55 protein-coding genes (1 of these 55 running past the window's edge) are annotated in these 57,671 nt (G+C 45.3%); 25 read left to right on the top strand and 30 right to left on the bottom strand.

The genetic code is table 11. The features are described from left to right. Both RIG66_RS07685 and RIG66_RS07680 read right to left on the bottom strand, forming a co-directional pair. On the bottom strand, window positions 1-900 hold the 5' portion of the coding sequence (locus RIG66_RS07685) for a pentapeptide repeat-containing protein (RefSeq protein ID WP_446376762.1). It extends 153 nt beyond the left edge of the window; only the first 900 of its 1,053 coding nucleotides appear in the window; the start codon lies at window positions 898-900; the stop codon falls past the left edge of the window. Window positions 901-931: 31 nt separating this feature from the next. Continuing rightward, window positions 932-1,105, bottom strand: a complete 174-nt coding sequence (locus RIG66_RS07680; protein WP_446376760.1) for a hypothetical protein — start codon at window positions 1,103-1,105, stop codon at window positions 932-934. A 969-nt stretch (window positions 1,106-2,074) separates the two neighbouring features. On the opposite strand from RIG66_RS07680, the gene RIG66_RS07675 reads away from it, so the two are divergent. From RIG66_RS07675 to RIG66_RS07660, 4 genes are all read left to right on the top strand, one after another. After that, window positions 2,075-3,106: a CHAD domain-containing protein gene (locus tag RIG66_RS07675; protein WP_446376758.1), complete on the top strand. Its 1,032-nt coding sequence runs from the start codon at window positions 2,075-2,077 to the stop codon at window positions 3,104-3,106. Between the two features lie 117 nt (window positions 3,107-3,223). Then, a complete protein-coding gene (locus RIG66_RS07670) occupies window positions 3,224-3,871 on the top strand; it encodes a Crp/Fnr family transcriptional regulator (RefSeq protein WP_446376756.1) in 648 nt (215 codons plus the stop codon). Between the two features lie 436 nt (window positions 3,872-4,307). After that, window positions 4,308-4,919, top strand: coding sequence for an alpha/beta hydrolase (locus RIG66_RS07665; protein WP_446376786.1), 612 nt, complete (start codon window positions 4,308-4,310; stop codon window positions 4,917-4,919). 90 nt (window positions 4,920-5,009) lie between these two features. Further along, entirely contained in the window at window positions 5,010-5,273 is a 264-nt protein-coding gene (locus tag RIG66_RS07660) for a hypothetical protein (RefSeq protein WP_446376754.1), read from the top strand. 218 nt (window positions 5,274-5,491) lie between these two features. Here RIG66_RS07660 and RIG66_RS07655 read toward each other — a convergent pair whose 3' ends face one another. The 3 genes from RIG66_RS07655 to fraC all read right to left on the bottom strand — a co-directional run bounded on the left by RIG66_RS07655 (window position 5,492) and on the right by fraC (window position 8,029). Further along, entirely contained in the window at window positions 5,492-6,274 is a 783-nt protein-coding gene (locus RIG66_RS07655; protein ID WP_446376752.1) for an ABC transporter permease, read from the bottom strand. A 49-nt stretch (window positions 6,275-6,323) separates the two neighbouring features. Further along, entirely contained in the window at window positions 6,324-7,352 is a 1,029-nt protein-coding gene (locus tag RIG66_RS07650; RefSeq protein WP_446376750.1) for a DUF5357 family protein, read from the bottom strand. Between the two features lie 92 nt (window positions 7,353-7,444). Continuing rightward, window positions 7,445-8,029, bottom strand: a complete 585-nt coding sequence (gene fraC, locus RIG66_RS07645; RefSeq protein ID WP_446376748.1) for a filament integrity protein FraC — start codon at window positions 8,027-8,029, stop codon at window positions 7,445-7,447. A 244-nt stretch (window positions 8,030-8,273) separates the two neighbouring features. On the opposite strand from fraC, the gene RIG66_RS07640 reads away from it, so the two are divergent. Both RIG66_RS07640 and RIG66_RS07635 read left to right on the top strand, forming a co-directional pair. Next, on the top strand, window positions 8,274-9,407 hold the full coding sequence (locus RIG66_RS07640) for a cob(I)yrinic acid a,c-diamide adenosyltransferase (protein ID WP_446376746.1): 1,134 nt from the start codon (window positions 8,274-8,276) through the stop codon (window positions 9,405-9,407). 914 nt (window positions 9,408-10,321) lie between these two features. Further along, window positions 10,322-10,702, top strand: coding sequence for a hypothetical protein (locus RIG66_RS07635; RefSeq protein WP_446376744.1), 381 nt, complete (start codon window positions 10,322-10,324; stop codon window positions 10,700-10,702). 188 nt (window positions 10,703-10,890) lie between these two features. On the opposite strand, the gene RIG66_RS07630 is transcribed toward RIG66_RS07635, so the two are convergent. The 4 genes from RIG66_RS07630 to RIG66_RS07615 form a co-directional block, all read right to left on the bottom strand. Next, on the bottom strand, window positions 10,891-12,921 hold the full coding sequence (locus tag RIG66_RS07630; protein WP_446376742.1) for a CHASE2 domain-containing protein: 2,031 nt from the start codon (window positions 12,919-12,921) through the stop codon (window positions 10,891-10,893). A 17-nt stretch (window positions 12,922-12,938) separates the two neighbouring features. Further along, window positions 12,939-13,769: a hypothetical protein gene (locus tag RIG66_RS07625; protein WP_446376740.1), complete on the bottom strand. Its 831-nt coding sequence runs from the start codon at window positions 13,767-13,769 to the stop codon at window positions 12,939-12,941. 88 nt (window positions 13,770-13,857) lie between these two features. Continuing rightward, window positions 13,858-14,346 (bottom strand): universal stress protein, encoded by a 489-nt coding sequence (locus RIG66_RS07620; RefSeq protein WP_446376738.1) that lies wholly within the window; start codon window positions 14,344-14,346, stop codon window positions 13,858-13,860. A gap of 205 nt (window positions 14,347-14,551) precedes the next feature. Further along, window positions 14,552-15,718 carry a pyridoxal phosphate-dependent aminotransferase gene (locus tag RIG66_RS07615; protein WP_446376736.1) on the bottom strand — a complete coding sequence of 389 codons (1,167 nt, stop codon included), beginning with the start codon at window positions 15,716-15,718 and terminating at the stop codon, window positions 14,552-14,554. A gap of 467 nt (window positions 15,719-16,185) precedes the next feature. On the opposite strand from RIG66_RS07615, the gene RIG66_RS07610 reads away from it, so the two are divergent. Next, window positions 16,186-16,578 carry a J domain-containing protein gene (locus tag RIG66_RS07610; RefSeq protein ID WP_446376734.1) on the top strand — a complete coding sequence of 131 codons (393 nt, stop codon included), beginning with the start codon at window positions 16,186-16,188 and terminating at the stop codon, window positions 16,576-16,578. A gap of 45 nt (window positions 16,579-16,623) precedes the next feature. Here the strand turns inward: RIG66_RS07610 and RIG66_RS07605 are convergent, their stop codons facing one another. The 4 genes from RIG66_RS07605 to RIG66_RS07590 form a co-directional block, all read right to left on the bottom strand. Beyond that, complete coding sequence (locus RIG66_RS07605; protein WP_446376732.1) at window positions 16,624-17,433, bottom strand: ABC transporter ATP-binding protein; 810 nt, start codon at window positions 17,431-17,433, stop codon at window positions 16,624-16,626. A gap of 29 nt (window positions 17,434-17,462) precedes the next feature. Then, complete coding sequence (locus RIG66_RS07600; protein ID WP_446376730.1) at window positions 17,463-18,311, bottom strand: ABC transporter permease; 849 nt, start codon at window positions 18,309-18,311, stop codon at window positions 17,463-17,465. A gap of 141 nt (window positions 18,312-18,452) precedes the next feature. Further along, window positions 18,453-19,478, bottom strand: coding sequence for an ABC transporter substrate-binding protein (locus RIG66_RS07595; protein ID WP_446376728.1), 1,026 nt, complete (start codon window positions 19,476-19,478; stop codon window positions 18,453-18,455). A gap of 181 nt (window positions 19,479-19,659) precedes the next feature. Beyond that, window positions 19,660-21,219 (bottom strand): OmpA family protein, encoded by a 1,560-nt coding sequence (locus tag RIG66_RS07590; protein WP_446376726.1) that lies wholly within the window; start codon window positions 21,217-21,219, stop codon window positions 19,660-19,662. Window positions 21,220-21,388: 169 nt separating this feature from the next. On the opposite strand from RIG66_RS07590, the gene RIG66_RS07585 reads away from it, so the two are divergent. Further along, entirely contained in the window at window positions 21,389-21,736 is a 348-nt protein-coding gene (locus RIG66_RS07585; protein WP_446376724.1) for an EamA family transporter, read from the top strand. A 145-nt stretch (window positions 21,737-21,881) separates the two neighbouring features. On the opposite strand, the gene apcB is transcribed toward RIG66_RS07585, so the two are convergent. Continuing rightward, window positions 21,882-22,391: an allophycocyanin subunit beta gene (gene apcB, locus RIG66_RS07580; protein ID WP_446376722.1), complete on the bottom strand. Its 510-nt coding sequence runs from the start codon at window positions 22,389-22,391 to the stop codon at window positions 21,882-21,884. 693 nt (window positions 22,392-23,084) lie between these two features. On the opposite strand from apcB, the gene glnA reads away from it, so the two are divergent. The 3 genes from glnA (at window position 23,085) to RIG66_RS07565 (ending at window position 26,494) form a co-directional block, all read left to right on the top strand. Beyond that, window positions 23,085-24,506, top strand: a complete 1,422-nt coding sequence (glnA, locus tag RIG66_RS07575) for a type I glutamate--ammonia ligase (protein ID WP_446376720.1) — start codon at window positions 23,085-23,087, stop codon at window positions 24,504-24,506. Between the two features lie 166 nt (window positions 24,507-24,672). Further along, window positions 24,673-25,746, top strand: a complete 1,074-nt coding sequence (locus RIG66_RS07570) for a class I SAM-dependent methyltransferase (RefSeq protein ID WP_446376718.1) — start codon at window positions 24,673-24,675, stop codon at window positions 25,744-25,746. A 244-nt stretch (window positions 25,747-25,990) separates the two neighbouring features. Next, on the top strand, window positions 25,991-26,494 hold the full coding sequence (locus RIG66_RS07565) for a YbjN domain-containing protein (protein WP_446376716.1): 504 nt from the start codon (window positions 25,991-25,993) through the stop codon (window positions 26,492-26,494). Between the two features lie 231 nt (window positions 26,495-26,725). Here the strand turns inward: RIG66_RS07565 and RIG66_RS07560 are convergent, their stop codons facing one another. From RIG66_RS07560 to RIG66_RS07550, 3 genes are all read right to left on the bottom strand, one after another. Further along, on the bottom strand, window positions 26,726-27,643 hold the full coding sequence (locus RIG66_RS07560) for a response regulator (RefSeq protein WP_446376714.1): 918 nt from the start codon (window positions 27,641-27,643) through the stop codon (window positions 26,726-26,728). 70 nt (window positions 27,644-27,713) lie between these two features. Further along, on the bottom strand, window positions 27,714-28,547 hold the full coding sequence (locus RIG66_RS07555; protein ID WP_446376712.1) for a response regulator: 834 nt from the start codon (window positions 28,545-28,547) through the stop codon (window positions 27,714-27,716). Window positions 28,548-28,877: 330 nt separating this feature from the next. After that, window positions 28,878-29,105 carry a DUF7219 family protein gene (locus tag RIG66_RS07550; RefSeq protein ID WP_446376710.1) on the bottom strand — a complete coding sequence of 76 codons (228 nt, stop codon included), beginning with the start codon at window positions 29,103-29,105 and terminating at the stop codon, window positions 28,878-28,880. A 416-nt stretch (window positions 29,106-29,521) separates the two neighbouring features. Between RIG66_RS07550 and RIG66_RS07545 the strand changes: the two genes are divergently transcribed. The 3 genes from RIG66_RS07545 to RIG66_RS07535 all read left to right on the top strand — a co-directional run bounded on the left by RIG66_RS07545 (window position 29,522) and on the right by RIG66_RS07535 (window position 34,482). Continuing rightward, on the top strand, window positions 29,522-31,117 hold the full coding sequence (locus tag RIG66_RS07545) for an efflux RND transporter periplasmic adaptor subunit (RefSeq protein WP_446376708.1): 1,596 nt from the start codon (window positions 29,522-29,524) through the stop codon (window positions 31,115-31,117). Next, entirely contained in the window at window positions 31,104-31,274 is a 171-nt protein-coding gene (locus tag RIG66_RS07540) for a hypothetical protein (protein ID WP_446376706.1), read from the top strand. The genes RIG66_RS07545 and RIG66_RS07540 overlap by 14 nt, the downstream gene beginning before the upstream one ends. Before the next feature lie 73 nt (window positions 31,275-31,347). After that, window positions 31,348-34,482, top strand: coding sequence for an efflux RND transporter permease subunit (locus RIG66_RS07535; RefSeq protein WP_446376704.1), 3,135 nt, complete (start codon window positions 31,348-31,350; stop codon window positions 34,480-34,482). 246 nt (window positions 34,483-34,728) lie between these two features. Here the strand turns inward: RIG66_RS07535 and RIG66_RS07530 are convergent, their stop codons facing one another. The 5 genes from RIG66_RS07530 to RIG66_RS07510 are packed head-to-tail and all read right to left on the bottom strand — an operon-like array spanning window position 34,729 to window position 41,370. Continuing rightward, on the bottom strand, window positions 34,729-36,192 hold the full coding sequence (locus RIG66_RS07530; protein ID WP_446376702.1) for a hypothetical protein: 1,464 nt from the start codon (window positions 36,190-36,192) through the stop codon (window positions 34,729-34,731). 2 nt (window positions 36,193-36,194) lie between these two features. Further along, window positions 36,195-37,331: an Rpn family recombination-promoting nuclease/putative transposase gene (locus RIG66_RS07525; RefSeq protein WP_446376700.1), complete on the bottom strand. Its 1,137-nt coding sequence runs from the start codon at window positions 37,329-37,331 to the stop codon at window positions 36,195-36,197. 3 nt (window positions 37,332-37,334) lie between these two features. Then, window positions 37,335-40,496 (bottom strand): CHAT domain-containing protein, encoded by a 3,162-nt coding sequence (locus tag RIG66_RS07520; RefSeq protein WP_446376698.1) that lies wholly within the window; start codon window positions 40,494-40,496, stop codon window positions 37,335-37,337. Between the two features lie 34 nt (window positions 40,497-40,530). After that, window positions 40,531-40,725 (bottom strand): hypothetical protein, encoded by a 195-nt coding sequence (locus RIG66_RS07515; RefSeq protein WP_446376696.1) that lies wholly within the window; start codon window positions 40,723-40,725, stop codon window positions 40,531-40,533. Between the two features lie 39 nt (window positions 40,726-40,764). Then, window positions 40,765-41,370 carry a Uma2 family endonuclease gene (locus RIG66_RS07510; RefSeq protein ID WP_446376694.1) on the bottom strand — a complete coding sequence of 202 codons (606 nt, stop codon included), beginning with the start codon at window positions 41,368-41,370 and terminating at the stop codon, window positions 40,765-40,767. Between the two features lie 244 nt (window positions 41,371-41,614). Between RIG66_RS07510 and RIG66_RS07505 the strand changes: the two genes are divergently transcribed. Together RIG66_RS07505 and RIG66_RS07500 are read left to right on the top strand one after the other, a co-directional pair. Then, window positions 41,615-41,824: a hypothetical protein gene (locus RIG66_RS07505; protein WP_006098052.1), complete on the top strand. Its 210-nt coding sequence runs from the start codon at window positions 41,615-41,617 to the stop codon at window positions 41,822-41,824. Then, on the top strand, window positions 41,825-42,238 hold the full coding sequence (locus RIG66_RS07500) for an HNH endonuclease (protein WP_446376692.1): 414 nt from the start codon (window positions 41,825-41,827) through the stop codon (window positions 42,236-42,238). It abuts the gene before it with no gap. A 632-nt stretch (window positions 42,239-42,870) separates the two neighbouring features. Here RIG66_RS07500 and RIG66_RS07495 read toward each other — a convergent pair. The 4 genes from RIG66_RS07495 to RIG66_RS07480 all read right to left on the bottom strand — a co-directional run bounded on the left by RIG66_RS07495 (window position 42,871) and on the right by RIG66_RS07480 (window position 45,871). Beyond that, complete coding sequence (locus RIG66_RS07495; protein ID WP_446376690.1) at window positions 42,871-44,343, bottom strand: aldehyde dehydrogenase family protein; 1,473 nt, start codon at window positions 44,341-44,343, stop codon at window positions 42,871-42,873. Window positions 44,344-44,765: 422 nt separating this feature from the next. Further along, entirely contained in the window at window positions 44,766-45,140 is a 375-nt protein-coding gene (locus RIG66_RS07490; protein WP_446376688.1) for a hypothetical protein, read from the bottom strand. 213 nt (window positions 45,141-45,353) lie between these two features. After that, window positions 45,354-45,575 carry a hypothetical protein gene (locus RIG66_RS07485; protein WP_446376686.1) on the bottom strand — a complete coding sequence of 74 codons (222 nt, stop codon included), beginning with the start codon at window positions 45,573-45,575 and terminating at the stop codon, window positions 45,354-45,356. Next, complete coding sequence (locus RIG66_RS07480; RefSeq protein WP_446376684.1) at window positions 45,572-45,871, bottom strand: hypothetical protein; 300 nt, start codon at window positions 45,869-45,871, stop codon at window positions 45,572-45,574. The genes RIG66_RS07485 and RIG66_RS07480 overlap by 4 nt, the downstream gene beginning before the upstream one ends. 234 nt (window positions 45,872-46,105) lie before the next feature. On the opposite strand from RIG66_RS07480, the gene RIG66_RS07475 reads away from it, so the two are divergent. The 7 genes from RIG66_RS07475 to RIG66_RS07445 all read left to right on the top strand — a co-directional run bounded on the left by RIG66_RS07475 (window position 46,106) and on the right by RIG66_RS07445 (window position 50,265). Further along, window positions 46,106-46,363 carry a helix-turn-helix transcriptional regulator gene (locus RIG66_RS07475; RefSeq protein ID WP_006098025.1) on the top strand — a complete coding sequence of 86 codons (258 nt, stop codon included), beginning with the start codon at window positions 46,106-46,108 and terminating at the stop codon, window positions 46,361-46,363. Between the two features lie 34 nt (window positions 46,364-46,397). Continuing rightward, the gene (locus tag RIG66_RS07470; protein ID WP_446376681.1) at window positions 46,398-46,622 is read left to right on the top strand and encodes a helix-turn-helix transcriptional regulator; all 225 of its coding nucleotides are present in this window, start codon (window positions 46,398-46,400) and stop codon (window positions 46,620-46,622) included. A gap of 255 nt (window positions 46,623-46,877) precedes the next feature. Continuing rightward, window positions 46,878-47,132, top strand: a complete 255-nt coding sequence (locus RIG66_RS07465) for a helix-turn-helix transcriptional regulator (protein WP_446376679.1) — start codon at window positions 46,878-46,880, stop codon at window positions 47,130-47,132. Continuing rightward, window positions 47,125-47,370 carry a helix-turn-helix transcriptional regulator gene (locus RIG66_RS07460; protein ID WP_446376677.1) on the top strand — a complete coding sequence of 82 codons (246 nt, stop codon included), beginning with the start codon at window positions 47,125-47,127 and terminating at the stop codon, window positions 47,368-47,370. Before RIG66_RS07465 ends, RIG66_RS07460 begins: the two co-directional genes overlap by 8 nt. A 258-nt stretch (window positions 47,371-47,628) precedes the next feature. Continuing rightward, window positions 47,629-47,991 carry a VOC family protein gene (locus RIG66_RS07455; RefSeq protein WP_446376675.1) on the top strand — a complete coding sequence of 121 codons (363 nt, stop codon included), beginning with the start codon at window positions 47,629-47,631 and terminating at the stop codon, window positions 47,989-47,991. 156 nt (window positions 47,992-48,147) lie between these two features. Beyond that, window positions 48,148-49,440 (top strand): recombinase family protein, encoded by a 1,293-nt coding sequence (locus RIG66_RS07450; protein ID WP_446376784.1) that lies wholly within the window; start codon window positions 48,148-48,150, stop codon window positions 49,438-49,440. Window positions 49,441-49,635: 195 nt separating this feature from the next. Beyond that, on the top strand, window positions 49,636-50,265 hold the full coding sequence (locus RIG66_RS07445) for a pentapeptide repeat-containing protein (RefSeq protein ID WP_446376673.1): 630 nt from the start codon (window positions 49,636-49,638) through the stop codon (window positions 50,263-50,265). Window positions 50,266-50,560: 295 nt separating this feature from the next. Here RIG66_RS07445 and RIG66_RS07440 read toward each other — a convergent pair whose 3' ends face one another. Continuing rightward, the gene (locus tag RIG66_RS07440) at window positions 50,561-52,123 is read right to left on the bottom strand and encodes a DUF3084 domain-containing protein (protein WP_446376671.1); all 1,563 of its coding nucleotides are present in this window, start codon (window positions 52,121-52,123) and stop codon (window positions 50,561-50,563) included. 259 nt (window positions 52,124-52,382) lie between these two features. Here RIG66_RS07440 and RIG66_RS07435 point away from each other — a divergent pair, with 259 nt between their 5' ends. After that, window positions 52,383-53,540 carry a tetratricopeptide repeat protein gene (locus tag RIG66_RS07435; protein WP_446376669.1) on the top strand — a complete coding sequence of 386 codons (1,158 nt, stop codon included), beginning with the start codon at window positions 52,383-52,385 and terminating at the stop codon, window positions 53,538-53,540. Window positions 53,541-53,687: 147 nt separating this feature from the next. On the opposite strand, the gene RIG66_RS07430 is transcribed toward RIG66_RS07435, so the two are convergent. The 3 genes from RIG66_RS07430 to RIG66_RS07420 form a co-directional block, all read right to left on the bottom strand. After that, a complete protein-coding gene (locus tag RIG66_RS07430; RefSeq protein ID WP_446376667.1) occupies window positions 53,688-53,996 on the bottom strand; it encodes a hypothetical protein in 309 nt (102 codons plus the stop codon). A gap of 171 nt (window positions 53,997-54,167) precedes the next feature. Continuing rightward, a complete protein-coding gene (locus tag RIG66_RS07425) occupies window positions 54,168-55,442 on the bottom strand; it encodes an AAA family ATPase (RefSeq protein WP_446376665.1) in 1,275 nt (424 codons plus the stop codon). 166 nt (window positions 55,443-55,608) lie between these two features. After that, window positions 55,609-56,547, bottom strand: a complete 939-nt coding sequence (locus RIG66_RS07420; RefSeq protein WP_446376663.1) for a type II secretion system F family protein — start codon at window positions 56,545-56,547, stop codon at window positions 55,609-55,611. A gap of 328 nt (window positions 56,548-56,875) precedes the next feature. Between RIG66_RS07420 and RIG66_RS07415 the strand changes: the two genes are divergently transcribed. Further along, on the top strand, window positions 56,876-57,517 hold the full coding sequence (locus RIG66_RS07415; RefSeq protein WP_044204270.1) for a hypothetical protein: 642 nt from the start codon (window positions 56,876-56,878) through the stop codon (window positions 57,515-57,517). Window positions 57,518-57,671 lie beyond the last annotated feature (154 nt).

The following is a 57,671-nucleotide window of genomic DNA, read 5'->3' as shown; positions in this document are numbered from 1 at the left end:
TCGCTGGAGATTCGACTCAGCTAAGTTGGCATGTTCTAAGTTCGCCTCTAGCAAATTAGCCCCTGACAAATTGGCTTTATATAAATTAGCTCGGTTTAGGTTGGCTTTGCTGAGTTGGGCGCTCTGCAAATTGGCGTTTTTGAGGAGCAATCCACTGAGATTGGCGAGACTGAGATTCGCATTTTGCAAGTGAGCGCCAGTCAGATTAGCCCCCGTAAGATTCGCGTGACTCAGATTCGCACAACTCAAGTCAGCCCTTGACAAATTAGCATGACTCAAATCAGCGCCCTTGAGATCCGCATCACTCAAGTCAGCCCCGGTTAAATTAGCATCTCGCAAATCTGCCCGATGTAAATAGGCTCGAATAAAGCAAGCGCCTCTCAGGTTTGCTCCCCTTAAATCTGCTTGGCTAAGAATGGCTCGATTTAAGATGACTCCCTGCAAGTCTGAGGCTTGGAGACTCGCGCGACTGAAGCTAGCTCCCGTACAGTTTGCCTTTGCCAGTTTTGCTCGTTTCATTTTGGCATCGATCAGACTTGTGCCAATTAAAGTAGCATGTCGTAGATCCGCATCAAGTAGAGTAGCGCCCGTGAGAATCGCACCACTCAAATCTGCTTCCCTGAGAATTGCAGCCGTCAGATCGGCTTGGGAAAGCGTGGCTTCAATCAATAGTGCATTCTTGAGATCAGCCTTACTTAAATCTGCATCTTTAAGCTGAGCGCCAATCAGTTTAGCTTTGGCTAAATTAGCTTGCTGCAAATGGGCAGCACTCAAATTAATGCGACTCAGGTTTGCTTCAGTTAAATCGGCTCTGATCAAATTAACTCCGGGGAAATTGCGTTCTCCAGTTTCGTGCAAGTTCAGAATTTTTGCTTTAGTTAAACATTGACTTAATTTCATAAAAACGCTTAAGTTTATGAATTTTTGTTAGCTACAGGCTATCCATATTAGGGTTAGCAAAATGTTTTGAATTGGGATTTACATTCTCCATGAATGAAATCGCAAATAAATTCCAATAAGGATAAGATTGCCCTAAAAAATTGGCATCGTCAAAACGAGTAAACTTGTTTTCTCTAGGGTCGGTTTTAATGTAAATTAAATCCATATCCCTATAAAAACATTAGATACTGAGTGCCATGATTCCTGAACAAGTTCGATAGACTAATCATTATTAATGATTATCTTTGTCTTGCAATCAATGAACATAAATAAGCTTGTGGCAACTCTGTGGGTATCACCTCCAAAAGTTGGCATAATCAAAGCCAAAACAATAGGTGGAATTTATCGCTATTAACGGTTTTAGTTCTCACCAATTCCTGAGTCTAGGGCGGTATAAATAAGTAATCAGCGAATACCTTATTTATACCCTGTCCCTTGGGAAAACTGGAGTTTTTTCTAAGGGGAAAACTACGGTCTTCACGGTAAAGGTGGTTGAAGCGATATAAAGCTAATCAATATCCCGATCTTGAATCAGGAGATAACTGCTCACCGATATTGGTTATTCCAACCGCTACAAAAAATCTTTTCCTGACGATAAATTTTCATGCCAACCAGGTCTGGGCATTAAGCTAGAAAAATCGCTGCTCGTTAATGCCCTAGTGAATTTTACTGCTGCGCCCAAGTCTGGAGAAGGCGTCATACCGTTGGAGTTGAATTGCGTTAGTTTGTTGTTGTAACCGATCGCCCAATTGTCAGTCGCGATAAAGGGGCTTCCTTAAATAGCCATCGGTCTCCCGATTAGAGATCCCCTCAGACTATACGTCGCCGACAGGCTGACTTCGATTGGCTCAAAGGATGGCAAGAAGCCACATTGATAAAACTCATGTTTTAAAGATAATCCCTGGGTGTCAGATCCGGCAAGGTATGATTCATGGCAAAATGGGGCGAAGATGCCCATTCCGCTCAAAAGTCATCCCCAAGACGTTCTCATTGCTGTTATTGGGAGTTGAAAGAACAATTTTTGATTCACGAGTATGGTAGACTCTTGTGATACAGGTTTTACAAACAAGCAACGTTCACCTCTATATGATTCCCTAGGGGCAAACGTTCCGGATGTCTACCCCACACCATACCGATGATAACCACTGCCTCATCCGACCCAAAGCTCTTTGGCTATTGGGCTTATCTAGCTATTGAAAAACATTTCCAGAGAACCGTTCAGTATGAAACTGATGTTCTCAAGGATAAAGATCCCGAAGCGCTACACCAAATGCGCGTAGGGATGCGACGGCTACGGACAGTGGTGAGCGGTTTTGCCCCAGCCCTGGTATTACCCAAAGCTGCTCGTGAGAAAAAGATTGCTAAAGTGGCGCGACGGTTGGGACAACTGCGGGATTTGGACATCATGCAAGATGCGCTACAAAATCAGTATCTGCCCACTTTGCCCAACTCTGAACAAAAAATAGGCAAAAAAGTATTAGCAACGTTAGAAAAACGGCGTCACCAGGTTTTAGTTCAAGTTCAGAAAACTCTCAAGGATAAACCCTATCAGGAAATGAAACGGGCATTTCAAGATTGGTTGCAGACGCCGACTTACGGAATTTTTGCCGAATTTCCAATTGATCAGATTTTGCCGGATTTACTGTTACCGTTTGTGAGTCAGTTTTTCCTCCACCCCGCGTGGCTTATGGGTGTACACCTTTCAGACGGACAGAAGCAGGTGGCTCAGGATCTGAGTTTAGAGGATGTGGTTGAACTGTTCAGTGTTCAGGGTTCAGTGTTGCACAGTTTGCGGAAACAAGCCAAACGAGTGCGTTATCAGATGGAATTATTTACTGACTTTTATGACACGCCTTATCAGGATTATGTGAAAGAGATTAAATCGATTCAGCGTATTTTGGGACAGATTCAAGACAGTTTCGTCTTGGCAGAATTTCTGTCGGATTGTCTGAACTCAGAAATTAAGAAGAAACTGCCAACGCTGGTAGAGCAGTTGAGTGGCGATCGTTATCAATTATGGCAGGAATGGCGATCGCTCCAGGAACGATATCTCCTTCCCCAAACCCGCAAGGACTTGCGTCTAATTGTTGTACACCCAGTAGAGAGCGGGACTCACACCTCATCGGTTAATATCCAAGACGCACAACATGCCAATTTGAGTACATAAGATTAAATATTGAGATGATTTAATCTGTTGATTACCGAGCCTTTACCTTGATTGCTTACAGTAGAGCTGCCCTGCTATACCAGCTTGTAAAAATCTGGCTGGAGAGAGTTGCAGCCCATGATTCCAACTTCCAGAGCCGTTTTGGACGTAAACCCGACTCAATCTCTTGGTCAAGCCGAACTTCAAGATTCACGTCGATTGCATTTTTATGCTAAAGGCGACAAAATTCCCATAATTTCTCAAGGAGTTTGGCAGGTTTGCCAAGGTTTAGTTCAGCTCAGTACGCTTTGCCAGAATGGGGAAGAAGTGTGGCTAGGTTGGGCAGAACCTTCAATGTTTTTTGGTCGTTGGTTTTCTCTGCTGAGTGCTTACCAAGCGACGGCATTGTCTGACGTACATCTGATTTGGTTTTCTATAGAGGAGATCAATGCTTCACCGCGATTGGCTCAGATGATATTACCGCAAATCGTCCACCGGATACGCCAAACTGAAGCACTCCTCGCGATCGCGGGTCAGCGTCGAGTTGAAGATCGTTTACAACACTTGTTGCGGTTGATGCAACAGGAAATGGGTCAACCTGTACCCGACGGGACTCGTTTGAAGATGCGCCTGACGCACCAAAACCTTGCCAATGCGATCGGTACGACTCGTGTCACCGTCACCCGACTCCTGAACAAGTTAAAAAATCAGGGCAAGATTAGCTTTGACAGCGATCGCCACATTATCATTAAACAAGGTAGCTTCAAAAATGTTGCTGAGTGGTGAGGAACTAGATCGCCGACTTCTGCAAGAACTTCAGGATCTGGACTAGCCAAAGCCAGATCTTAGATGCAGCCGTTTTGAGCTTCATGATTCTGTCCTCCGTCTTTCCAGGACGAAGGATAAATTTTTTTGTCAATATCTGCTATATCTTCTCGGGTTGAACGCCAGAGAACGCCACTGTCAGAGAAATTTAGGCATTCCATGACAAACAATAAGTCACTTAATGCGATCGTTTATCCCGATCCGGCGTAGACTATCTCTACTGACAAGGAAGCGATAGTGGCGAATGAATCGCGTCTTATGAGAAAACTTGTTTTCATGGTATTCATCCTCACAGGTATAATACAAACAATAGTTAAGCTATCGATGGGGATTGGGAATTGCCAAAGTATGTGTAACCCCAGTCAAATCACACGTTAAATTTTTCAGGAGTAAGCCCCTGTCTTTGGAGACGATTTCAATTCCACCAGCTACAGGTAAACAACCAGTGGGACTGGTTGTAGTGTTGCATGGCTGGGGAGCTAATGCTAAAGATTTGCAACCTCTAGTGCCAGAATTGGCTCTATCTAACTACCATGTCTTGCTACCTAATGCACCCTTTGCTCACCCACAGGTGGCTGGAGGCTATATGTGGTATGACTTGGAACGAGAAGACTATCAAGGCTTGGCACAAAGTCAGCGTCTATTGACAGACTGGCTAAAGTCTTTGGAAAGTCTCACCGATATTCCTCTTGCCTCTACGATTATGATGGGCTTTTCTCAAGGGGGAGCCATGGCTCTAGATGTTGGGTTACATTTACCCTTGGCGGGTTTAGTGTCAATGAGTGGTTATTGGCATCGCACGCCTCAAGAGATTGAACCTCCCTTGCCCCCGGTTTTAATCGTTCATGGTAGACAAGATAATGTTGTTCCTTTGAGAGTAGCTCATCGATTGCGGGATTATTTACTAGCGCTAGGTGCGCCGATGCAGTACAAAGAGGTGGATATGGGGCATGAGATTGCACCTGAAGTGGTGGAAATTGTGCGGGATTTCATTCTGGTTAATACATGAAATAGGAAACAGGGGGAGTTGGGGGAGATGGGGGAGATGAGGAAGATGGGGAAGATGGGGGAGATGAGGGAGATGAGGGAGATGAGGGAGATGAGGGAGATGGGGGAGATGGGGAAGATTGGGGAGATTGGGGAGATTGGGGAGATTGGGGAGATTGGGGAGATTGGGGAGATTGGGGAGATTGGGGAGTTAACTCAACATTTAGTCAGGGCGGGTTTTGTACTAAAGTTACTATCAATCGCCGACAGAAAGTCCCTAAACCCGCCCCTACAAACCGGGTTTTGTACTAAAGTTACTATCAATCGCCGACAGAAAGTCCCTAAACCCGCCCCTACAAACCGGGTTTTGTACTAAAGTTACTATCAATAGCCGACAGAAAGTTCCTAAACCCGCCCCTACAAACCGGGTTTTGTACAAACGTTACTATCAATCGCGACAAGAGAGTCCCTAAACCCGCCCCTACAAACCGGGTTTTGTACTAAAGTTAATATCAATAGCCGACAAAAAGTCCCTAAACCCGCCCCTACAAAGTCGGTTGTCTTGAGCGAAGTGAAGGGACACCCAATCTCCAATTAAAACTCACGTCGGGAGAAAATCAGAATCGCGATCGCAAGCAGCAAGATCGTGTAGAGTATGGCATAAACGGCATGTTCTAAAAGCTTTACAGAGGAAGGAAGCAAGCCATAGACTGCCTCATTTTTCAAATTTAGACGGGATAAATCGGGTAAGATTAGGTAAAGACCCTGGGTTATCGTCTCAATCGTCGCATTTTCGCTGAGTTTGCCTAACTCCTGCACATCGCGACTCAAATGTCCCATTAAATAAATGCCGAAGGTTAGGAGTGTGGCTAGGATTGAGCTGGTAAACACACCAAACATTAGCGCTACGGCGACAATTAGGCTTAACTCTAAAAACTGATAAAGCTCTGAAATCAGTAGGCTACCTAAGGGGTAATTAATGCCATTAAAACTGAGGATAGCTAAGTAAATAGCTGTCATGGCGATAACCAAAACAGCTAGGACTCCCAGTAACCCTAAATGCTTGCCAATAATTAATTCTGATCGTGAGATAGGTTTGGGAATTAAAACCAACACGGTGCGTTTTTCGATTTCCTTATTAATTAAACCTGTCCCAACAAATATGGCAACCAGCACTCCCAACACACCAATCGCCGCTAGACCTAAATCCATAAATATTTTATCTTCTGTGGTGGCGGCTACTTCCCTCAGGAGTGGTAACGTAACCACCAACAGCAAGGCAAAAAAGCCAATCACATAAAAGATGCGATCGCGAATGACTTCCTGAAACCCATTTGTCGCAATTGTCCAAATTCTACCTACAGTTTTTGTTGCCATTTATCTGATGTCCTTTGTCTTATGTCAACTCATTGGTTGCATCAATAATTTATAGAGTTGGTGATTGAGAGGTAACAATCGGTTCAGCGACGCGCCATCCTTCTACCGGATCACATTCTATCTGACTGACAAGACTAATACCGATGTCAGTTTGGCGATTGACGGATATTATCTGACAAGACTTGGTGAGTAAGTTTGGTTGAATTTGCGATCGCGGACCTTCCCAAAAGGCTTTTAGTTCTAAGTTATACCCCGACTCCCGCAGTGAAATCTCTCCAAGTTCCACTTGCCACAAATTGTCTTCTTTGATATCGGGGGAGTTAATTTCTTGCCTCACTTGAGTGGCAATCTGCTCAATCTGCTCAATCAGTTGTTCGCGTTCCCGAAGCAGAAGAATTTGTTCAACGTCTGACCAATCTTTGTTATTGATCTGTTCTTCTAAGCGAGATGCTACTAAATCCAAAATGGTCGTCCCACGGGGTAGCCTTTGCCTCGATTCATCGGTGGATAGTCTGACCACAAAGGCACTTTTTTCAAATGTATCAGACGCAATTGTGGGATATTGAACTAACCAGTCTTGTACCAAAAAATAGAATTGAAACCAACTGCTTAGTATCAACTGACTCGTGAATAACCACACCAGCGGTTGACGTTTGTCTCTATCGGGAATTTTGGGTTTGAAATTCTCACCTAAACAAGTGGGCAATGCGGCAATTACTGCCGATATCAGGGGCCAGACCACTAAAGCATAGGCTGGCAATTCGCCTGTAACAATGCCAAAAATATAAATGGTAACCAACGCACCTGTAATCCAGGGACTTAAGAGGATTTTACCAATGCTGATGTCTTTATTGCTAGTTGTTGCCCAATAGACACCTAAAATTAAAAACCACCAACTAAAACTCGCTAATATAATTGTAAAAATATTCGTCGCCAGAAATGACATTGCCCACGAGAATACGCTTAACCCGATCAGGGTCTGCCAAGAGAAAGCTGTGTCCGGGTTAAAGATTTCAAATATAGTTCTTAGGAGGTTATTTGCCCAATTTAATATATTGTTTAAAATTTTCCTAATCATTGGTTTAATTTGAAGCTAATGGTAAGAAATTTGGAAGTCGTTAGAACAGACTGAAAACCGTTTAAATTCAGTATTTATAGGTTGAATATCGCTTAGAATAGAGTATTCAATTCAAGAATATTCAAGTCCATAAATCGTAAGACTAAAATCAGCAAAATAGCACTGTAGCTATAGGCATTAGCCAGTAGCAAAGCAAAGGCAGGATTGGGTTTAGGCTTGGTAATCTTCCGCTTGGGTTGATTAAACAAGCCAGGTCTTTTGTTAGATATATCGGAACTCATTTCAAACTGTTCTGGTTGATCATGAATCCATTGCTTTATCAGTTCAAATCCGATTATTTTGATAATAAAGCTAAAAAAGAAAATCATGATACCAATCGAAATTAGTTGAGGATTTGGTGTATTTAATTGACTACCTAGGGGATGATCAAAGAAAATAAAATTTACAATTTGAATTCGCAAAAGTTGAGGCAACAAACTTTCTAGAACTAAAAAGGTTAACCAACCCAGGACAACGCTCCACAAATTCAGCGAGGTAGCATATTGCACACTGGTTTTACGAGTAAGGTTTAGCCGTCGGTGCAAGACCCTGGCTTCTAGGGCGATCGCGACCAACAGGAATAAGATTTGAAAGAGAATAAGTTGGAGGGGTAAAACAATAGTTAGGTTATCTACCATAATGGTTTCCGTTTAATCGATGGTATCAGTTCCTCGTTCGTCATACTCGCTTTCCTTAGAGGCGATCAATGTTACATCCTGGGAACCTCTGACATTCCGCCTTATTCCTCCTAACGACGACGGGGATAACTGTCTGGCTTGTTTATACTATATTAGATTGGCAGGGATAAGAGGATAAATATTATTCTTACCATTCCCGGTTATATCGCTAAACTGAGTTGGGGTAAAGTCTTAAGGATCGTCAATGACTAGGACAGGTATTGGTATTCGCACGGCGGCTGAGCGTACAGAACGGATCACGGGTCAGATTCATGTTTACGATGGCATCGGTAAGGGGAAGTCTCAAGCCGCATTGGGCGTGGTTTTGCGCTCAATTGGTTTGGGGATCAACTGTGCGGAATCCAGTCGGGTCTTATTGTTACAGTTTCTTAAGGGACCGGGACGGAACTATGATGAGGATGCGGCGATTGAGGCGTTGCGACGGGCGTTTCCTCACTTGATTGATCAGGTTCGCACGGGACGAAGTGAGTTTTTTACCCAAGAGGAAGTGACGCGGTTTGACACGTTAGAGGCGCAGCGCGGTTGGGATGTGGCGAAAGGCGCGATCGCGTCCAATCTCTATTCGGTTGTGGTGCTGGATGAGTTGAATCCGTTGCTGGATTTGGGGTTACTCCCGGTTGAGGAGGTGGTGCAAACCCTGAAAAATAAACCGCCGTCTCTGGAAGTGATTGTCACGGGACGCGGAACACCGCCAGCGCTGTTGGATTTGGCGGATTTACATAGTGAGTCGGTTCCTCATGATCATCCGGTTTCTCGGGAACAGGGAATTGAGGGAATTGAAATTTATACTGGTGCGGGGAAGGGAAAATCGACCAATGCGTTAGGGAAAGCGTTACAAGCCATTGGTCGGGGAATTAGTACAGATAAATCCCACCGGGTGATGATTATGCAATGGCTGAAGGGAGGAAGCGGATATACCGAAGACGCCGCGATCGCAGCATTGCGTCAAAGTTACCCGAATCTGGTGGATCATCAGCGTTGTGGTCGAGATGCGATCGTTTGGCGGGGACAGCAGCAGATTTTGGATTATGTGGAAGCGGAACGGGGATGGGAAATTGCTAGGGCGGCGTTAGCGTCAGGGTTGTATAAAACGATTATTCTGGATGAACTGAATCCGACGGTTGACTTGGAACTGTTGCAGGTTGAACCGATTGTCGAGGCGCTGTTACGCAAACCTCGTGATACGGAGGTTATTATTACAGGTCGTTGTAAAAATCAACCCGCTTATTTTGAATTGGCGACGGTTCATTCGGAGATGATTTGTCATAAGCATTATTGTGACAAAGGGGTGGATTTGAAGCGAGGGGTGGATTTTTAAGGTATTTGTCTTATGTCATTTGTCATTTGTCATTTGTCTTATGTCATTTGTCCTACTCAAGGGAGCGCCAAGCAAGCTATGTTATTTGTGAGGGAACAGTTTGTCTCCACTAACTGATCGGTTTTACACCTGCGGCACTTGTCTTTATCCTTTGTATAACAGGCATTACAGCTAATAATCCTCAAAGGAGCGATCGCGCTGTTGAACTCCTAAAGATAGAGCCTAGTCTGAATTTGAGTTCCTCCTTAGGTTTGAGTGCGATTCTATCTCACGAGTGATGGTTTTCCCGGTTCTGTGTTGATACATTAGTAATAGAAAAGGAAAACGGCACTGGATGGAGGTTGTTCCGCTGTGATCCATTGTCGGACATCGAGGGAGAGCGACGTCAGATGTCTGGACAGTGCCGGATACGCGATAGCTGAGGCGGTTGTGGAGTTTTTGTCGCTTCCTCCACTTCATCACTACCAATGGGGGACTAAACTCCCCATCAGAGCGGTCAAAGGTAGTGAACGCCTAGAGTCGTGACTTTTAATAAATGAATATATCTACTCGAACCGTCTTGGTTAATGTCCAAGGCGGTTTGTGCTGTATTGGTGAGGGAACGAGATTTCCAGTGCCTGAGCGATTAACGAACTCGAAGCAAAACTCAATCCATTAACAACAGGGAGAAATTAATGGAAGCTGCCGCGCGTCAGGTGTTGGTGGCGTAATTTTATCGGTCTGGAGTCGGTGAAAAGCTGTTCCAAGATGACTTCTGTCGATACCACCTTTTATCAAAAAGTCTGCATCAGCGATTTAGAGGCACAATCGCTTAAAATGAATAAAAACTATTGAGCCGTAGAACTCCTTTATCATCCCCTAGCCTCATTAATGTAATTCAGATCAATAAAATGTCACATAGATGGATATACATTTTGCCATTTCTAGCGTTGTTCGCTCAGATTTGGGTTGGGCAAAGAGCTGAAGCACGACCCTATCCCGATAATTTAGGTATTTGTTACTTATTTCAAGATGATGTCTTAGACCTGATTCAACCTTGTGTAATTTCTCAAGGTTACGGTACTGGGGAACATTATACGATACTTCATTGGTCTAACGGCAAAAAAACAACAATTTTAATCAATGTTACCGAGCAACATGGTGTCACTGTAGATGGAGAAAAGGCAGAAAGCTACATTCGTGATAGTAGTTGGTATAACCGAGTTGAGCAGCCTGATTCAGATGATGATGTGATTTTCTGTGAACGTATCTTAGCAACTGATAATAGTGTTTGTTATAAGACAACTGCCGAGTAGTCAGTTGACTAACAAGGCACCATTGTAGAGACGTTGCATGCAACGTCTCTACATAAATGATGTATCCTAACCGCTATGGCAGTTGCTATAATATCCGCTTGAATACTCATAATTAGGAAGGACAAATGACGTAGCTTGCTTCTCGCGAAGCGAGTTCTCTATCTTTAACTTTTATTGTCCCCACCTACTTAACCCTCTTTTTGCTGCAAAAATTCCTGTAAATCCCTCTGCACCTGCTGATATAATTGCGGCGACTCACCCTTTAACCCAATTAAACTATATAACTTTACCGTCCCCGTCCGCCCTCGCACTTCTTCTTCCCCCACTGACACCACCTCAACCTCATCTTTGACAACCTGATACAGAGAATCAGTAATCAAAATATCTGTGCCAAATTTCTTCGTTAACCCCTCTACCCGACTCGCCACATTCACCGCATCCCCAATCACCGCATATTCTCGACGACGCTGAGAACCAATATCCCCAGCAATTAATTCCCCATAGTTAATTCCAATTCCATTAAATAACGGAATTCGTTCTTCCTGACGCCATTCCTCGCGCAACTGATGCAAGGCTTTTCGCATCCCTAATGCCGCACGAATGGCATTCATCGCATCGGTTTCTTCCCCCTCAGAGACTGGACAACCAAACTCTGCCATTACCGCATCGCCAATGAATTTATCCACGGTACCGCCAGCATCTAAAATCACCTCAACCATGTCATTGAGATATCGATTCAGTTGTCGCACTAATCGGACAGGCGAGATTTGGGAGGAAAGGGTGGTAAATCCGCGAATGTCGGAGAATAAAATAGCGGCTTTTAATTTACGTCCTTTGAGTAATTCCTGATAATCATCGTGCTGCTTGAGAATTTCTTGAACGACAGGTGCGGCGACATACCGTTCTAAGGTACTGCGGAAGCGACGTTTTTCAATTTGATCCCCAATGAAAAGTGCTGTAAAGTAGGAGAAACTATTGAGCGTCATCGCGATCGCAGGGACGGCAATGGGAAAAATCAGTTTGGCGCTGCTATAGCCTAAAAATGCTAGTCCTACCCAAACCACTGCCATCCCCAATCCCCAAAACAAGCTTGCCGCAGTACGTCGGGGGAGTTTATACAACAGGATAGCGGTTCCCCCAACCAGGACAAACACAAACAATCCCTCTAGCCATGGATTCGAGATAGCGACGGCAATTGAACGTCCTTCCATTAAGGTGGCGATCGCGTTAGCATGAAGCTCTATCCCTGGCATGTTTAACTGGATAGGTGTCGGCACAAAATCACCGATATTTTGTTCATCGGCTGTTGTGCCAATCAAGACAATTTTGTCTTTAAAGGTTTCTTCTCGTAAATGCACGTCCCATATATCTGATGCCAAAACCTGCCAAAAGGGAATGGTAGTAAAAACACCTTGATTCTGAGTTGGGGTTCCGTAGAAGAAAACCTGACTCCCTTTTGGGGGTGGATAGCTAACATTTGCCATGTCTAACGTCGCTTTAGCAAATGAAGGAATCATTTCTAATCCCAACGGTTGCAGAATTTCTCGGCTGTATTCATTCCCCAGCCGATACACATTCCCATCCACCTCTGGGGGTAAAAAGTTGACTAAACCCAGTTGCACCGCATCTGGATAAAGTTCGGGTAACGGCTTATACAACTCAAACGTGGTAAAACCTTGGGGATCAATGGTATCTTCGTAGACAGCCGCTAGCACGATGCGATCGCTATATTTAGTTAATGCTTGTTTAAACGGCTGATCATCCTCAGCACCATACCCACTGGGAAGATCAAACAGTAAATCAAAAGACACTGACTTAGCACCCGCCGCCATTAACCGTTCAAGTACCTCAGCATAAGCGGTTCGCTTCCAGGGAAACGGTGGTGTTAGCAACTCCACAACCAAGGCTTTATTCGGATCAACGGGATTGCTGTAGCGTTCTGATGCCGTCAACGATTGATCATCAATCGCTAAAATTACAATATCATCAGGCGGTACAACGGGTCCGCGTAATTCAATGAACCACTTTTGGCTTTGCCGTTCAGCTAGCTGTATAAGTGTTCCCTGCCAAATCGTTACTCCAGCACCGACAATCGCCCAGAATGCCATTAGCATCAAACCAATTAGTTCTGGACGCCAAAACGGTTGGGAATGACTCCGACGGCGTCGTCGAATGCGTTTTCGTCGTTGTTTTTCTAGCCATTGCCACCAGTGATTCATCGCCCTGACTCCACCGCTTAAAAAGGATTGGGAATTGACGGCACATTGTCTCTTAATACATCGGGAATCTCTATTTGCGGAAACTGCTCATTCAAAACCTCTTCAAGTTTATCAATTCCCGGAATTTGAATATCAAAGCCTTCAAACAAAGCCCCCGTAACAATTTTTTCAATTTCGTCTTTTGACAGGTCTATTACCGTCCCTAACACCCCCTCCGGACTAATATTAATCCCTTGACCTTGACGTAACAAAACGGGCTGAGGGTTCCACAAATTATACCGTTCGCTCAAGGCGACTTCGCCCTGTAAAACCTTCACTTGTGCTTGTTCATTGTCATCAACTTCCATCAAATAAACGGTTCCCCGCGTCACAGCAGTAATCGAACCGACACATCCTTGCGCCCCCGAAACGACACTTCTACCACTTCGTAGCCGCACACAGCGACTCCCCACCGTGAGTGCCGAATTTTGTCCAAGTCGCACCCCCGCATTGTTATTAAACAGCAAATTTACCCGTGTTTCTTTGGTACTCACTGTTTGTCCCAATGTAGCAACCGCATTAACTTTGGCGGGTTTGTTTTGGATATACGCTTGATTTCCCCCTAAAATCTCTACAATTTTGGCTTGACTAATTCGTTGCGCTGATGCTGGCGGATTGTGCCATCCCAATGCCATCACGATTAACAAACCACTGATAAAACTGACTAAAGATTGCCACCTCAATCTCCTCCCTGGCATCAACGTCTTAGTTGGCTCACCGTGATTCCCTGCTAATTTTACTCTCTGGGTTAAACTGAGAATCTGTTTCTTGAAATTAACCCAACTTCTCAGCCTAAGTTTATCGTTCATAGACGCTGATTAACGTTAAATTTTTGTCCGAACTCTATGATATCAAAGACTTAGACAGATCCAATGCTTACCAATGACATAAGACCAACTAGGTTTCCGACGTTTCATTCGCTACCCCTTGCACCACTAAAACAGAACAAGGAACATGGTGAACCACATGATTACTGACACTGCCTAAAAGCACTTCAGTTAAACCCCGACGACCTCGACGACCAATAACCACTAAATCAGCATCCCAACTTTTTACCAAGTCTCGAATTGCACTCCCAGCATCTCCAATTTTACACGTCCATTCTGTTGCCACACCTTCATCTGTTGCCTTCTGGCAATAGCCAGCTAGCCATTTCTGAGTTTCATCCGTTTCCTTTCTCATTTTTTCTTGCATACGACGGGAGAAGTCAACCAATTCTCTCCCAAACATATCTCCATAAAAACCTACACCTTGGTTTTCTACAGGCAGGCAATGAAAGAGCATCAATGCTGCCTTTTCTTGTTTGGCTAGATCGAGGGCTTGGGTAAAGATTCCCTCAGTTTGAGGGGAATGGTCAAGGGCGACTAATATTCTTTTATAGGTCATCAGTGTTATCTCCTAATTTTTAAGTCACAGTTGTAAGTGTTGAGTGTTGAGTGTTTATCCTTCGCTTCGCTAGTTGGACATAGTTTTGACCCTTGACTTCGTTCAGAGAACCTAATTTATAGGGGCGGGTTTAGGGATTTTCGTTTCGCTGTTGATGACAACGTTTATTCAAAACCCGCCCTGACTGAACCTAGAGTCTCTCCGCTTAACTTAACTGGCGAACAAATTTCTCCAATCGATCCATACCCTTTTCAATGGATGGCATATCAGTAGCATAGGACAGACGGATACAGTTATCGACACCAAAGGCAATACCGGGAACTGTCGCTACTTTCTCAGCCTCTAAAAGGCGATTACAAAACTCCAGGGATTGGAGTCCAGTTTTGCTAATATCGGCAAAGACGTAGAACGCCCCATTGGGTTGAGAACAACGAATTCCCGGAATATTATTCAGGCGTTCGTATATGACTTGTCGGCGTTTAGCAAAGGCAAGGCGCATTTCTTCTACACAGTCTTGGGGATTTTCCAGGGCTGCGATCGCGCCATACTGAGCAAAGGTACAAACATTAGAGGTACTGTGGCTTTGAATCGTGGTAACTGCCTTAATTAAATCCACAGCACCCGCTAAATACCCCACCCGCCAACCTGTCATCGAGTAGGCTTTGGCAAACCCATTACTGGTAATCGTGCGCTGAAAGATATCTGATCCAATAGCACCAATACTCAAATGTTGAGCGCCATCGTAAAGAATCTTTTCATAAATTTCATCCGAGACGACTAGAATATCCCGTTCCACAATCACTTGGGCAAGGGCTTTGAGTTCCTCTGGGGTATACACCATCCCTGTAGGGTTCGAGGGAGAATTGAGGATAAATAGCTTGGTTTGGGGCGTAATCGCCGCCTGGAGTTGCTCTGTGGTGATTTTATACCCCGTTGACGCATCCGTTTGCACAATGATCGGCGTACCCCCTGCCAGTTTGACCATTTCCGGATAGGAAAGCCAATAGGGGGCGGGAATAATCACGTCATCCCCCGGTTCAATCAGCGCTTGCATTAAACCAAACAGGGAATGCTTACCGCCATTGGTGACAATGATATTGTCCGGCTGGTACTCTAACCCATTATCTCGGCGCAGTTTATTCGCGATCGCTTGCCGTAATTTCGGTTCCCCAGCGGCGGGTCCATATTTTGTTTTCCCCTGATCTAGGGCTTGTTTCGCCGCCGCCTTAATATGAGCCGGGGTATCAAAATCGGGTTCCCCTGCGCTAAAACTACACACATCCAAGCCCTCGGCTTTCATTGCCTTAGCTTTGGCGGAAATCGCTAGGGTGAGAGAGGGAGAGACTTGACCAACTCGTGCTGCTAACTGCATGTTTTCTCAACTTAAACGACTAGACGGTGTGTGAAAAGCACCTGAGAAAGTAGGGTAAGGGCAGGTGTGGGTTGTGGACGAAAGGTTCAAAGCATTATAGCGATGTCTCAACCCGCCCTTCCTCTGTGCAGACACCTTTTTCAACACGCTCTGAGGAAATATACTACTTGATCTCCGTCTAATTACCTATTTTTCATCCCTCCTCTAGATTAGTTATGGTCGTTCAACTTAAGAACGGGTAACTTGAGCTGATATGACATATATCGCTATAAAAACGCTCAAACTCTCAACAATTGAGTAAACAGGAAGATTTAAATTTGTTAACTTACGTTAACAAAAACTTACAAATTATATCTTTCCTAAACTGATGTATTTTTTTGCATGGTTTCAGCCACAACAACAGAGAACTTGAATTACTATTTTTATCAATATCAAGATATTGCTATCAGTCGTGAGGATGGTTGTAGATGTTAGACGTAGAACGATACTACCGAGTCTTAGACCTAGACCCTAGTGCCTCACCCGAGGAAGTCCACCAAGGGTATTTAGACATGACGTGGGTATGGCACCCTGACCGTTTTGTGGGTCATCCCCGTCTACAACAGAAAGCCCAGTACAAGTTGCAAGAACTGAATGAAGCCCATGAATGTTTGCGTTATAAATCGGCGGCTAACGGTAGAAAAATGGGTCGTAAGTCAAAATACTCAGCCTCACCACCGTCAGCCCGTCATGCACCATCCCCAGGTTTATCCAAATCGCCAACCCAACGGAAGCCAGGAAAAAAGGCTCCGCCAACGGTTAACACCAGGAAACCACCGATTCATTTTAAAGCCAATCCCATTGATGATTGGTTAGATTAACATTGGGGAATGTGGAAAGTCTTTCAGCTAACTATTAACACTCAATCAGCTCCGCAAAAGTGCAGCTTCTGGTTGATCGGTGAGTAACTCAATAATCTGATCGGTGTAGTTTTGAAACGCCGACAAACGCTTAATGTTCAGCCTACGTCCATCAGAATTATCAGTTACGCGATCGCGAGGTAAATCAATCGTCAGTTCTCCTTGAATTGTACCCGGTTGCGTCGTCAGCACATAGATGCGTTGGGAGAGAAACACCGCTTCCCCTACATCATGGGTAATCATCAAAATCGTTGTACCCGTTCGTTGCCATAATTGCAGCAGGAATTGCTGCATGGCTTCGCGGGTTTGCACATCTAACGCGCCAAAGGGTTCATCCAGGAGTAAGACTTTCGGTTGACAGGCTAACGCCCGCGCGATCGCGACTCGCTGTTTCATTCCCCCGGAGAGTTCTTTGGGTAGTGCTTTAGCAAACTTCGATAATCCCACAACTTCTAAATAATAGGATATCTGCTGCCGTCGTTGCGCTTTGGAGAGTCCCTGTAACTTTAAACCAAATCCCACATTATTGGCTACTGTCATCCAGGGATAGAGGGTATAACTTTGAAATACCATCCCTCGATCTGCACCGGGTCCAGTAACTCGCACGCCATCGACACAGATTTCACCTGCCGTTGGTTGATCCAACCCGGCAACTAGACGTAATAACGTTGATTTCCCTGAACCTGATGCACCAACTACACTCACAAATTCACCCGTTTCAATGTGCATATTGATATCTTTAAGGGCAACTGTGACATCCTTACGAGTGGAGAATTGTTTATAAAGTTGAGAAACAGTTAATTTTAGCTTTTTCATTTGTTGTTAGTTATTAGTTGTTTCAATCCTTAATCTATAGTCCATTTACAGGATACTCGCAGCAACAATCTAAATAATAAATCGAAGCTTAGACCAATTAATCCAATAACAATGAGTCCAGCAAAAATTTGATCGGTTCTCAGAAATCGCTGTGCCACACTAATCCGGCGTCCCAATCCTTCAGTTGCTGCCACTAATTCTGCTACAATCACTAAATTCCAAGAGGCGGCAATATTAACCCGGCAAGCATCAATGATGCTGGGCAGAATAAAGGGTAAAATAACATTCAGTAAAACTTGATGGCGTTTTCCCCCTAACGTATAAGATGTTTCAATTAACTCCTTGGGGACAAACTTCACCGAATCCATGATCATCAGTGTATTAAAAAATAACGTTCCGATGAAAATCAGCAAAATTTTCGGCGTTTCTCCAACACCAAAGTATAAAATGAGTAACGGAATAAAGGCTGGCGCAGGCATATACCGCACAATTCCAATAATCGGTTCCATTAACGCCCGAATACTGGCAAAGGTTCCCATGAAAGTTCCCAAGGGAATAGAAATCAACGCGGCGAGGAGAAAACCACAGAGAACCCGAAATACACTTGCTACAATATCCTGGGGCAAATCGCCACTTGTCCAAAGTGACACAATCGCTTGCCAAACATTCTCTGGTGTCGGTAAAAACAGAGGCTCAACCCACCCCGAATGAGAAACTAGCCACCATAACCCAAACGGAATACCGATAGACAACACCATCAATGTCCAGGTCAAGGATTTGGGAATATCTTCGGCAATGCGCCAAAATAGGGTAGGTTTCAGTGTTTGAGGAGAAGATTTTACCTCTCTTGTACACAAATTTTCAGGAGTCCGAGTCATTAGGATTTACCAGAAACGATTGGCTGTGATTATCTACATTATCTTCTTAGGTCAATACACAACGGGTTCTTGTGGATAAACATTCACAATGAATGACGACAACCCCGATTGTGTATGAGAGCAAATCAGCCCCGAATAGATTTAGGTTTTCTGGTTCTCAGCATAGGCTTTGACAAAGCGATTATCTAAAAGTTGATCCAAATCAGGGGCTTGTTCAATCAAACCCGTTTCTAGCAGGAATTCACTAATTTCTGTAGCCGCATACGGCAGAGAGGTCATGTCATTTCCCGGTTCAAATGCCGCTAAATTATCCTCAATACTAAAAATAGTAGTGCCAGCATCGTATTCCTTATATTCCTCCACCGTAACTCCCGCTCGTTTGGCTAAAATCTGCAAAGATTTTTCCGAATTTTTATCCATAAAATCCAGCGTATTAAACCACGTATTGACTAAAGCTTGTACCGCTTCCGGGCGTTCCTCAACCATTTGCCGACTCACAACGAGATGATCAGGAATTGCACCGGGAAAGTCTTTTGAACTAAACAACTCTTTACTCCCAGAACGTTCTAATGCCTTGGTTGTAAACGGCGCAAATACACCCACAGCATCCACCTGTCCGGCAACAAAGGCGGCGGCGGCTGCCCCTGTTTCTAAGGGTTTGATTTCCACATCCTCTGGAGACAATCCAGCTTCTTCTAAACCCAATAGTAAAAGGAAATGATCAACTGTCCCCTCTTCTATTGCAATCGTTTTTCCGGCTAAATCCTTGACCTCATCAATCCCCTCACGAACAATAATTTTATCATTTCCGGTTGAATTATCATTCACCAAAACAATGACTTGATCTGAGCCAGCCGCAACAGAGCTAATCGTGTCATTTAATGTTTGGGTATTGGCATCTAACTGACCTGCGGCTAGGGCATTAATTGAATCCAGATAGCCATCAAACCACTTCAAATCTACTTTCACATCATTGGCGGCAAAGAGTTGTTCTTCCTCAGCGATTTGCCAGGGAAACCAACCGGGCCACGCACTGAATCCCATCTGAACGGCTGGTGTTGAAGGGGATTCAGAGGTAGAGACATCAGTAGCAGGAGTACAGCTAACCGCAATCGTTAAACTGACAAAAAATAAGGTAAACCAGGTAACAATAGTCCGAATTTTCATAGTTTTAAACTCCACATTGAATACTTGATCGGGGCGGGTGTAGGGTGCGTTAGCGTTAGCGTAACGCACCATTTCAAAAGATAGTAGTGAAACCCGCCCCTACACCCCCCACTCTAAAAGCTCTTTACCTTAAGTTGACACCAATGGTCGTGAAACCCACCCCTACACACTCAAAACTTCCTTAATTAACCCGAACTAAGCGGATTTCTGTACGCTGTTGACGGGGATCTGTCGGCGGAATTCCAGACAGGGGTTGATTAAAGCCTTTGCCTTCTGCGACAAAGTTATGCTTAAGACCACGATTTTTGAGATAGTTCACGACAACTTGGGCGCGTTGTTGACTTAAGGTTTGGTTCAGCGCTGCTGCCCCTGTTTTTGAGGTATGACCAATCACCCGCACGGCTAAAGTTTGGGGATTAAACTCCTGAATTTCAGTGGCTAACTGATTCAGGGTTTGTTGCCCTTGACTGGTTAATGTTGCTGAACCGACACCAAATTTAACTTCGCCTCGCACTTCTAAGTTGCCAATATCCGGTGCATCGGTAATCTGTTGGGCGGAGACTTGCGGCACAGCAGCAACGGTTTCCCCCTTCCCAGAAAGTCGGTCTGCTAGTTCTGGGTTATCGGCACGCACTAAGCTAATTAAGGTTTCGGTATTATTGGCGGCTTTGGTGAGAAACTGAGATGAAAATAAGCTCTGGGGGGCTTGCGGAACATCATTTAATCGACCCGCTAAAACTAATACGGCGGCGGTGGAACCAATTCGTTTTTCTAGGATATTATCACTCATCCATTGCTGGGCTTCAGAGGCAGTAAAAAAGTCAATTCCCTGTAAAACGGCACTAGCTTCACTAGAAGATAATTCCCCATCTTCTGCGATTTGCGTTTTTAATTGGGAGGGTTCGCGAACATTTACATCAATTCGGCGATAGTAGGCTTCCAGTAATTCTGAAATTTTCTCAGGTTGAGACTCAATCAAGGGATTGGATGCCACAATCACATCCACAATCGCTTGGGGTGCATCCTGACTGGATAAAACGACAGTATGCCCTTGTTTTTTGGCTTGGGTGACATAGGGTTCCCAAATCACCGCCACCGCCACATTCTGATTGGGATCTTGTAAAAGTTGCCACGCCTCAGACGCATCAGTGACTTTTTCGACTTGAAAATCAGCCAGCTTAAACGCCTCAAACTTGGTACTCAACACCAGCGCCAGGTACTCACTGGGGGTATCGCCCGCAAAGGTGAGGGTTAACTGTCGTCCTTGCGATCGCTCTTGCTCAACTAATTGCTTAAGATCTAAGAGTGACTTCAGGTTTGGATATTTCTTCGTATTCAGCACAACGGCATCAGCGCCTACCGTGCGGTCAATCAAGCCAATAATTTGTCCTTCGGGTTGTTGTTGCAGGAACTGATCTAATGTCGTGACTAATAAATCGGCTTTTCCCTGATTCAATAATTCAGCCCGTTTAGCTTGATCAAACTCATCTTGATAGCGCAGTTTCAGCCCAACCTCTTCTAATGCTTCTTGAAACGGCTGACTGCGAAACGTGCTATAGCCGCTGAATGTATCTCCCAGAATTCTCAGTTCACCTTTGGCAGCTTTGGTTTGAGTCTGACTTGACAGATTAGGAACTAGATCAGGTGCCGCCTTACTCAACACCCACAGACCCCCTCCAATCAGACCCAAGGTAGCGGCTAAAGCTAAAATCAATACCAGCGGATTATCGCGTTTACTCATAACCTATAATCGACCTATTCTATTTCACTATGCTAGCGGTTGATTTATTGTAATTTATGTAACATTTTTGCGCGGGTTTCTGTAAAGCTATGGTTTTTACAGATGTCACCGCATCCATAAATCAACCCAGACGCCGTAGATCTACTCTCACTCACGCTCTCAACGCTCATTGGAGAATTTTTTCATGAATGCCTATTTCGCTTTAATTATTTCGATTATGATTGGTATCGGTGGGCAACTAAGCCTTAAAGCTGGCGCGATGCAGGGTATTGGCAATAAGCTTTTCTTTCTTCAGCCCTACATTATTGTGGGATTATCGTCTTATTTCTGTGCTTCCCTTTTCTACATCTTTGCCCTTCGGGAAATCCCTGTTTCTGTAGCGTTTCCCAGCGTTTCAATTAGTTATGTAGCGGTGGCTTTTTTGGCTCATTTAATTTGGGGAGAACCCTTTGGCATCAGACAGGTTATCGCCCTGGGACTGATTGGTCTGGGAATATACACCTTATCCCAAAAGTAAATGATCTGAGAAAACTAAGTTCGCACCCAAAGAGCATCACATCGAAGTATTTTGAGGGTTTTGGTGTCAGTTGTCGTCATTATGTCCCTAATCACCTGTTCCCCCATCACCATCGCTTTCCTGTAACCCTTTTGGGTGCGAAAACTTAAATATCGCTTTCGCTTAATTCACGAGTCATGTAGTCGAAGGGTTGATCCAAAAATGCCGTATTAGTCACTCCAGCAGCAGCGACTTGTTCTTTGACGATATCTTTCATAATTTGAATACCGCGAACAGTTGGACCAATTGGAACCCCCAAGGAATTATAGGTTTCCCGTAACCCTTGCAAGACTCGTTCGTCTAGGACATCCATACTCCCAGCAACCAGTGCATAACTGGCATAGCGAAGATAATAGTCCATATCCCGCAGACAAGCAGCATAGCGACGAGTCGTGTAAGCATTACCACCCGGACGAATTAGTTCCGGGACGTCTTCAAAGAGTTGCGATCCTGCCTGCTTGACAATTGAGGCTGCATTAGCATTGACCACAGAAGCAGCCGTGATTCGAGCTGTACCGCTGTCAAAGTAAGATTTGAGTGAATCGATCGCATCGCGATCGAGGTAACGACCAGTAATGTCGTAATTTCTAATCAGGCTTGTAATCGCATCCCGCATGAGTCGGCTCTCCCAATCTATATATCTTTATCTATTTATATTGCCAGTTATTGCGACGCTCTCATCAAAAGTCTCTGGAATGAGAATTCCTGCACCATTCTTGAACACATAAGCTGGACTGCCCAACTATTGCTCCCAAAGCAACTTGGCTTATCTAGACTAGAATACGTCATTGTTGAGCGGATTGACAAATAGGGGGCGGGCAATCCTTAGCATTTTGTAATATTTAATACAATTTAATCTTTTTCTTAGGATATCAAGGATCAGGAAATGAGATTCTGTAACTTTGGATACAAAAGCTGCCTCTGCCTCTCCCTAGGATGAGTCAGATGAACAGGAGACAGGTTTCAAGCCCAATCAGGTTGTTGAGGTAAACCTGAGATAGTACGATAACGGCTCCCCGGCTTAGGGAGAAAGCTCGCACCAAACTGTATCTTGTCTCGTTTCTCACACGTAGGAGGCAAGCTGATCGGGTCTACCCGTGTTTCCATCTCCTGCTATTATCAACCGTATCGTTTCCTCATCTCATGTCTAGTTGGTTTGTGCGACACTTGATTCCTAAGTTCCCCCGTCGTCCTAAGCGTCAGGTTTAGGACAGACACCACCGTCTGTCGAGGTCGGTGAGAACTTCAACTGCCCCACCGTTATTTGAACTTTTCTAAACAATAGTCCACTTGACAAAAGGAGTCATTCATGCCAGAAACGCCACAAGAAGTCTTGAAAATGATTCAAGATCAAGACATTAAGATTATTGACCTCAAATTCATTGATATGCCAGGAATCTGGCAGCACTGCTCGTTTTACTACGATCAAATTGACGAAAGTGCTTTTGAAGATGGGGTAGCCTTCGACGGGTCAAGTATTCGCGGTTGGAAAGCCATTAACGAATCCGACATGGCAATGGTGCCCGATCCGAAAACGGCTTGGATCGACCCATTCATGAAAGAAAAAACCTTGAGCATGATCTGCTCGATTAAAGAACCCCGCACGGGTGAATGGTACGACCGTGATCCCCGCACTATAGCGCAGAAGGCATTAGACTTTTTGAAGTCTACAGGACTTGGGGATATTGCCTTCTTCGGTCCAGAAGCCGAGTTCTTTATCTTCGACGATGTTCGCTTTGATCAAACGGAGAGCAAAGGGTTCTACTACGTAGACAGCGTTGAAGGGCGTTGGAATTCAGGACGGGAAGAAGCTGGCGGTAACCTGGGATATAAACCGCGTTACAAAGAAGGATATTTCCCCGTCTCGCCTACGGATACGATGCAAGACATGCGTACCGAAATGCTGCTCACCATGGCTCAATGTGGTGTGCCAATTGAAAAGCATCACCACGAAGTTGCCTCAGGGGGACAGAATGAACTCGGTGTCCGTTTTGCACCAATCGTTGAAGCCGGTGACTTCTTGATGGTGTACAAATATGTGATTAAAAACGTTGCCAAGAAGTATGGCAAAACTGCCACCTTTATGCCCAAGCCAATATTTAACGATAATGGTTCTGGGATGCACACTCACCAGTCCATCTGGAAAGAGGGGAAACCCCTGTTCTTTGGCGATGGCTACGCTGGGTTGAGCAAGATGGCGCTGCATTACATTGGTGGTTTACTCAGACACGCGCCTGCTTTATTAGCCCTCACCAACCCAACAACAAACTCCTACAAGCGCTTGGTTCCAGGGTTTGAAGCACCTGTAAACTTGGCTTACTCCCAAGGAAACCGTTCCGCCTCCATCCGGATTCCTCTCTCTGGTGACAATCCCAAGGCGAAGCGGATGGAATTCCGTTGTCCTGATGCAACCTGTAATCCCTATATTGCTTTTGCTGCAATGTTGTGTGCAGGTTTGGATGGGATTAAGAATGAAATTGAGCCGGGCGAACCGTTAGATGTGGATATCTATGACCTCTCACCCGAGGAATTGAGCAAAATTCCGTCAACTCCTGGTTCTCTGGAAGCTGCTTTAGAGCATTTGGAGAAGGATCATACCTTCTTAACCAGTACAGGGGTATTCACCGAAGACTTTATCGACAACTGGATTGCCTACAAACTCGACAATGAGATCAACCCGATGCGGTTGCGTCCTCATCCCTATGAGTTTTCCCTCTACTACGATGTCTAGTCTCAGCGTTTAGCACAAAATGACAAAAAAAGCCATCCTGACAGGGTGGCTTTTTTTCTGCCTACATCTCCCCTCAACTCTAGGATTGACTCTTTAAAGTTTTCTAAATTTTTAGTTACAATAATTTACAAATGACAATCAGGTAACAACAAGCTTGATGACTCTTATGGCTGATACTTTGACAAAACTGGCATATCAAACATTCCAGCAAGGAAAAGCGGCTTTTGCGCTGGTACACAAAAACACAGCATCACAACTACGGAATCTGATTCATCCCCCAATCAATGAGCTTAGAGCCAAACCCCTCTCTCCAGAAACCCTGCAACTACTTCGGCAAAGGCTTGATCAGATTCTGGAAACCGATTGGCAGGACGTGGAGCGGGGCGTGTATCCTGAAAGCCTGCTGTTTGATAACCATTGGGAAGACTTCTTTCGCTACTATCCAGAGATTTGCCTGGATTTACTGAACATCTGGGAGAGGGTTAATCAGAATAAATATCAGGAGTTCTCGCCAGAGATTGATATACAAAATTATCCGAACTACTATCGGCGCAACTTCCATTACCAAACCGATGGCTACTTGAGTGATACCTCAGCCAACCTGTATGATTTGCAGGTCGAACTTCTGTTCAATGGGGCGGCTGATCCGATGCGACGGCGCGTACTTGCACCGTTAAAGGAAGGACTCAAAGCCTTTGATACAGTGCCTCCTCAACAAATTAGAGTTCTCGATGTCGCCTGTGGAACGGGTCGGACTCTGAGAATGATTCGGGCAAGTTTGCCAAAAGCGTCTCTATTTGGCACAGATTTATCCCCAGCTTATTTGCGTAAAGCCAATCAACTCTTATCGGAGATTCCCGGGGAATTACCCCAACTGATGCAGGCGAAGGCGGAGGAACTGCCATATCGAGATAATTATTTCCACGGTGTCACCTGTGTGTTTCTCTTCCACGAACTACCACCATCTATACGTCAACGCATCATTAATCAATGTTTCCGCGTGATTCAACCGGGAGGCGTGTTTATCATCTGTGACTCGATTCAGGCGATTGATTTTCCCCAATTCATGCCCATGATGGAAAACTTCCCAGCGATATTCCACGAACCGTACTACAGACACTATATTACCGATGATTTAGTCAAACGCCTCACTCAGGCGGGTTTTGAGGCAATTACAACTCAAAACCACTTTATGAGCAAGTATTGGATTGCTCATAAGCCTGAAGACGCTACGGTGTAAACCTTTCTCGGCAATTAATATATTAAGATCCCCAACTTCTTGAAGACGTCGGGGATCTGGATTTTCGGGTGTTCTGCCGTGAAGTTCACTATTTTATGGATCGATCTCGATAAAATAAGCTTGAGGGATATTCCTGTATCCAGAACACCAAATCTTGGGATTATGGCGTGAGATGAATTGCCGGATTAGGCAAATACCACGCCTTGTGTTATATACAATTGTCAATTGCTATAGAGAAACGTTTATGACCACTAAAAAATCGAATCCAGAAACGGTGTCTACAGAAAGCTTGTCAACCGAGGAGATTGTTTCCACGGAGTTTATCCAAGACAAGACGACCGTCAACTATGTAGAAACCATCGAAACAGTCATCTCCAGCCTGGAGCAAGATGACAGCGCTATGGTTAGCCATAACGATGAAGGCTATCTCTGGAAGTTTAAGTATGGTAGCGTAGAAGTCTTTGTCCAGCTAACGGGTTCTACAGACGAGGATACATTCACTGTTTGGTCTTCGGTGCTGAACCTCCCGGCAGAAAAAGAAGCCGAATTGATGCGTAGGCTTCTGGAAATGAACTGGTCAGATACCTTTGAATCCCGTTTTGGGATTGTGGATGATCAAGTGGTGGTGTTATCATCGCGCACGGTGGCTGAACTATCGCCGGGAGAAATTTCTCGGGCGATTACGATTGTTGCCACTATTGCTGATGATAATGATGAAGCGTTGCAAGAAGAGTTTGGCGCGGCTTGAGTTGTACTACAACCAGAATCCGCCTCTACACCGAACAAGGTGAACTCTCTTACTTTTCACCGGATCTGGAAAACCTCTCTCCAAACCTCTCTCCTACAAGGAGAGAGGCTTTGAATTCTCCCCCATCGAACAAAAAGCGAAGCATCCGTTGGCTTTCCCCTTCGTTAGCTTGTATTGTGTCCACCTACTTATATAGCACTACGCATTAGGGTTAGGACAGAAAAGAAAAATTCAATTTAAGTTCATGAACAGCGCGATCGCGAGTAAGTTGCTCAGATTAGTCAATCGCTCTATTGTCGGCTGATCCCAATGGCGCGGGGTTATGCATTGATGGACACACAGCCCCCCTAATCCTTGACCGTGACTGATTAGGGGTACAATTAAAACGGCTTTGGCTTTTAAGGGAGTCAGTTGCGCGATCGCAACATCTGAGAGTTCGGTTTGCTCAATATCCTCAATCGCGACAATTTGCCCTTGTTGGTACACTGTCTTATAGTCTTCCTCTAAACCGGGATCGGCAAGGCAAAGTTCTAGCACCGAGGGATATCCGGGGGCGACGGATTCCACAATCGATTGATCGCCTAAGGTATAAAGGATGACTCGTTCAACGTCTAACTGAACTCGCAGCTTCACCACCGTGAAATCCAGCAGGGTTAACACAGGAGTAGACTTACACAAGCGCTGGAGAATCTCTGCCAATAAAGCATCCCACTGTTGTAAACGCTGTAATTGCTGGGTGGCTTTTTCCGCCTGTGTCAAAGCTTGAGCCGCCGCCAAGAGACGCCTTACTCGTTGGGAGAGAACCGCCCAATAGATGGGTTTGGTGACATAATCCGTTGCACCTACTTCAAAAGCGCGATCCACGGACTCTTGATCATCCAAAACCGTAATCATTAAAATCGGGATGCGATCGCCTCCTGGTAGAGAACGCAAACGCTGACAGCAGGTAAAGCCATCCAATCCCGGCATAACTGCATCCAACAATACCATGTCTGGCTGATGATGCATATATTCGCTCAGACATTGCTCCCCATCCTTCGCTTCCACAACGCCATATCCTTCTTCTGTCATCGCTAAATTGAGTAATGAGCGCATCGAACGATCATCATCAACGACGAGGATTAAAGGTTGATCGGGCTGAAAATCCATGGTATGAGGGTAGAAGGGTCGGTGCAAGAATGGTTTTGCTGTAGGGGCTTGGTTACCAAGCCCCTACTGATTAAGAAATGGGGATTGGGGATTTTGACATCTGTTTAATTAAAGCAGTTTTCACCTTCTCATACTCTACCTTTACCTGAACCAGTTGCTCCGCAGGGACTTCACTCATACCCGCACTTGCCAAGTTTTCCAACTCCTTGCAGAGATGGGAAAGGGTGACAGCACCCAGATTCGCACTACTCGAACGGAGACTATGAGCCGCCTGTCTTAGAGCCTCTGCATCTTGGATTGCGATCGCGGATTGAATGGCTTGAAGTCGTTCGGGTGCATCTTCTAAATAGTCCCCCACAATTTTATTCAAGACAACCTTGGCTTTTGCTCCCGCTAATTTCTCTAAGGATTGCCATATCTTAGGATCTAATACCTCCGACTCCGTATCAAGCAACCTTGGCGACGCCGGAAAAACACCTGCGCCCTCATCTCCATGTAACCCCTGATGACTATCCGATACCTTCTGCAACGCCTGAACCAGTTTTGGCAACTCAATCGGTTTCGTAATATAATCATCCATCCCCGCCGCCAAGCACTGTTCTCGATCCCCCCGCCGAGCATAAGCCGTAAGTGCAATAATCCGGGGGCGTTCGTGAATAGACCACTGCTCACAGATCTGACGAGTCGCGGTTAAACCATCCATTTCTGGCATTTCCACATCCATAAATACGACATCATAAGACTGACTCTGCAAAGCCTGTAATGCCTCTGCACCGTTACTCACGACATCAGTCTGATAGCCCAGTTTCTTGAGCAAAAGGAGGGCAAATTTCTGATTCACCCGATCGTCTTCCGCTAGCAATATCCGTGTTTTATGGGTTTTTGTTAAAGGCGTGATTTGCATTGTGTTCTGTCTATTAGGCTGGATTATTCCTCTCTTTATTGTGTAGGTAAGGAGGCTATTTAGACCTACGCCAGATTGCCGAATTTTTCATGCTAAATCGACGTAATTTTTGTTTACATTTGTCTTGAGCAGGCGAATGAGCTTTTCAGGGCAACTGACTGAGAGTATAATTCTCTGTGTGCGTTGCCATATCACTCTAAATTATTGATTTGAATCACTGCTTTTTTTGAGAATTTTTGCTACCTGAAAAAGCGGCATTAAGCTTCCCTCGTAGGCTGGTGTCGCAGGAATAGCCGCTTTGTTGATGATTTATTGGGGATGATTCAGCGTCTAATCAATATCCAGAAGATGCTGACCCGATTCTTGTAACTGCTGCCAAAGATCTTGAATTTGATCATAAGCCTGTTCCGGAGGCAATTTTCCTGAGGTTTGTAGGTTGCAGATGGTGGTCACTCGCTGAGCAAATTCTTGTAAATTGGCATTAAAGACCAGATAATCCGGTTTCATCTGACCATGATAGCGACAACGAGGATATAAAAAATTCAGGCGATCGCTCATGTTGGGCTTCTCCCAGCTTCTTGAAATTTTCTGTCTATTAAAACTTCTATTATTAATCAAAAATCTTGATATTGACCAATCGTTGTGAACATTTCTTGAGAGAAAATTTCTGGGGTCAGTTCATAGTCAAGATGACGGTAGCGATCAAGCCAGGATTTATCTGCCTAAAAAAATAGGCGGTTTTGTAGCTTATGTTACTGCTGCTAGGGGCATAAGCCTAAGCTGTTCGGCATTTAAACCTTAATTTCAATAATGGCGAAATCCTTGCAGTGCGAGCATCTTGCTCGCTACTAATACCCAATTTAAATGCATGACAGCTTAGTCTGCCAAAACTCTTTCTTAGAGAAGAGGAGATATTCAAACGCCTGAGTAACTTTAAAAGTAAGACCTCCAATTGTCGTCACCGTCAGGTTTCCATGCCTTCAGAAAACACTACCACCACTCCTGATCAAGCGAATACTCATGTTGATAATGGCAATCAGCAACAGAGACAGGATAGCCAAGTAACTGCCAAAAAACCACCCCAACACCCCGAAGCTGACCAAGACGATTTCAATGGGAAAAAATCCCCCCAGTCTTCTCGGCTCAAAACCAAGTTAAAAAAAGCATGGTGGCTGATTCCCCTGGTGGGGTTAGTGCTGGCGATTGGTGGTGTATCGGTGATGCGCCTGTCGCCTAAAGATGAAGAAGCCGCTACCACAACTCAACTCTCCCCCCTACCCGTGCGGGTTACCCCAGCCCAATTAGAATCGATTCGCGCTTGGGTATCCAGTGAAGGGAATGTCCGGGCGACTCGCTTTAAGCATCTAACCTTTGACATAGCGGGTGATGTCACCTACATCGCCAACCGGGAAGGGGGGCGACGATTACGAGAAGGCGATCGCGTACAAAAAGGGGAACTGCTTGCCCGAATTGATGATCGGGAACTCCAAGCCCAGGTGAGCCAAGCACAAGCGGCTGTCGCCGAGGCACAAGAACAGAAAAGCGTCGCCGCCGCTAATCTCGCCCAAGCCCAGGCACAAGTCGCCCAGGCGCGTTCTCAAGTTCAGCAAGCCCAAGCCCAATTAGTCAAGGCGCGATCCAATCGGGATCTGGCGCAAAGTCAACTCGAACGCTATCGACTCCTTTATAACCAAGGCGTGATTCCCGCCAGTGAATTTGATACCCGCCAGAATACACTACAAGACGCCCAAGCCCAAATTCAAGCCGCCCAAGCCCAAGTTCAAGCCGCCCAAGATCAAGTTCAAGCTGCCCAAGCCCAAGTTCAAGCCGCCAGAGAACAGGTGGAAGCCGCTGAAACAGGCATTACCACGGCTCGCGCCCAACTGACTCAGGCGAAGGTTGACCTAGAAGGGACGCGACTTTACGCCCCTTTTGATGGTGTTGTTGCCTATCTGAATATTCGCGAAAACGAATACTATACTCCTCAACTCGTGTCTACCCAACTGGCAGGAGATTATCAAGGTATTTTAGAGCGAGTACCGATTGTCGTCATCGATCCCAGCCAATTTGAAGTCATTGCCGACTTCCCCGCCTCCAGTGGACAGCGGATTCGTCCCGGTCAACCTGCCTACATTGTCTCAGAACTGGATCGCTCCGGTGAACATCCCAATCAAACCATTATTGAAAGGGCGCGTGCGAAAGGAGAAGTATTTGCCGTCAACCCCGCCGTTAGTCCAGGGGGGCGATCGATTCAAGTCACCATTCGGATTACGGACGCCACAACCAACCTACAACATGGAGAACAGGTTTCAGCTTGGATTGCTGTGGAAGACGAGGACAATACAGTTGTCGCTCCCTTAGATGCCTTTGTTTATCGTGATCAAGACCCCTATGTCTTTGTCGTCAATCCCGAAGAAGGAGTGGTGGATCAGCGTCAAATTGTACCCGGAATTACAGGCATTCAGCGGCGAGAAATTGAGAGCGGTGTTTCCCCCGGAGAACTGTTAGTCACTGAAGGACAAAATCGTTTAGTAGATGGCACACCTGTTGAGATTATTGAACGCAATTAATAGGGATGATGGGGGAGATGGGGGAGATGGGGGAGCTGGGGGAGATGAGGGAGATGAGGGAGATGAGGGAGCAGAGGGAGCTGGGGGAGCTGGGGAAGCTGGGGGAGCTGGGGGAGCTGGGGGAGATGAGGGAGATGAGGGAGCAAATGACAAATGACAAATGACCAATGACAAATAACCAATGACAAATGACAAATGACCAATGACAAATGACCAATGACGAATGACCAATGACAAAACCATCCCCGATATCTCGTTTCTTTTTCCTCAAACCCGTTTTCGGTATTTTGTTAAGCCTGCTGTTCACAATTGGCGGGTTTCTCGGTTACGCGGCGATCGTTAAAGAAGCCAACCCTGATATTAATATTGCCATAGCGACAGTCACCACAACCTGGGCAGGGGCTGATCCGCAAACCATTGAACAGCAAGTGACCAATGAATTAGAGACGGAGATTAAATCTGTTGAAAACCTGGAAGAACTTAGAAGTGCTTCATTCAGTGGCTTCTCCATCATTCAGGTAGAATTTAACTCCGAAGCGGATGTGGATCAGTCGATTCAACTACTACGGGATGCCGTTTCTCAAGCCGAACCCAACTTACCTAGAGAGGCAGAACAACCCGTTGTTGAACAAGTTTCCTTTGATGATGTACCCATTCTCACCATTGCCCTATTTGGTGACCTGGACGCCACCGTTTTAAACTTGGCGGCGGAACGGTTGCAAGAACGATTAGAAAAGGTTTCTGGTGTTAGCGAAGTCAATCTGGGAGGGGCGCGGGATGAAGTCGTACAAGTTCAGCTTGACCCTAGTCGCCTAGTCGCGCTACAAATTCCACCCACGACGGTTGCCAATCGCATCCAAACTGCTGACCGCGATGTGCCTTTAGATGAGGTGGAGAGTGAGCAAATTGGCACGCAGGTGCGCTTTTATGGACGGTTTCGTCAATTAGATGATTTACGGGAATTGCCGATCGCTCGTCTGGATGGGCGGGTGGTTCGCTTAGCGGAAATTGCCACGGTTCGTCGAGAGTTGGAGGAAGAAGAAAGTCGGGCTTTTATTAGTTGGCAGGGGAGACAGTTTGAACCCGTTATTAGTATGGGGATTAAGAAAGTCCCTGGACAGGATTCAATTGAAGTAATTAATCGGGTTTTGGCGGAAATTGAAGCCGCCCAGCAGAATCCCGAACTGTGGTTTCCTGGGATGAAATACCGGATTATTTCTGACGAATCTGAAACAATTTGGGAGGATTTGGAAAACTTATTTACCAATGCGTTGCAGGCAATGGCAGCGGTATTTGTGATTTTGTTTATTGCCTTGTCTTGGCGAGAAGCGTTGATTGCTGGACTGTCCATTCCCTTAACTTTTTTGGGGGCATTGGCGATTTTATGGTTAACGGGTCAAACGCTGAATACGATGGTACTGATTGGCATGGTATTGTCGTTGGGTTTGTTGGTGGATGTCTTCATCTTAATGATGGAGGGAATGCACGAGGCGATTTTTATTTCTAAATTAGGTTTTAATCAAGCGGCGCTGAAGACGGTAAAAACTTATGCACCTCCAGCGTTTTCTGGTCAGTTAACCACAATTTTGGCAATGGTGCCGCTGATGGCAATTAGTGGGACAATGGGTAAATTTGTTCGCTTGCTGCCAATTACGGCGATAATCTGCCTGCTGCTGAGTTTTGCGATCGCGATTTTGGTAGATGTTCCTTTATCTCGTTTTCTGTTAGCTGGAGTCAGCAAAGAAAATAAAACCTCCCGCATTGACAAACTCAGTGAAACCGCATCAGAACGGTTTACTCAGTGGAGTTTAAACCATACCGTTCGTAATCAAACCACTGCCCGGGCTTGGACAGCGGGAACCATCGCTTTATTCCTCTGTGCCGTCTTTGCCTTTACCCAAATTCCCACAGTCTTTTTTCCAGAAACCGATACACGGGATTTGAGTATCAATGTGGAAATGCCGCCAACAACCACGCTGGAAACATCACAAGCGGTGGCGGATGACTTGGGTCAACGTTTACGTTCTCAAGATTATTTTGAAAGTGTAATTAAATATGTCGGACGACGCAGTACTTTAGTTAGTTCTGGTGAATTGCAGCCCAGCCAAGCCAGCTATTTGGTAGGATTTGATGCTGTATTTGTTCCTGAAGAACAGCGCCAGTTGAACTCCTTTGAATACGTGGATAAGCTGCGCCCCCAACTGGAAGCGGCGCTGACCTCTTATCCCGGTGCAACCTTAGTGATCAACAGCCAACAAGCCGCCCAAAATGAAGACCCGATTCAAGTCGAAATTACCGGGAACAATCTGAGTGAGTTGCGGCGGATTTCTGGGGATATTCAGTTAGCATTACGGCAAATACCGGGAACAACCGATGTGCGCGATAATTTGGGCGACTTGCAACCGGATTTGAAACTGATTCCCGAACGCGAACAGCTTGATTTTTATGGAATTAGTGAAGAGCAACTGGCGGCACAGGCACGTTATTATATGACCACCAATGATGTTGGCGATTTTGTTCTGGGTGGAAATGAAGAGGATTTAGAAATTCGCCTGAGTACCGCTTGGCCCTCACGGGGGGGAGAGGTTGGAGGTCCGACTCGCCGAGATGAACTCTTATCCGTGCGCTTCTTTGGCTCAAATCCGGATCAGCCTGTGATTGCAGCAGACTCGGTGATTGAGACAGTGCAGGGACAAACCCCGTTATCGATTACCCATCGAGGGGGAGAACGCACGGTTACCGTATTGGCAAAAGTCGCCAGTCGCACCGTTGGCGAAATTCTCAGTGATTTAGAACCGAAATTGGAACAGATGCAGCAGTCTTGGTCTCCTGGTTACCGTTATCAGTTTACCGGGGAAGCCGAGGAACAGGCGGAAACCTTTGGTTCAGCAGGTCAAGCATTGATTTTGGCAATTATTATGGTGTTTGCTGTGCTGGTGCTGCAACTGGGTTCATTTCGCCAGCCATTTATTATTCTCTTGGCAATTCCCTTTGCCTTAATTGGTACAATGGGCGGGTTTTTTCTAGCTTGGATTCCCTTTTCCTTTCCGGCGTTTATTGGGGTGATTTCTTTGGTGGGTATTGTGGTCAATGATGCCATTGTTATGGTGGATACGATGAACCACTATGAACAAGAGGGGATGAATGTGCGAAAAGCGGCGGCTCATGGGGTATCTGATCGTTTGCGACCGATTTTGACGACGAGTTTAACTACGATTATTGGCTTGATTCCCTTGGCGCTGAGTCAGGCGACGTGGATGCCTTTATGTAGTGCGATTATCTTTGGTTTAATTGCGGCGACGTTGAGTGCGTTGTTGGTGGTGCCTTGTTTGTATTTACTGTTAACACCGAAGCCGTCTAAATAGGGAATCGGGAACCCCTTTTTGAGGCGATTGAAATCGCTGCTACACAAATGTATGCGAAGCCTTCCCGAAGGGTAGACCGCCTGCGCGGACTAGATTATAAAGGGGGTGGCTAACCCGGATGTTGTAGAGACGTTGCATGCAACGTCTCTACCATAAGATGCGTCCTAACCGCCTTAGCGGTTGCTATAGGTTTTTGTCCCAGTAGGTGCTTTGTAGGATTCTTTTTTGATGAGTTTGCGGATGAAGTTAACGAGTGCGATTTGACCGTTTTTGCATCCACCAAACTATTAGACCTACAGGAAGCGCTATGAGAACTCCCACGATTATGTGAAACAGCACGTCAAGGAAATTGTAGTAGGAAAGATAAAGGGGAATGGCAGCTTCAGGGCTATGCGAGGGTTGATTTTTAGTGATGAGCATTTTTACAGGTTCAGAAGTGACTTGAGACGAGATTCCACTAACGGCTAAACCTGTACTGACAACGGTAATGAGCAGTTCTAAGCGTTGTTGTCGTTTTTGAGCCGCTGATTCTGTGGCGCGATCGCTCTCAGCCTGTTCTGTTTCAACAATTCCCCTGATTGTCTCTATCATCTGCTGGAATAGTTGCTGACTGGGGAGAAGATAAGATAAATCTGTGTTTATTTGTTCAATAAATTTTTCAGAATTGTGGCTAATAAATTGTTGCCATAATTCCAGATTATCCTCTTTTTCAAGGCTAATAACCTTAAGCTGATTCAGCCAAAATTGATAGTTTTTGTTATTCGTTTCAATGGTGGTACGATGAAGTTCTAAATCTCGCAGGTGGTTAGCGTAGTCAAAAGCAGTTTTAGAAAGTTCGGTGAGCCATTCTTTGAGTGTTTTTAGCCTTTGAGTAGGCTCCGAGGGCAAGTGCTGCAATCCTTTGGCTTTACCATCTAATTGTCTGTAGAGCTTTCGTGCCTGCTGATTGCACCATCGAGATTGAGAGTAGGCATAAATTATTTTATGGCGACAGCACAGTAGATTAATCAGAGGTTGATAGTAATCTCCCCCTTCTTCTAAGGGTTCCGTTTGAGGGTGGCAATTGAGCCAGATGAGAATATGAGGTTGAGCCGGATTCTCTTGGTTATTGCGATATTCAACAATTGGACTGCCTAAAAATCTGCCTTGAGCAGAAAGCCAGTAGTTTTTTCTGTCTGACTCTGGCAAAATGGCAGTCAGACAGTCATCAGTAAACGCTTGAATATCGTTGAGTTTCCCCTCTGGCTGGGCAAAAAGGACTAGAGTTTGTCCCAGTAAAGAGTTACTTTGAGCAATTTGTAGACAACCTTGGGGATTTAATCCTGCCAATTGGTCAATTTCAACATGAGGATAAGGATAGCGCAAGGTGATGTCAACGGCATAGGTATCGTGGATTTGCAGGGGATAAACTTCGCCTCTGAGTTGGAGTGAACTGCCATTATAAATAGCGGAGAAACTTAATAGATGCTCTGGTTGGAGTAATTCTAGATAATCGCTTTCTGGATTATCCCGGCTTGGAGTGATCCCGATTTTGCCATTACTATCTTGGAGACGCTCAAGCAAAGATTCGAGTCTGGGAACATTAAGTTTTTTGCCCAATTGTTGACATTGCTCCCACAGGTGATTCACATCCTCAACAGGTTCTTCTTGACCTTGAGCTAAATTGTTACGCAGATGAAAGGCGTAGAGTGTCAGTTTTGGGTTAGCCACCTTCATGAGCTAGAGTTTGATGACTGGGAATCCTGGGAAGAAGAGCTTTGCTGAATGGCATTTTTTAGGGTTTGTTTATTGAGTGCGTCGTTGGGAGGTTTAACCTTGCCCTCTTTGCTACCTGGTGCTTTCTCTCCTGAATTATCGGGGAGAAGTCTTAATTGGACTTCACGAATTTTAGGGTGTTTTTTGTACCATGATGACAATGCTTTCGATATTTCTGTAATATCATTTGGCAACGGCTCGACTACCTGCTCCAATTCCGCTAAATGTTCTGGGGTAAAGAGCGAACGCTGATGGGTTAGTAGTTCAATGAAAGTGGCAACATTTTGTTCAGAGAATGACATAGCTTGAATGGTTGTTTGTTGTGCAGTTTGCTGGACTAATTCCAACGGTAATTTGAGCGCTTCAGCAATCTGCTCTGAAGTTAATCCTAACTGGAGCAATGCTGGCACTGTCTCTAATTTTGCCTCCTGCTTCCCTTCTTCAAAGACTTCTTGGTAAAATCTCGTATTTTTTAGTTCGCTTAATCCCAACATGGCGGCAATCTCCTCGCGGCTTTTTTGTGGTAATTTGTAGACAATAATCGTTTCAATGAGATTAATCAGGTCACGCTGAACAAGTTCATCCCTTAGCTGTTGCTGGGCTTGTTCAATTAACTGTCGAGCGAGTTGTCCGGCTGTTTCTTCCGGCTCGATTACAAGCTTAACAACTCCTACCCCTAATGAGCGTTCGGCGGCTTCTCCTAATTCATCCAGGTAAATTCGTCTCACCTGGTTTAGGGCTAAGAGGTTGCCAAAATGTAAGGGTTGCTCTCGTTCAGTAGAGCGGTTGGGATAAATGATAACAATTTGCCACGGGTGAGGGGGTTGGTATTGTTTTAAGAAGAGGAAGAGTTCAGCAAATACGCGGTAGTATAAGGAAGCGTCAGGCTGAAACTGAACTTCTACGAGGTAGAACGGTTTGTCGGGTTCGTTGGTTTTGGGTAGGAATAAACCATCTAGGCGAAAGGCTAATTGTTTAACTTCGCGGGAAGTGAATTCGTAGTTAGCGGCTTCTTCTGGGGAACGGTTGATGAGTTCAAAGAAGATGCTGGGAAAGGCTTGGAACAGGTTGTAGAAGATGCTATCAGTTTTCACGGGTTATTGACCAATGGCACAAAATGCTGCCCAGTGGTAGGGGGATTCAAAGGGTTTGCTACTCGGTTGTAAATTATAGAAGAAAGTATCCAATTGCAGTTCCTGTTCATCATCCAAGGGGAGTTGGCTTGCCCACTGCTGCAATTGTTCTGTTGTAGCATCTCTGAGCCAGGTTTGGGCTTGGTTGAGGGCAATGGCGACGGTTGAGCCGGATTTGAGATTCTGATAGAACTTAATCATCAAAAATGCTGAGGCGATATCATCTACTCTCCAGAGGGAACTAACGACGCTGGGAGAACCTGCGATGAGGAAGCCACTGGGTAAGCCAATGTATTCATCGCTGATGTTTTTGAAATCAATTAATCCAGTTTCGCAAGCGGAAAGGGTGACGAGGCGACATTGTTCTAAGTTGAGGCTGAAGATAGCATCGAGGGTGAGGCACTGGTCGAGGTTAAGTACTGTACCGTCTTTCAAAGGTAAATGATGCTCTGGATCGAGTTGGGTAGGTGGGGGGTGAAGCTGAGTCTCTGCCGGAATGAGAGCAGATTTGCGGGCATTGCGTGGGTTAAAGTAGCCGTGACAGCTAAAGTGGGCGCAGTGGATTGCGTTCAAGTTTGTGTCATTGATGGCTGTTAATGTTGCGGTTTCTTTTTCGAGGATATTAACGGAGTTAAAGTAGTCTTTGATGGCTTGTACTTCTAAGTCGGTATAGGCAAGGTCGTTTGTGGGGTTTTGGATGGCAAATAGGTGGGTAAAATTGGGACGTTTTCGTTTTTGTGCTTGGAGCAAGAGTTGACAACTGGGTGCGTAGCTGACACCGTTGGGGAAGCGATCGAGTAAGTTAGCTGTTTTGCCGTTGTGGGGGAAGGGTAGGGCATGAAGGGGAAACAGATGCAGGAACCTATGAGGGATTAAGATTAAGCGATCGCATTCTTCTGGAATTTGCTTAATAATTTCATTAATGTGTAGAATCTTCGCCAGCAGATGTAAGCGAACATTCAGACGACGCTGCCAATGGGATTTGCGATTGTTATATGTTCTCAGATATCCATTGAACCATTTCTCAAAGTGTTTCATATCTTGTGGTTCAGATTGCAATACTATGGGCTGTTGGGTCTTGTTGGTGAAGATGAAGGTGAAAAGCTTATCGCCTGTAAAATAAAACTCCACAACGGCGGTATTGTCATCCAAAGTCGCCTGGAATTGGTCAAACTTGAAGCCATAACCAATAGGCAGATCACGGTTTTGCAATTCGTTGCGCTGCTGTCGCAATTGCTGGAGATGTTGCGCTAGGGCAGTTGGTTCATCGGCGGTAGCCGTTTGAATTTTATCTTGACCAATGGCAATTTCATCTTCAAGTTGTCGCAGTTGATAAGCAACGTCTGGGGAAAAAAGGTTATTAAGATCGCGGCTGAGAATGAGTTCTACCAAGTTACGGGTTTTGCTGCGTTCGACGTATTCTATCGCTTCAGTGTTGCTGCTCATTACCAGGCAAACTTTTACTATGCTTTGATAAAGTTTATTCCATTCTTCCGCTAGCTTCTGTTTAATATTATCACCGGAACAAATCTCGTTTCGGAGGAATTCTACGGTTTTAATCGCTTCGCCAAAGGTATCGTAAGCTAGCTGTAACTGGTTTGATTTTTGATAAGCAAGTCCTAAGCTAAACAAGGTTTTCGTATTTTCCTGGGGAAAAGCTTCACGAATGTAAACTGATAAAGCCTCCTGGTAAGTTTTGATGGCTAATTTTAGATAATCATCCCTCTTTCCGCTACTTATTTGAGCATAAGCATTTGCCAAATTAATTTGAGTCCGTGCCCGCTCCGTAGGAAACACCTCAGGGGTACGAACTGATAAAGCATCCTGTTGATTTTGAATAGCTAGTTCGAGATTTTCAGGCTGCTTTCCCCTGATTCTGTCAGTGTAAGCAATTCCCAAATTAGTTTTAGTCCCTGCCCATTCATAGGGAAAATTATCACGGGTATAAACTGATAAAGCGTTCTGAAAAGCTGTGATAGCTAGTTCGAGATTATCATCCTTCTCTTTACTGATTCTGTAGATGTAAGTAACTCCTAAATTATTTTGAACCCTTGCCCATTCATAACGAAAATCATCACAGGTATGGGTGTAAACTGATAAAGCCTTCTTGAAAGCTGTGATAGCTAGTTCGAGATTATCATTTTTATCTTCGTTGATTCTTTGAGCGTAAGCAGATCCTAAATTAGTTTGAGTTTCTGCCCATTCATAACGATAACCAAAATCATCAGGAGTACGAACTAATAAAGCGTTCTGGAAAGCCTCAATAGCTTGTTCGATATTCTCAGAACGCTCTCCCTTAATCCGATCAATATAAGCAGCTCCTAAATTATTTTGGATGCTTGCCCACTCACGAGGAAAAGCTTTGTGGGTAAGAATATTCAAAGCACCTCGAAAAGCATTGATGGCTTTTTCGATATTCTCTGCCCGCTTTTCCTTGATTCTATTAGCGTAAGCAGCTCCTAAGTTAGTTTGAATCATTGCCCATTTGGTAGCAAAGACCTCGCTGGTAAAGACTGTAGTAACTACCTCGTAACCAGCGATCGCAATCTCCAAATTTATCGCCCGTTCTCCCGGAAAGTGCTGAATTAGCTGACTGAAAATACCAATATCTGCCGCAATAGTATATGCTTCATCTAAATTCACTTTTGAGAGGGAAGCTGTTGCCCAGTTTCGCAATACTCGGACAAAATTATCATCCAGTAGATTTAGATTTTTTTGCAGCAAAAGGTACAAAACGGTTTGCAAATTGCTCGGATTTTCGTTGATTGCCTGTAATACCTGTAATAGAAAACGACGTTGAGAATCAGACTGTGGAATTGATGAAGAAGTGGTAATCGGTGATAATTGCCTCGGTAAAGGCGCATTACCATAAGCTCCCATCAACTGTCTTGCAAGATTCATTAAAAAATTAGCTGCGTCCAGTTTGTCCTGTGCTATTTGCTCATTTGCCACCCTTAGCATTGCATCTACCAACCCAGCATCTACTAAATCTGAATGAGCATTCAAAATCTGATTTTTCCCGCCACTGGGACAACTCAGCAGCGCATTAATCAGATTCAAATAGTCTTGCCGACGACTTTCATCCATTGGGAGCAACTTTATTAAGGGTAATTTTTTAGATATCATATCATCTCCTCTGAGAGGGGATCAAGGGTATCGATTAAGGCGTTGTAAAAGGGGCGGATTTTGGCACTGGGTTGGTGCTGGTTTCAGTTTTCTCGGCGCGGACGTTGTGAGCCAGTCGAATCAATTCGGCGGCAATTATCTCCCAGTTTTCCTCGTGTTGTCGTAAGGTATTGTCTAACTTTTCACTCAGTTGGCGGTAGTAAATAATTATTCTGCACTTGCGTTTCACTATGTCTCACCATTGGGACATAAAGTTAATCGTACAGCCTCATCTTGGCAGCACATCATCAAGTTTAAATGCTAACCTGGGCAACATCGGTGAAACAATTGGCTCTCCCAGTCGATATTGCTGTTGAACATAGTCTTCACCGACTAACTGACAAACTGTAATAGTTGGCTGCTTGGGTCTGCCAATGAAAGCAACGCCGCCTAATCCTCGGTAATCAACAATCCAATATTCTGGAATACTCAACAAGGCATATTCTTCCACTTTACGGGCATAATCAGTTTCCCAATTTGTACTGACTACCTCAATAACCAACTTAATCGAAGTTCCCAACGTAATCACAGGTTCTCGCTCCCATAATGGCTCATTCACTAATGCTGTCTCATCTAAAACCACGACATCAGGACGACGCGCCGTCGCCGCATCTGTAAAAGGTCTAACAATACAGGTGCGTGGAATAAACCAGGGATGTCCTTGTTTTTCTAACTCAATACTAAGTTTACTGGCTAATTTTCCCGCGACTGTTTCATGCGGTCTAGTGGGTTCCCTGTCAATTAATTCTCCATCCGCCAATTCATAGCGCGGATTGTTGCTATAGTGGGCGATAAATTCCTCAAAACTTAGAAGTTGAGATGACGTATAAACCATACGTTAACCTCTGAGTATATTGACAACTTTTTCTACCAAATCCAGGTTAAGTAGTCATTGTTCCCTACCGCAGCTTAGGGTTAAAATATCAGCATACCGCAGCGGTGAGAGTGGCGCTTAATAAGCGGTATTCTCCGGCGACGGCGCAAAAGATGCTCTGAATCTTGGGAGTATGTTAGGTCTCCTAATGTGATATAACAACAATAGCTCGCTTTGGCATCCTCCAAAAGAATAGTGCAGTTCTATGCCCGAAATCGTCGAAATTCCTATTGAACTAACCCGATTCCAGCTTCCCCAAGCGGTTCACGCACGCTTACAATTTTTGTTGGATCGTCAGGATGAGGGCTATACCCTGTCTCAGGCAGAACGACAGGAAGCAGAAGGACTGGTTGAACTGGTGGAATTTTTATCTTTACTGCGTTTGCAATCAACACGGGTGATGAAGCAAGCATAGATGGCAACAATTCCAGCTTCTCTCCGCCGATTAGTCATTCAAAGAGCAGATAACCGCTGTGAATATTGTGGTATATCACAAATTGGTCAAGTAGCGACTTTCCATATCGACCATATTGTTCCTGTCGTAGCTGGTGGCGAGACGATTGCTGAAAACTTGGCTCTTGCTTGTGTCTCCTGCTCACTTCGTAAAGGCGCACGGCAAAAGCTTGAGGACTCGGAAACGGGTGAAGTTGTCTCCATTTTTAATCCTCGCCGACAGGTATGGAAAGAACACTTTGATTGGAACGGTGTGCAAGTTGTCGGGTTGACAGCTACAGGTCGAGCAACGGTACAAGCACTTGATTTGAATCGAGCAACAATGTTGGCGATTAGGACACAAGAGGAATTATTTGGTCGTCATCCACCACCATAAACTTGCATTGACTGATTGCGTTTTTTGTGTGTTGCTTTCCCTTTTTTGACTATGGGGTAACGTGTTCTTTTAGTACGCTTATTCCCCCCTAGATTCTGTTGGGTTTCGACTTCGCTCAACCCAACCTACAACTTTGCACTTGTTGGGTGGGAAAATGGCTTAAACGCATTGTATAGTATAGCTTTCAGATTAATGCAGCAAGCCCTATAATAGGGCACGGCAATGCCGTACCCCTACCGCAGCTTAGGGGGGATTAATTCGGTAGGGACACGATAGTATCGTGTCCTGATTTAATTTATTTGATGAATTAGATTCGGCTTGTAAGTGGTGGTAAAGGTGCGTTACGCTACGCTAACACACCCTACCAATAGAGGTTTTGCGTAAGTCCTAACTTATTCAGCAGCCCCTATTTAGCCGGGAGTGGACGGTTCTCAAATTTAGGATACTTGGCATCAACCTGATCAGCTTTTTTAGCAATCCAGTTAAAATCCTGTCTACTTTTGCAACTACTTATAACTACTTGTCACCTTGGTGACAAGAGTTTTTTTACTTTTAACTCAGGTAGAGATAGGGGAATCATTAGTTTTTAATCAACTAACAACTCCCCCATCCCACTGTTATGATATTGTCGCCTACAGTTGCACGGTCACAGTTTTCACTTCAGTGTAATTCTCTAAACAATATTCACCTAATTCGCGACCTATGCCAGACTGTTTAAATCCACCAAAGGGTGCAGCCGCGTCAAAGACGTGGTAGCAATTGACCCAAACTGTACCCGCACGCAGATTATGAGCGATCGCGTGGGCTTTGGCTATGTCTTTGGTCCACACACCTGCGGCGAGTCCGTACATGGTGGTGTTTCCCAGACGAATCGCTTCATCGATGTCTTTAAACTTAATAATGCTCATCACGGGACCAAAGATTTCCTCTTGGGCAATCTTCATGGAGTTATCCACATCAGCAAAGACAGTCGGTTCAACAAAGAAACCGCGATCGCCAATTTGATTTCCGCCACACAGCATCTTTGCCCCTTCTCGCTGTCCGGCTTCAATGTAGCTCATGATTTTATCAAATTGAGCCTGATCCACTTGGGGTCCTTGCTTGGTATTGGCATCAAAAGGATCACCGACAGTGCGCTGTTTTGCCCGTTCTACACATTTAGCCACAAACTCGTCGTAGCATTTTTCTTCCACGAAGACTCGTGAACCCGCATTACAACATTGACCTTGGTTGAAAAATAGACCATGGTGGGCACCTTCAATCGCCGCATCCATATCAGCGTCCGCAAAGACGATATTGGGACTTTTACCGCCTAATTCTAAGGTGACGCGCTTGAGGTTGGTTTTGGCGGCTTGTTCCATAACCAAATGTCCCACCTCTGTTGAACCCGTAAAGGCTAATTTATTGATATCAGGATGAGACGCGATCGCACCGCCTGCCGTGGGTCCATAACCGGGTAGAATATTCACAACGCCCGGTGGGAAACCCGCTTCCAGAATCAGTTCACCCACTCGCAATGCGGTTAGGGGCGTTTGTTCTGCTACTTTTAGAATTACTGTATTACCAGCCGCCAATGCTGGTGCTAGTTTCCAGGCTTGCATTAACAAGGGGAAGTTCCAGGGAATAATTTGACCCACAACTCCCACAGGTTCGTGTCGCGTATAGCAGAAGTAAGGACCATTAATCGGAATCGTTTTGCCCTCAATTTTATCTGCCCAACCTGCATAATAGCGGTAGCAAGCAATGGTTAACGGTAAGTCACCATTCATCGACTCACCTAGAGGTTTGCCGTTATCAAGGCTTTCTAACCGTGCTAGTTCTTCTTTGTTCTGCTCAATTAAATCTGCCAGTTTATAGAGTAATCGTCCCCGACTGCTGGCGGACATGGTGCGCCATTCCCCATTCTCAAATGCTGCCCGCGCTGCTTGCACCGCCCTATCTACATCTGGCGCATCTGCTTCAGCCACATCACAGATGACCTCTCCTGTGGCGGGATTGATCGTCTCAAATCGGCGACCCGTGGTGCTTTCCACCCATTCGTTGTTAATTAACAACTGAGTCGGACCGATTTTCACCTTTTGTTCTGGTGCTGTGGCGGTTACCATCAAATTCTCCTTTCGTTCTTACTGCAAAAAGCAATAGGATGGTGGTCATGCATTAGTTTCTACCAATTCTCTATCTATGACCGCCTCCATTCACTTGTCCTACAACCTTAGGAACATAGCGCTCCAGTTTTATCTATCTAAAGTTATAAATCAAATATTATTAAATTATGTAAAACAATTCGTTGTCTGTTATCCATGAAGCTGTGATCGTCTGATAATCTAAACTCTATAGTTTTTTTGAGTTGAAGTTTACTTTGTCGTCTAAGGTTAAAGTTTTGATTATGTAAAATAAATAGATGCAATCACTTTCGTTAAAATTAACTTTTATGTACGAAAATCTTGAGGAGGTGAACGGAATCCGCGATCGCAGGTTCCCAGATGGATTCTTTCTCCAGGGATATCGTGATGCAAGCGTCTCCAGGTTAGGAGATCATCGGTTGTTCATACCCAAGCCTTTGCCAGTGCTGTGTCCAGAGATTGTATAACCAGGAGACATGCTGGTGATTGTATTGTTTATGATGCCGTTTGCGATCGCTCTCAATTGCAAGCCACAATTGCCGCAGTTGTTGGCAGGTGGTGCAGTGTTGAATTTGGCAGGCGATGGCGTTGAACCATTGGCGTAATTGACGATAACTGATGAATTGTCCGCCTTTATCGCGGCGATGAACAAAGACGATATATGCCCAGGATTCCACACGCACGATTAGGTGTTTAGGAATTTTTAAGAATTGAGCGATCGTGGCGAGGCTGATGCGGAATTTCTGGGCGGGTTGGAGGCGGCGAAATAAAGGTGTCATGATATCAGTTTGCTGATTTGGCGAGTTTTCGATCCCCCTAAAGCATCGGTCTAGTAACCAAAGTTAGCGATCGCAATAGGTAGAGATATGCCATGGCATATCAGTTGTAGGGGCGGGTTTAGCCGTTTAATTTTGGTATCTACCGATAACTTCAAAGGCAAAACCCGCCCTTCGTCCAAACATGGGTTATTGGGAGTTTGGGGGATATGAGGATTAACTGTTGGGGTAAGATTTCAGGATTAGGCGCTGATTTGCTGTGGCTTCTGGGGTGACGTCAAATACAATTTGATAACTAGCTGTAGGATTATTGGCTTGAAAGATACGCAGGTAGGCTTCGGCATCACTGCGACGGCGACAGCGCAGGATAATCGCGTTTTGCAGTTTGGGAAGGCGATGAACGATGCACCAGGGTTTGAGTTGATCCTTATAACTCATGAGATTTTCCTCGTTGTGGGTTGTTTGGCTAAAGCAGTGTGAATCAGAGTCAAGAGAGTTTTGCGGTGAGGTTCATTGGTTTGGGGGTGGAGTATCCAGGTGCTGACAGGGGCAGGCTGATAGGTCAGCAGATAGCACTCCTGGGGTTTTCTGCCAGTTCCGCGCTGATTGAGAATTGTCCAAGCGGCTTGTTTGGGTCGCTTGCGGGTGGTGTAGCCCTGTTGTTGGAGGGCGGATTTTATGGCAGCAGTATCTGTGGCGACGCGATGAGCTTCCGTCGCTGGGGATTTTTTCATGGATATTTGGTTAAGATGAGACACTGAAAAGGAAAGACCAGTCAGCCACGCCGTATCTTGACGGAGCTGTTTAAGTTGTCTGGTCTTTGATGTTGTGTTGAAATTGGGAGGGCAATTAACGAGCTGTAAAGCAGCTTTGCAATTACCTAACCTTTAGTTATGCCATCCCTAATATAAGCTGCTTATAGTCAAGATGTCAAGCAGCTTATATAAGGGAATTATATTTAAGCTGAAATGACCGAAAAACAAGAGGTAGAGCAGGAATCCCCCCTAAAAAGCCGCAGAGATCAGTTGGGTTTGACTCAAAGGGATGTGGCTGTAGCTGTCAATGTATCTGTGCAAACTGTAAGTAACTGGGAAACGGGACGGTACAGGGAAGCCAAGCTGACCTTGCCGCAAGTAAAAGCACTTTGTCGAGTATTGCAGTGGACGATTGATGATTTGCCTGATGACTTAGCACCACCGCGATCGCAATCTGCTGATAATGTCTGAGTATATTGCTTGCCACAATATACTCTAAAGTATAATGCCTGAAAAAAATGCTCGACTCACACTAACGAAGTTGCGGCAAAGAGCTGGCTTAACTCAGCAAGAACTTGCCAGTGCCATCGGAGTGACGCAAAAGACAATCTCCATTTGGGAAAAAGGTTCGGTTGAGCCTAAGCTGACGTTTGAGCAAACGAAGCTGTTGATGGAGGTGTTGAACTGCACCCTTGATGAACTCATAGCCGCCATAAAGCACAGCACCTAGAGTCTAGAGCCTGGGAGTGATTGAAAGCTGAAACAGAAGACATAACAGAGTGAGCGACCACTGGTCACTGGTAAAGTATTGGTAGAATGACGATTCTATAAGACACTGAGAAATGGACAGGCATCTGGGAAGCTCTGGAGACAAAAGCTCCAGACTTTGGCTTTTAGATCGCCTGCTTATTTATCCCACACTTCTTATCCAAGCATACTTGGAATATTTTTGTCAAGCCTGCTTGGATAATATTGTTTGGACAACATGAAGGAAGAACGACAGCAAGATCGAGAGTCACGCTTAAGAAAACGGCGAGAGGAACTAGGCTTAACTCAAAGAGACATTGCCCTAGCTCTAGGAAAGACGGATCAAACCATTAGCAACTGGGAGACAGGCATATATGAGCCAAAGATGACTCCCCGTGAAGTTAAAGCCCTTTGTCGGCTGCTGAAATGGAGTTTGGAGGATATGCCAGACGAGTTTGGTATACCTAAATCTCAATCGGCGGATAATGAGTGATCTCAACGAAGGGAAATCTGAATTAAGGCTTCTCAGAGAAGCGGCTAAACTGACTCGCTCTGAGCTAGGAAGGCGCATCGGAGTTTCTGAACGCCAAATTTACGATTGGGAAAATGGGATTAAGCTGCCACGAATTGACAGGGCGGTTGCTCTAGCTCGTGAGTTAGGCGTTTCGCTTCAGACTGTTTGTGGGGCGATGGGTCTAGATGTCACAGGTGTTCCAGATGAGAAATTATAGTACAGCCCTGAACTAAAAGTACTCTAAGAGAAGCCGCTCCGCGTCTACGGGCTAAAAGCTTAAACCCGTTAAAACGGGTTGAAAGACTTACCTAGTAAGCTCAATTCTTACTTGAGCTTTGACGCGGACATTTATTTGCTGGCGTCCAAGTTGGCGACATTCTGCTTAAGGAGCGTGCCATTCAGTTTATAGACAATGGCATTAACCCGACTATCCGTCACAATGAAAGCTAGAATCGCATTCAACAGCTAACTCGCCATGCAAATTACCCAATGTCTCCATACAGCTATTCTCGTCTCTAACCTGGAGAGAGCCGAACACTTTTATGGCAACATCTTAGGGTTATCGAAAGTCGAGCGATCGCTAAAATATCCAGGTGTCTGGTATCAGATTGGCGATGTTCAACTCCACCTCATCGTTGACACCACGCTCTCAACTCAACTGCAAAACCCAGAAAAATGGGGGCGCAATCCTCACGTCGCCTTCTCGATTGCTAACTTAGATGACGCTAAAACCAAGCTATTGGAACATAACTGCCCGATCCAAATGAGCGCGTCGGGTCGTGCGGCTTTGTTCACCCAAGACCCCGATGGTAACATTATTGAACTGAGTCAAGTTTAGTCATTTGTCCTTTGTCATTCGTCATTATTCAAAACCAGGTTCCCTTGAGAAGGATCGGTCAGGGCGGGTTTAGTTAAGTTAGTCGTTGAGCCAGAGCGTTATCGGTGAAACCCGCCCCTACAAGCCATGTCCGAAAAGCGTTGCGAAGGGTCAAAAATGCGAATTGTTGCCTACCTCTACACTGATCCCCTTTTAGAATCTCCTCCAGATCCAGTTATCTGGGGGTGGGAAGTGGATCACGTCTATCAAGATTTGGGTGGGCGTCAACAGTGGCGACAACTTATTGCTGATTGTCAAACTGAACCAACTGATTATCTGCTGATCCGCCGTTTAGAGGAACTCGGCGACTCTATTACCCAAGTGAGCGATCGCCTCACTCAAATCCAAGCCCTAGGTGTCATTGTTATGGCAACCGAACAATCCTACTGTTCCCATGACACCAACTGCCAAACCAACTTACTCCAACTCCTCAGTGAAGTCCAGCAAGAAGCCAGTTCTCGCCGCCTGCGCCAAGGACATGCCCGTAATCGCCTCAACGCCTTACCCCCACCGGGAAAAGCCCCCTACGGCTACCGACGGGGCAAAGACCGCTATATTCTAGATCGCAGTACCGCCCCGTTAGTCAAGGATTTTTTTGACCAATTTCTGCTGTACGGCTCATTACGCGGTGCGGTGCGGTATCTGGAAAAAAAGTATAGTAAAAAAATCTCCGTGGCAACAGGTAAGCGTTGGTTAACCAGCCCCGTCTATCGGGGTGATCTCGCCTATCGCGACGGAGAAGTGATCTGTGACACCCATAGCCCGATTCTCAACCGCGAAGAAGCCGCCCAAATTGACCGTTTGCTGCGTCGCAACCGTCGCCTCCCGTCTCGAACCGCCAGCGCCCCCCGTTCCTTAGCGGGTTTAGTCGTCTGTGGTGACTGTCAATCTCAGATGAGTGTTACCAGTGTCACTCGCCCCCGCCAAACCTGGGAATATCTTTACCTACGTCCGGTTAATTGTCCCAAGCGCCCTAAATGCCGAGCGATTCCCTACCAACAGGTTTTAGATTCCACAATTCAAACCATTTGTCAAGAGTTACCCCGTGCCGTAGCCGGGATAAACCTGCCCAACTTGGATGAGGTCAAGCAATCTCTCAAGAGCAAAATTGCTGAGCAAAAAGGGGTATTAGACCAGCTTAACCACTTAACCGCCACAGGTGTTCTGGATACTGAAACCGCCCAGCTTCGCGCCTATAAGCTTCGCACCGAACAGTCTCAACTCCTTTCCCAGCTTGCTTCCCTACCCCCTGTGAATTTAGGCGCGATCGCACAAACCGTATCCATTCCCCAATTCTGGTCAGATTTATCAGAATCTGAGCGCCGATTTTACTTTCGAGAATTTATTCGGCAAGTCCAACTCATTCGCCAGGGTAAAGAGTGGCGGCTTCAACTGATTTTTATCTTTTGACAAAAACGGTATCATACAGGAGTCCGAATAGAGTATGATATCTAGCTTGGGTGCATATCGTGACTCATGTAAGTTATCCTGATTATTCTATTCATACTAGGTAAATCGAGGATAATCCCATCCCAACCAGGTGCAACTGCCTCAAACCACTGATGAATTAGAACGTTAGCGAGAGGCTAAGACCTGGGAATTTTTATGGATGCTGCTGAATTGCTAAAGGGTTATGCTGCCGGAGAGCGAGATTTTGAGGGAGTTGAACTCCGGGGAGCCTATCTGACTGAAGCAATTCTCAATGGGGCGAATCTGAGGCGCAGCGATTTGAGTGGTGCTAATCTCAGTGGCGCTAGTTTAAAAGGATCAAACCTGAGCGAAGCCAATCTGAGTCAAGCCAACTTAAGCGTCGCTAATTTAAGCAAAGCTGAACTCAACGATGCCAATTTAACGGCGGCTGAGTTAGTCAGAGCCACGTTGATTGAATGCAACTTAAAACGTGCGAATTTGACAGAAGCGCATCTGCGGGAAGCTAGCTTGATGTTTGCCAATCTTGCTCAAGCCTGTCTTTATCAAGCGGATTTACACGGTGCGATGCTGCACCAAGCTATTTTACATTGGGCAAGCTTAAAGAATGCAGATTTAATTGGGGCAATCCTACAAGGGGCTGATATGAGAGGCGCTGATCTCTCTCAAGCCTGTTTAATTCGCGCTGATGTCTCCAAGGCAATTTTAATGGTTGCTGATCTGCGCGGGGCAATTGTCATGGGGGCTAACTTTAAAGCTGCCATACTTACAGGCGCGGTTTTGCCAGATGGAAAAATGCATCAGTAAGCAGGTGGACACAATAAAAGTTAACGGTGGAGAACTCGCTTCGCGAGAAGCAAGCTACGTCATTTGTCATTCGTCTTTTTTAAGCCGTTGTAGCTTGGCAAGGTTAAAACGTTGGTCATATCATGTCCGGTCAAACACCCCTAATAAAAACGCCTAAAACCTTTGTTGCTACAGTATTGCAATTATGGGTAATCGTTAGGACATGATATGACTTTAGAGTTTGTAGTAAGCGCTAAAGCGCTTCTGGCACGCTTCGTGCCTACTACGAACCCAACCTAAGTCAGTGACATTCATCTTAAGTGGTAAAAACGATTTGTCCATTCTGAATCGCGACTAACTGCATTTTCAATGGTCCGGCTGTAGAGGTTTGGTCTTGGGCGATCGCTCTCACCGCCAGAGGTTGCTCAGATTCGGCTAACTGTTCTATAAAGCGAATCAGGGTAGACGGATCACCATCGGCAACTTGAATCGGACCGAGAACTCCAGCGCGACGGGCGCGAAACTGAGAGGCGGCGAGTAACTGGTCAATGCGCTGTTGTACCGCCTTATTTGTCAAGGTTGAAGCATCAATAGAAACAGCGGCTAACACCTCCCCCGGTTGAAACACCATTTGATTGAGCGCTGCATCAGCAAAGGCTTGAATGGGTTTTTCGCCAACCACATAGTTTCCGGCGGAGAGAATTCGCACCACATAGTCTTCACCATCTTGAATTTGCTCGATTAACTGTTCGGCTTGGGCTTTTGTAATTTGAATCAGGGGTTCCTTCAGTTCCTCAGATCCGGGCAAAATAATTTCTGTGGCGGTTCGATTGGCTTCCCGCAGGAGTTGATTAACCGCCTCAGATGCGGCTGACGGTTCAACAATACGCACCACGCCAAATGCCAGCACTTGACCACGTAAAATTGCCACATTGCCCTGACGCAGGGCTTGATAGTTCTGATAATACTGCTCCAGAATATCGACTTGCCGTTCTAAAAATGCCAGTTGTTGTTCTTGCTCTTGTAGTTGTTGGTTGCGTTGGGCGATGAGGAGTTCCCGTTGGGCAAGTTCCTCTTCCAGTTGAGCCAAGCGTACTTCCCTTTGGGCGATCGCCTCTTGGAGTTCAGCTTGCAGTTCTTGAAGACGGGCTTCCCGTTGGGCGATCGCCTCCTGAAGACGAGCTTCCCGCTCAGCCATGGTTTCAATCACGTTATCTTTTTGGGCAAGTTCCTGCTCTTTTTCCCTCAGTTGCTGATTTCTTTGCTCAAGTTGCTGATTTCTCTGCTCAAGTTGTTGGTTTTTTAGCGCCAGTTGCTGGCTGGTTTCCTCCAGTTCCTGATCCCGTTGAGCCACTAACTCTTTAAGCTGGCTAATGTCTGCATTAAGTTGATTTCGTTGCTCAATTAACTGCTCACGTTCAGCCAAGAGTGACTGAATTTCTGAACGTAGATTACTTGCCTGTTTTGAGATATCTCGCAGTTGAGCTTGAGCCTTCTGGAAATTGCTGTTCAGTTCATCCAGACGTTGTTGCACTTTGGCTTGCTCGGCTCTAGTTTTAGCCAGTTCGCCCTCTACTTGTTGTTTCTGGGCATTAACAACTTCCACATCCCGACGCGCATGTCTAAGTTGTCGCAGAATGTTATCCAGTTGAAACACCCCTTCCCGCAGGGATTCACTCAGACCGAATAAAATACCTAAGGTTGAGGCAGAAATTAAACATCCTGTCATAATCGTGACCACCGTCGCCGTTTTACGAGGACGTAAGTTAAATAAACTCAGCCGCGCCTTGCCGACTTTCGTACCAATGCGATCGCCTAAAGTTGCGAGGACTCCTCCCAACAGTAATATTGCCACGATCAGGATGTAAGCGCTGGTCATCACGGTGCTACGTCTGTCCAGATACAGCCTATCTTATGGCTGAGGCGGATTATATATTTTTTGATGGTTCATTGTTCATTGTTCATTGTTCATTGTTCATTGTTCATTAGGATTGGGGAAATTCTTCCTCATCTCCTCTACCCCCTGCACCCCCGCACCTCTGCACCCCTGCTCCCCTGCATCTTTGCTCAAATTGTGCATAAGATCTCAGTCTTGAGAGATAGATGCCATTGAAAGCGATATATCAAGGATATCTACCATGCAACTCAAGCACATTGGACTGACAGCCGTTTTAACCCTCTTAGCAAGTGTCTCCACCTCAACCTCTGCCCTAGCGACTCTACGGTACAGTCCAGAGGGTACACCAAATCCTTATATGCTGGAACTGGAAAATCCTCAGATTGCTCAAACTCCGTCTAGAGAGTTGGTCAACTGGCTCAATAAAGGAATGTCTTTAATCAAAGCCGGAGAGTATGCTGAAGCCGTTAAAGCTTATGACCAAGCGATTGAAATCAATGGGGAAAGTGCTGAGGCTTGGATGGGTCGCGGGTTTGCTCTATATGGCTTGGAGAAGTATCCAGAAGCTGTTACAGCGTTCAATCAAGCAACGGAACTCGATCCCAGTTTAGTTGGGGCTTGGGTCGGCTTAGGTATGGCTTTGGATGATACAGGCAAACCTGAAGATGCCCTCGCTGCTTATGATCAAGCTTTGAAAGTAAATCCTAACAGTGATTGGGCTTGGTTCCATCGGGGAATTACCCTGGGACGGCTGGAACGTGATCAAGAGGCATTAGAGGCTTATGATCAAGCTGTTCGCATCGATCCAGACTACGAACGGGCGTGGTTCAATCGCGGTTATGTCCTGGTTGAATTAGAACGTTATCCAGAAGCAGAAACGTCATTTGCCGAAGTCGTCCGCATTAATCCAAATAGTGAGCCAGGTTGGTTCATGCGCGGTCTGGCGTTGCTTGAAATGGAGCAAAATAATGCCGCTCTCAAAGCTTTTGAACGGGTGTTATTAATTAATCCAGAGAATGCTAATGCTTGGTATAACAAGGGCATTATTCTCGAAAACTTAGACGGGGATGATTGGGAAATTTTTGCCACTTATGACCGAGTGGTGCAACTGATACCAGATGATGTGGATGGGTGGTTTAAGCGAGGGAATGCTTTACTCCGTTTAGATCGCTACGCAGACGCTTTGAAATCTTATGATCAGATGTTAGAACTTGAGCCTGATAGTGAGGCGGGCTGGTATAACCGGGGAATCGCCCTCGCCCTGCTGGAACGGTATCATGACGCGATCGCATCCTTTGATGAAGCCCTACGCCTTAACCCAAACAATACAGAGGCGAAGGAACATCGCGACAAATTGCAGGAACTGGTACAGCAGCAACCCCAAGACGCGATCGGATAATCAATTGCTAACAACAGATACAGGGGCATTTGTCATTTTTCATTTGTCATTTGCCCTTTGTCTAATAGCCTTTATATCATGCCAGACTGTGTAATGAGTTTATTATACCTGTAGTTATTTTGCAAGCCTCATTAACTTTTTTCCTTTCTACCAATTGAGTGCTTCTGGCGCTAACTCAAATAACTTTTTCAACTCTGGGAGCAACTGTTGCTGACGCTGCATTTCTTTCCAAATTGTGGGATGTTGCATTCTTTGTAATGCTGTAATCATAGGATTGAGTTGCTCTGAAGGGGGGTCTGTTTCCTTTTTCTTAATATATTCACCCAATCTAGCCCGATAGTTATAGAACGCTTCTTTTCTGGCTTCAACTAGATAGTCTCGGTCATTTAAGCGTAATACATCAATCGTATAGTCTGCTCGTTGATAACCTTTTGAATCTAGAGAATATCTAGGCAAACAATTGTGGAATAGATTTGACCATTGAATCGGGCGCAAAGCTTTGCGCCCCTAAGGTTTTTGGATGTGAGCGTCATTCATCCAATTTAGGTATACCACGCTCATGTTATCGTAAAAAATGCTCCTATAAATTATATTTTTATAGGTTTTTTCTATCCAATGAGCATCTTATTAGCAGACTTTATGGGGTGAGGTTGGCATCATTGCCCGCAATTTTTCTTGTTCATTTCGCTCATCTTCACTCAGTTGTTCGTGTAGTTCCTTCCGATTCAATTCAGCCAACCGTTTTAACCGATTTTTGGATTCGTCTGAGCGCGTCACATCTGTACCAAATGCTTCTGTACCATAAGCATCTAAGACATTACCATAAAGTAAGCGATCTAAATCTTTCCCCCTTACCCTACCCCCTGATTCGTTACTACCTGGTTTAGGTAAACGCCAGACTGTTCCCACGGTTGCAGCTTGGCAAATTAATGGACTATGGGTTGTGACAATAAATTGAAGATTGGGAAAATGTTCTCGAAACCAAATCCCGACTCGTCGTTGCCAGGTAGGATGAAGATGAGCATCAATTTCATCGATGAGGACAACACCAGGAGGAATAATTTTTGTTTTGTCATTGGGATCAAAAATAGATTCATAGCCGTAAACTCTAGTAAGTTGGCGAATCAGTTCAAAGGTTAGGCTTAAAATCGAGCGATACCCATCACTCAGTTCCTCAACTGGCAATCGACAACCATTGCCATCAACAAATTCAACACCTTTAGAGGAAACGTGTTCCAGACGCGCTTGATGCGGCAGAAATTCGCTTTGATTCACAAACTCTTTCACTGAATCAATTAGGTTTCCTTCTGGATCACCTTCTAGTTTCTTGAATTGTAAATCTTGCAGCCACTGTAAACATTCAGTTAGAGCCACATCTTCACCAAACAACGATAAGTGTGCAGCTAATTTAGGATTAGAGTAGAAAAGCTTATCATAATCTTTATCCCCACCCCTGAAGCGTCGAAAGGGACCAAACCCAGCCGAAAACCAGCCGGACTTACCACCCCATATACATCGCGTTGGATCAAATTTATCCACCTTGCTAGACTGTATAATGACATCATTTTTTTGTTGTAATATTATTAAGTGAACTGGTAATAAGTAATTTTCCATACGTCTACCTCTTCCAGAAAATTTATCAAAATCACTGTCATAGGATAAGTCAAGCCGGATAATTCCTCCTTTTTGCTCTTGAGTCAACCAATCATTCCAGTTTTGCCGCAAAGCAACGGCTTCAGTCGGTCCTACCAGTGCTAGAGCAACAGAACGTAATAAGGATGATTTACCAGAACCGTTATCACCAATAATGACATGCCATCCTGCAAGTTTGAAATTACGGATATCCCAAGACAAAAACTGGATTGAACGAATATTATGTATTATGATTTGGTTAATATACATAATCCCCTCATTGTAAAATTAGGAATAAAAAAACTCAACAACACCTGACTATTCTAGGACTATACAGTTCTTGACCTCAAACTATGTGATCGCGCCTTTGCACCAATCCCCCGAAACCCTCTGCGTACCTCTGCGCTTCCCTCTGCGAACCTCTGCGTTGAAACATTCACTCCGGGAATGAATCCAGCAGCACCGATATCCCTCGCACACCCACCACCGCCACCAAACTGCCCATCACCACCAGGCTTAAAAGTCGTAAACTAACCTGTAGCGATCGCAGTCGTTGTTCTAATTCGCTGTCATAGTGTTGGGCTAAGGTTTCCAGGGTCTGATCCAAGGTTCCGCTTTCTTCCCCGGTGCTAATTATCTGTAGCGCTGTTGCGGGTAATTTACCCTGGAGACTCTGACTCAAGGGTTGACCCATGCGAACGCGCCGTCTAGCCCAAGAGAGTTTGCCTTTCATCACTGTATCTGGGATATGTTCTCGCAGTAAATCCAAGGCGGTGAGTATAGAAACCCCACAACTTAACGGTAATCGTAACTTAGCCAGATAGAGGAGCGATCGCGCCTGCACGATTTTCCCGAAAATAGGTAATCGTCTCACCAGTTGCAGCCACAAGGGACTGGAAAAGCGAGACACTAGGACGATCATCACCCATAATAGCAGTGCGATCGCCAACCCTCTTAACCAAAACTCTGGTTTAATAATTCCTGTTGCATTGGGGTTAAAAATAGCCGCCGTTAATACCAAAAATCCCCAAATTGTCGCTATGGCTGAACGTTTTACCGACCCATATAATCGTTCTTGTCTCGCTTGCACTTCAGCATCTTCGGCTAGCATTTGACAGGTTTGGGGGAGAGAACCGCTATATTCAGCTAAACGGATTAAGCTAATCGTCCAACGGTTAAAATAACGGCGTTCACAGGTTAAGGCGGTGGCGAAATCTTGACCCGAACCTACGGCGAGACTGACTTTTTGTAAATAGCGTTTAACGGCTGGGTTTAAATCATTTCCCACCAGGGTTAAGCTTTGCTGTAGATTTATACCCGAATTGAGTAATTTAGCAAGCTGGGAGAAGATTTTAGCATTTTGGCGATTTGTCATTTGTCCTTATCTAGGTTTACTACCCCCTTTATAATCCAGTCCGCTTTTAGTGAGATTAGTTTAACCGGATTTGATATCAGACCCCTTCCCACACCCCTGGAGCGAACCTCTCCCGACGCCTCTCCTACAAGGAGAGGGAAGCGGAATATATTTTTTCTAGGGGCTTTCATACTCCTCCTTCCCTTGCAGGATACTGCTGGAAAACTTCTGCCTTCTTGCACTAGGTTTGGCGACTTTCCAGGAAAAATCGCGATCGCTAACGTTTTCAGGTAAACTCAAATGTTGCCGATGCCAGCCTTATGACCCCAATCTACGGAGAAATATAACCTTGGCGATAGAATTGCGATCCTATGTCTATATCGATAGCTTACAGCCGCAGCATGCGGCATATATGGGGACAGTGGCGCTAGGGTTCTTGCCATTACCTGGGGATACGTCGCTATGGATTGAAATCTCACCCGGTATCGAAATTAACCGGATTACCGATGTGGCGCTCAAATCGACCTCTGTACGTCCCGCCGTGCAGATGGTGGAACGGCTTTATGGGGTTCTGGAAGTCCATGCGAATAAACAAGGCGAAACCAGGGCGGCGGGGAAAGCGATTTTAGCCGCCCTAGGCGTCGGTGAACGAGAACGTCTTAAACCGCGAGTTGTCTCTAGCCAAATTATTCGCAATATTGACCCTCACCAAACTCAACTGATTAATCGCACCCGACGGGGACAGATGATTTTGGCAGGGCAAACCCTTTATGTTTTAGAAGTCGCACCAGCCGCTTATGCTGCTTTAGCCGCTAATGAAGCCGAGAAAGCCGCCTTAATTAATATCTTGCAAATTTCCGCTGTTGGCAGTTTTGGACGCCTCTATTTGGGCGGTGAAGAACGGGATATTCTGGCAGGTTCACAAGCGGCGCTGACAGCACTGGAGAGCGTTCCTGGGCGAGAACATCCCGGCGCTGGTGGGAAGGAGTAGAGTAGGGGGAGTAGGGGGAGCCTGACAGGTGTAGGTTTTTTACTTTAGGGTGGGGATAAGACAAGGGAGACAAGGAAGGAAAGTAGACAAGGAAGAGAAGAATTGTATAGCTCAAGAAGTATTCGGAGTAAAAACTGTTCGTGGAAATAAACCA

Source organism: Coleofasciculus sp. E2-BRE-01 (genome assembly GCF_040221695.1).
Lineage (GTDB): Bacteria > Cyanobacteriota > Cyanobacteriia > Cyanobacteriales > Coleofasciculaceae > Coleofasciculus.
Note: the sequence above shows the minus strand (reverse complement) of the source record. Positions and strands in the feature narration are given on the sequence as shown.

What these genes read in the sequence shown, in the direction of transcription:
- RIG66_RS07680 (WP_446376760.1), bottom strand. Translation starts at nt 1,105, where the DNA reads ATGGATTTAATTTACATTAAAACCGACCCTAGAGAAAACAAGTTTACT.
- RIG66_RS07675 (WP_446376758.1), top strand. Translation starts at nt 2,075, where the DNA reads ATGATAACCACTGCCTCATCCGACCCAAAGCTCTTTGGCTATTGGGCT.
- RIG66_RS07670 (WP_446376756.1), top strand. Translation starts at nt 3,224, where the DNA reads ATGATTCCAACTTCCAGAGCCGTTTTGGACGTAAACCCGACTCAATCT.
- RIG66_RS07660 (WP_446376754.1), top strand. Translation starts at nt 5,010, where the DNA reads ATGAGGGAGATGGGGGAGATGGGGAAGATTGGGGAGATTGGGGAGATT.
- RIG66_RS07655 (WP_446376752.1), bottom strand. Translation starts at nt 6,274, where the DNA reads ATGGCAACAAAAACTGTAGGTAGAATTTGGACAATTGCGACAAATGGG.
- RIG66_RS07650 (WP_446376750.1), bottom strand. Translation starts at nt 7,352, where the DNA reads ATGATTAGGAAAATTTTAAACAATATATTAAATTGGGCAAATAACCTC.
- fraC (WP_446376748.1), bottom strand. Translation starts at nt 8,029, where the DNA reads ATGGTAGATAACCTAACTATTGTTTTACCCCTCCAACTTATTCTCTTT.
- RIG66_RS07640 (WP_446376746.1), top strand. Translation starts at nt 8,274, where the DNA reads ATGACTAGGACAGGTATTGGTATTCGCACGGCGGCTGAGCGTACAGAA.
- RIG66_RS07630 (WP_446376742.1), bottom strand. Translation starts at nt 12,921, where the DNA reads ATGAATCACTGGTGGCAATGGCTAGAAAAACAACGACGAAAACGCATT.
- RIG66_RS07625 (WP_446376740.1), bottom strand. Translation starts at nt 13,769, where the DNA reads ATGAACGATAAACTTAGGCTGAGAAGTTGGGTTAATTTCAAGAAACAG.
- RIG66_RS07620 (WP_446376738.1), bottom strand. Translation starts at nt 14,346, where the DNA reads ATGACCTATAAAAGAATATTAGTCGCCCTTGACCATTCCCCTCAAACT.
- RIG66_RS07615 (WP_446376736.1), bottom strand. Translation starts at nt 15,718, where the DNA reads ATGCAGTTAGCAGCACGAGTTGGTCAAGTCTCTCCCTCTCTCACCCTA.
- RIG66_RS07610 (WP_446376734.1), top strand. Translation starts at nt 16,186, where the DNA reads ATGTTAGACGTAGAACGATACTACCGAGTCTTAGACCTAGACCCTAGT.
- RIG66_RS07605 (WP_446376732.1), bottom strand. Translation starts at nt 17,433, where the DNA reads ATGAAAAAGCTAAAATTAACTGTTTCTCAACTTTATAAACAATTCTCC.
- RIG66_RS07600 (WP_446376730.1), bottom strand. Translation starts at nt 18,311, where the DNA reads ATGACTCGGACTCCTGAAAATTTGTGTACAAGAGAGGTAAAATCTTCT.
- RIG66_RS07595 (WP_446376728.1), bottom strand. Translation starts at nt 19,478, where the DNA reads ATGAAAATTCGGACTATTGTTACCTGGTTTACCTTATTTTTTGTCAGT.
- RIG66_RS07590 (WP_446376726.1), bottom strand. Translation starts at nt 21,219, where the DNA reads ATGAGTAAACGCGATAATCCGCTGGTATTGATTTTAGCTTTAGCCGCT.
- apcB (WP_446376722.1), bottom strand. Translation starts at nt 22,391, where the DNA reads ATGCGGGATGCGATTACAAGCCTGATTAGAAATTACGACATTACTGGT.
- glnA (WP_446376720.1), top strand. Translation starts at nt 23,085, where the DNA reads ATGCCAGAAACGCCACAAGAAGTCTTGAAAATGATTCAAGATCAAGAC.
- RIG66_RS07570 (WP_446376718.1), top strand. Translation starts at nt 24,673, where the DNA reads ATGGCTGATACTTTGACAAAACTGGCATATCAAACATTCCAGCAAGGA.
- RIG66_RS07565 (WP_446376716.1), top strand. Translation starts at nt 25,991, where the DNA reads ATGACCACTAAAAAATCGAATCCAGAAACGGTGTCTACAGAAAGCTTG.
- RIG66_RS07560 (WP_446376714.1), bottom strand. Translation starts at nt 27,643, where the DNA reads ATGGATTTTCAGCCCGATCAACCTTTAATCCTCGTCGTTGATGATGAT.
- RIG66_RS07555 (WP_446376712.1), bottom strand. Translation starts at nt 28,547, where the DNA reads ATGCAAATCACGCCTTTAACAAAAACCCATAAAACACGGATATTGCTA.
- RIG66_RS07550 (WP_446376710.1), bottom strand. Translation starts at nt 29,105, where the DNA reads ATGAGCGATCGCCTGAATTTTTTATATCCTCGTTGTCGCTATCATGGT.
- RIG66_RS07545 (WP_446376708.1), top strand. Translation starts at nt 29,522, where the DNA reads ATGCCTTCAGAAAACACTACCACCACTCCTGATCAAGCGAATACTCAT.
- RIG66_RS07535 (WP_446376704.1), top strand. Translation starts at nt 31,348, where the DNA reads ATGACAAAACCATCCCCGATATCTCGTTTCTTTTTCCTCAAACCCGTT.
- RIG66_RS07520 (WP_446376698.1), bottom strand. Translation starts at nt 40,496, where the DNA reads ATGATATCTAAAAAATTACCCTTAATAAAGTTGCTCCCAATGGATGAA.
- RIG66_RS07510 (WP_446376694.1), bottom strand. Translation starts at nt 41,370, where the DNA reads ATGGTTTATACGTCATCTCAACTTCTAAGTTTTGAGGAATTTATCGCC.
- RIG66_RS07505 (WP_006098052.1), top strand. Translation starts at nt 41,615, where the DNA reads ATGCCCGAAATCGTCGAAATTCCTATTGAACTAACCCGATTCCAGCTT.
- RIG66_RS07500 (WP_446376692.1), top strand. Translation starts at nt 41,825, where the DNA reads ATGGCAACAATTCCAGCTTCTCTCCGCCGATTAGTCATTCAAAGAGCA.
- RIG66_RS07495 (WP_446376690.1), bottom strand. Translation starts at nt 44,343, where the DNA reads ATGGTAACCGCCACAGCACCAGAACAAAAGGTGAAAATCGGTCCGACT.
- RIG66_RS07490 (WP_446376688.1), bottom strand. Translation starts at nt 45,140, where the DNA reads ATGACACCTTTATTTCGCCGCCTCCAACCCGCCCAGAAATTCCGCATC.
- RIG66_RS07485 (WP_446376686.1), bottom strand. Translation starts at nt 45,575, where the DNA reads ATGAGTTATAAGGATCAACTCAAACCCTGGTGCATCGTTCATCGCCTT.
- RIG66_RS07480 (WP_446376684.1), bottom strand. Translation starts at nt 45,871, where the DNA reads ATGAAAAAATCCCCAGCGACGGAAGCTCATCGCGTCGCCACAGATACT.
- RIG66_RS07475 (WP_006098025.1), top strand. Translation starts at nt 46,106, where the DNA reads ATGACCGAAAAACAAGAGGTAGAGCAGGAATCCCCCCTAAAAAGCCGC.
- RIG66_RS07470 (WP_446376681.1), top strand. Translation starts at nt 46,398, where the DNA reads ATGCCTGAAAAAAATGCTCGACTCACACTAACGAAGTTGCGGCAAAGA.
- RIG66_RS07465 (WP_446376679.1), top strand. Translation starts at nt 46,878, where the DNA reads ATGAAGGAAGAACGACAGCAAGATCGAGAGTCACGCTTAAGAAAACGG.
- RIG66_RS07460 (WP_446376677.1), top strand. Translation starts at nt 47,125, where the DNA reads ATGAGTGATCTCAACGAAGGGAAATCTGAATTAAGGCTTCTCAGAGAA.
- RIG66_RS07455 (WP_446376675.1), top strand. Translation starts at nt 47,629, where the DNA reads ATGCAAATTACCCAATGTCTCCATACAGCTATTCTCGTCTCTAACCTG.
- RIG66_RS07450 (WP_446376784.1), top strand. Translation starts at nt 48,148, where the DNA reads ATGCGAATTGTTGCCTACCTCTACACTGATCCCCTTTTAGAATCTCCT.
- RIG66_RS07445 (WP_446376673.1), top strand. Translation starts at nt 49,636, where the DNA reads ATGGATGCTGCTGAATTGCTAAAGGGTTATGCTGCCGGAGAGCGAGAT.
- RIG66_RS07440 (WP_446376671.1), bottom strand. Translation starts at nt 52,123, where the DNA reads ATGACCAGCGCTTACATCCTGATCGTGGCAATATTACTGTTGGGAGGA.
- RIG66_RS07435 (WP_446376669.1), top strand. Translation starts at nt 52,383, where the DNA reads ATGCAACTCAAGCACATTGGACTGACAGCCGTTTTAACCCTCTTAGCA.
- RIG66_RS07425 (WP_446376665.1), bottom strand. Translation starts at nt 55,442, where the DNA reads ATGTATATTAACCAAATCATAATACATAATATTCGTTCAATCCAGTTT.
- RIG66_RS07420 (WP_446376663.1), bottom strand. Translation starts at nt 56,547, where the DNA reads ATGACAAATCGCCAAAATGCTAAAATCTTCTCCCAGCTTGCTAAATTA.